Origin of the sequence: Vibrio sp. NC2, from assembly GCF_025195005.1 — a bacterium.
GTDB classification, from domain to species: Bacteria; Pseudomonadota; Gammaproteobacteria; order Enterobacterales; family Vibrionaceae; genus Vibrio; species Vibrio splendidus.
The window spans coordinates 341243-398913 of sequence record NZ_JANVFC010000001.1 but is presented as its reverse complement, the minus strand read 5'-3'; the positions used below and the strand labels follow the sequence as shown (position 1 = coordinate 398913).

The following is a 57671-nucleotide window of genomic DNA, read 5'->3' as shown; positions in this document are numbered from 1 at the left end:
TTAAACGACCGTAACTGCGCGGTGATATGCATCCTGCCATGTTTAATTCCTCAAAAGTAACTTTACTCCGAAAAAGTCAGTCATATGAAACTCAGCTTCGGAATTAGGAAGAATACTACTCGCCAGTCAATTGTTACACGATCGTTTTGTAAATGTTACTTTTTGCATTTATCAATCTGCGTTAAGCGTAAAGGCCGCCCAAAATTTGAACGTTAAGTAACTGACTTAATTACATTGTCATACATACCCATACATACCCAAATCGCATTTTTCACTATCATCATTTTCATTGTTAGTTATGAGAGTCAGGGAAATGTTCGCAACACTAATGTGTTGGTGCAGCGTTTCTTTTTTGAGGTGATTATGAATGTCGTTCGCATGGGAATAGAAGCCAATACCCATAAAAATAAGGGTAAGTACAAGGCAATAATTAAGTTTACTATTCGAGCCCTGTTTTACTATTCAGCCACTAGAAAAATGAGTGAAAATTTCAACTCTGAAGAGAGAAAGCTGTTATTTATCAAACAGCCTAACTTCTTATCTAAATTTGTAACTCCCTACTTATGTACTGGCTTTAGCAATAAAGAAAAGATAGAAATCTTATCCAAGCACTACGACTGGTTTGAAGAAACCTTCGCAACAGAAGCTAGACACCAAATCTATAATGAAAGACTCAATCTTTTAAAACTAGAGATAGATGACAACGTTTATCTGGTTAATCTCAGCTTTGAAAGAAACGCGAGAAAAGAGGGTGAACTGACAATTTCATTGACCAATTCTCTACTCGAAAAAATGTATAGCATCTCGCTCACTGTTTTCGACAACAGCATCTACATTGGTGGTATTCAGGGTGGAGCCAATGACAATGGATTTAGCCGTACATTCACAAAAGCTTTCTACGGTTTAAGACCTAAATCCTTCATGGTAGAAACACTACGACTGTTAGCCATTAGCTTAGGTATCGAAAATATCTATGCGGTAAAAGAATCTGGCCATGTGTCGAACTCATTACGCTACGGCAAGAAAAACAAAGACATCAGCCTTAAGTACGATAGTTTATGGGAAGAGCACGATGGACAGGTACACGATGACTATTTTTATCGTCTACCGATCAACCCAAACAGGAAAGACCTTGAGGCTCTAAAGCGCCAAAAGCGCAAGTTGTATCGCGAGCGGTATGCGTGGCTAGATCAGTATGAAGAAGAGCTAAAGAACAAAATGAGCCACAACATTCAAGTTCAGTTTAGCTAACAACTGCCTTCTAAATAGGTGCTAACTTTCTGGCGCTCGCTCTTTCTTTTGTGACAAACACAAGGCCTCGTAATACGGGGCCTTAGAATCGAGAAGCAGCTCTGCACTTACCTCTCTGATTTCACTCAAACTTCCCTTTCAACTTGAGTCATTCTTTTTCTTACTCATACGAATCAATAAAGGCTCGGAGTGCTTGCTGGTCAACAATTTCCAACCCTTGGTCTCCTTTTCGTATGAAACCTTTATCTAATAGGTCTTTAACCGCTCTTCGATACACTCTGCTCGATGTGCCAAAACGTTCCGCTTCTTGATTCACTTTATCGAAACCGCCTAACACGGTATTTGTCTGGCTTTGAACCAATAAGTCGTAGGCAATGTTGTAGGTAATTGAGTGTAAAAGACGGTTAGTGTAAATGCCCATAGAGTCTTGATAATCTTCCGCTAATGCAGAGGCAAAGAAGAACATCATCTCCGGGTTTTCATGTAGTGCTTCTGCTAGTTTCTGAATGCAAATGACATCAACTTGCATGTGTTCGTCAGCCACTACGTTCCACTGACAAGGTGTCTGAGTGAAAAACTCCATCTCACCGAAGATATGGTAATCGCAATTCACCTCACCCAATTGAAAGCGTCGCCCATTAGCCGCAGAAATACTCATAGAGACTCTCCCTGCGGGCACTACATAAAGATACTGAAGCTGCTCACCTTGCCGTAGGATTTCATCGTTTTGATTGAAGTAACGAGAGTTAACTTGGTGTTGGTAGATGAGATCTCTAAATTCAGAGCTTTTTTGTTCTAAGTAGTTTTTAAAGCGTCCGCTTGAGTATGGTGCAATCTTCATACTTACTCTCTCATTGCATTACTGCTGTTTATATTCAAACGATTGTAACCACTTAAACCACAGGAGAGAACCCAATAAAAAAGCGACGGTCTCCCATCGCTTTTGTCTTGTATTTATTCAGGCTCTTATTGAGTAATTAATGCTTCCAGTGCCGCTAATGATGCTAGCCGCTCTCCTTGCATCATTGCCTCTGCCTCATCGACATATTGCCCAACGCCCTCCTTTACATCTTGTTCGTACAAGACAACATTGTTCAAGATAGAAGCTACATTAAGCCCTCTCAAGCGTCCCACGGTAAACAACGCGGATGTTTCCATGTCTGCACCTAAAATGCCTTTGCCATTCCAGTACTGACAAAGCGCCTGCTCGTCATCGGTATAAAAACTGTCGTGTGAGCGCACCGTTCCTAAATAGTAAGGTGTTGATTGCTGCTGCAAGAACTTGTCTAGCTCTTTAAGCAGACAGAAGCTTGCATAGGCGGGATACGACGGCTTAACGTAAGCGGTAGAACCACCCTCATCGCGAACTGCGCCCTCTGCAATAATTAGCTCACCAAGCCCGATATGGGACTGCATCGCACCTGCAGACCCTACTCTGACGATATGAGTCACACCACAAAACTTAAGTTCTTCTACCGCAATGATCATTGAAGGTGCGCCAATACCAGTGCTGCAAACTGATATCGCTTTCCCTTGATAAGTTCCAGTGAAGATTCGATACTCTCGGTTCTCAGAAACCATCTCGGCATCTTCAAGCAAGCTCGCGATTCGATTCGCTCTATCAGGCTCACCACAAACAATAACTAACGGAGCAATTTGCGTTTCATCAACGCCGATATGAGGTTGCTTTGCCATCTTCACTCCTAAGAAGCCGTTGCTTGAGTTAACGATTTATCACTATTTCGTTTAGCTGTGCGTGCCCACTCACGAGTACCGTTTGCCGCAATAAACATTAAGATTGCGTATTGAACAGACATTGCGTACACACCCTGCGTAGCATAAATACCAACACTGATAATATTAATCACAATCCACAGTATCCAGTTTTCAACATACTTACGTGTCATAAGAACTTGAGCAACAATAGATAGAATGGTCATCGTGGCATCCCAGAATGGGAACGCATCAGGTTCAAGTACTGGTTCCGTTAAATCAGCACCAAATAGATTCAAGCTATCAACCGCGATGTTTGCCAGCGCAAAGAAGAATGGGTCGATATACATTGTGAGCAGTGCAATCGAAATCGCACAGGCTGCAGCCGTTGCCACCAGCTTATTTTGGCTCAACCAGCGAACTTCTAGCGTTTCACCTTGCTCATTAGGGCGTGTCCATGCGTACCAGCCGTAAATGTTGGCGCAGAAGAAAAAGAGCTGAAGCAGTAACAGTCCGTATAACTGAATTTGGAAAAAGATAACCGCAAATAAGGTGACATTCAGTAACCCGAACAGGTAATTAATGGTTTTTTCTTGGCTTGCAAACCAAATACACAGCAAACCAAATACGGTGCCGAATGCTTCGATCCAGCTCATTGCATAGCCATCTCCTATTGGGATATTGACTAGAGTATTGTTGATATCAAGTAGGGCGAATAGATCCATCGGGGTGTCCTTTATTATTTGATTTTTGTAGCACCTATCTTATTGCGCCGATAGAAACAAAGAGGAGGACATTTGTCCCCCCTAGATTGCATGCGATCATAAATCAGAATAATAATTCCGGAAAATCAAATTCACAGAAAGGTGTCATCGACCTCACAGCAGTCTTGAACTCGAAACGCCAACAGCAGAACAAATCACTTCCAAAAACGAAACTTTAGCTTACTGGCTTTAAGCTGATATCGCGTTGACGGGCGCTCTTGAGAAGCGCATGCTTTTATTTCGAGCAGAATCGTTTTTGGCCGTGTAATCGACCCATCACACGTTTTGTACAACTTACCCAATTGAATGGCAGGTCACATGAATAAGATTGTTATGTTAGTAATGGGGCTGTTTTTTACCAGTCGATTGTTTGCCAGTATTGTGCCGCATGTTGGTCAACTTGAGCATGATGCGCCTATTCTCCTTCGCTCTGCATTGATTGTGGGCGTTGCGGCTTATGTCGTTTGGACAGCGTTCAAATATTTCAAAAAGAACAAAGCCTCTGGTTCAGAACAACTCTAGGGAGAGGCATTAGAAATGCTTGAGAGTTAGCAGTTAAACTCGGTTACTTATCTGCAAAATAGTCGACCAAGATTTTACGCCACTTTCGCGACTCACGAATTTTCAGAAGAGCGCGGTTAATTTCCTCTTCATACGAGTTGTTTTCAGTGATGATAAAGCCATAATTCTGCTTTTCGAGTTGATACGGCAACACCTCCAGATCATCGAACTGCCCACTTATTCTGCCATTACCAATCATATATTTGAGCACCACATCATCAGCGACAATCGCCTCTACTTCGCCTTCCTCTAAAGCCGCCAACAGTCTTGGCATATCGATATAACTCTTGTGTCGAATACCAAAGCTTGTGAGCATCAAAGAAGAAGTCGTCGCGACTTTTGCCCCTACTTCAACATCCGCAAGATCATTCACACCTTTAATATGGGAAGAGCCTTGGCTGAGCGTAAGCTTGCTGGCTAATACCGCAGTAATACTGGCGATAAACAGCATACTCAGCACACCAATGAACACCGTAGCAATTCGTCCGGTTAAGCTCTTAAACTCAAAATAATTGAATGGGCCTCGAGTGATAAAAAGCAAACCTAATATGAAACTTTCTAACCAACGGCCCGTTCGGCTTTTCATCGAATAGAGCTTTTCATTTTCACCGTGTTCCAATACGTAAAAAAAGGCACCAATCACACCAGAGATAAAGACGATAACGCCAATGATCAGCCACAATGCAGGATTTAAGAAAATGGCATGTAAGGTATGAAGGTAACCTTGCTTCTTCACTGCGATAGCGAGGTGAGTTTCATAAAAGGAATGGGAAAAGTCAGCAAACAACTCACGCTCTGGGGTGATGGAAATACAAGAGACACCGATGTCGATTTGCTCTGTTTCAATCGCATTGAGTAATTCATCCAAACGATGATTCTCTATCGTGTACTCAACGTCCATCTCTTTAGCGATCTGTTCCCAAAGCTCGACACTCAGGCCATTCCATTGACTTTCCATCGAACTGATCACAAAAGGAGGACACGGGTACACTCCGACTTTAAGTGGAGAAGAAGAGGCAAAAGTACTGAAGAATAGAAAAAGAGAAACGATTGAAGTGACACCGTATCGGAGTGTCGATTTGAAGTATTTGTGCATCAGCAGCCCTCCAGAAGAAGGCAGCAATGAATTGAATCGAGTACGAAGGCTCGACTAATGAACACACATCAGCGCGATCAGAAGTGAAGAAAGATTATGATAAATTCAATACTGCCCTAGCTTTATTCGTTATTACCTTAACTATAGAAAACCTCTATTTATTGTGCAAAACAATGGGCGTAACAAACTAACGGCATAGGGAACATCGGATCGATAACTAGTGGGATGACATAAACTGGCTTTGTGCCGACGAACATAACTTTCCGCACTGCGTAATTTGGCTTTCAAGGAAGTAGATATTACGTCTGCTTTTGACCCATTGGGCGCGAACTTCCAGTTCTTGACCAATGGAAATGGGATGATGAAAGCGAGACGACAAACTCACCGTCATTGCAGTGATGTTATTTTGGAACAAACAATGCAGCATCGCACTGTCATGTAACGCGGTGACAATGCCACCCTGCATGATGCCATCGTAGCCCTCAGCTTTATCTGTTGGTACAATCTTGGCCCTGGTTTTATATTTAGCTAAAGCTTCACTCTTAATTGAAGCTTCATGATTGGCCAAGGCTTTATGATTGACTAAAGTCTCGCGCTCGCCAACGGCTTCAAAACAAATGGGGCTGTCTGCGAAAAAACCTTGGCTGCACACTTGGCAACGCCGATGGTTGTGTGGAATGAAAACCTTCATACTTACCTTTTAACCTTAAATACCTAGAGATTAATATGGCTCGACCAAAAAAACATCGCCAGTTATGCACCCGAGCGGCTTACTCTTGCTTTAAGCCTAATGGCGTTCCTATGGACGAGCTTCATAAAGAAGAATTGCTATTAGAAGAGTTAGAAGCCTTACGCTTGGCTGATCAAGAAGGATTGAGCCAACTTGAAGCCGCTGAACATATGCAGGTGTCTCGCCAAACGTTCGGCAACATCATCAAGCGTGCACGAGCCAAAGTCGCCAAGTGCATCGTCAACGGTCACGCGTTGGTGATTCAAAGCGCTTAACTCGCGAACTAGCCCAACGTTAGTTAACCCAACGTTAGCTAGCTCAACGACAGTGAATTCTCGATACTTAGCTTGATGGCTCAGAGATCTGATACAGCTTTCGACTCTGCCCTTCACACACATCTTTGCAATTGCATTCACGCTCAATATCTAACTGCGCAAGCCCTCCACAGCTGCCTTTGATTGGCTTGCGAGAAAAAATTACACCTATCGCCATCAACGCGACGATTCCGACAAACCCCAATAGCGTCAACAAAAAGGTCATTTTCGGAACCCTCGAATACCCCCTAAGTGATTCGGCTGTGCCATAAGAATCGCGGCGTCTTTCTTGCGCCCTTGCTCACCGCAGCCTTTCTTACTACTCCCTTTATTACTGCACCCTCTCTGACTGTGCCCTTTTTTACTGTGACAAACGTTGCGCGGCTCCCGAGCGTAATCGAGATCGGTCACTTGTTGCAGATTACTAAAATCCAAAGCACCTATTTCTGCCTTACCTGTTGATGCCAAAACTCTAATATCGTGGTTGAACAAGTGCGCTAGCATCTTCTTCCCTATGTGACGGACGACTACAGATTTCACATCGTAAGAACGGAGGACAGAGATCCATTGCTTCTTTTTATTGCAAGCGGTGTCGGAATCAACCAAAGGAACAATCTGCTTTATTTGTCGTTGCTCATCGACAATCGCGATCTGTGGGGAACGAGCAAAATGGTTGCCGACATGAAGGTCGCGACAAGGTACTGCGTATAACATAGTAACTTCCTGTTATTGATGATCAGAAGTTCAGCATACGCCTCATTATTGGCATATGCCAATAACTATCATGTGAAAAATAAGATTTACTGGATCGATAACTAAGATCAAAAGCTACAAGCTACAAGCTACAAGCTACAAGCAGCCAATAGGGTTGGCGCAGGTTACTCTACCTCCCACACCTGTTCATGGAGAGCCTCCCTTCCCCAAAAACAAGAATGCCCCACTAGTGCGGGGCATTCTTTGTACGTACGAGCTGAAATTTCAAAGGCAGAAGTGACGATATAAATCGTTGTTACAACGAAAGAGTAAAAGTACTCCCCACACCCAGTTCAGATTCAACGACTAGCGTTCCTTCGAGATTCTCGACCATGGCAAGCGCTAAAGATAACCCAAGACCATACCCCTCGATATTGCTGCGGCTGCTGTCGACTCGGTAAAGTCGTTCAAAAATCAAATCCTGATATTTCTGTTCAATGCCAACACCAGTATCTTGGATGGTTATCGCGATCTTACCCTCTGAACTTTGCTCGGCTTTGACCGTCACTCTTCCTTCGGGCTCGGTGTACTTAATCGCGTTATCAACAAGGTTAACCAACACCTGAGTCAATTTGTCAGGATCTGACTGAATAACAAGAGCATCAGCGCTCTCAACCTCAAGCTCAACTTGTTTATCTTCTGCGACATCTTCATACCAGCTCACCACATTGGCAATCACATCAGAGACCTGAGTCGGCACTTTCTGTGGTATGCGCTTTCCAGTCAGCTCGTCGTTCAGCTTCATCAAGGCGGTTAACATATTGCTTGCCTGCATGGCGTGTTCAGAACAATCTGCCAATGCGTCTTTCATCGCTTGTTGGTCGGCGTTATTGAGCAATGCCGTTTGGGAGGCTAACGTAATACGCGACAAAGGAGTTCGAATATCATGAGCGATCGCATCGACGGTCGTATTCAAGGTTGTCGTCACGTGCTGTAACTTGGCAACCGCAGTATGGACACTAGAGCTGATCACATTGAGCCCTTGCGGTAAATCAGATTCGGCTTCATTTTTAGTGCGAGTGCTAGGAAATTCTAACTGCCCTTTTTTCAGCTTATCGAGCAGGTCGCCAAAGGTCACTAACGGAGACATGGCACTCTGGATGATGTTACGAGTGAATACTGCGGTCACGGCCACGAGAGCAAGCAACGCATATAAGGTCATTAACCATTGATTGTAGGCGATAAAGTCTCTTGCTCGGTTATCCAAAACCAACCAGAAATCATATTGCTCCCCTTCAATAGGCAACGACATATAGGGACTCAAGATGAAGCTCTCTAACCATGAACGATTGTCATCAATTTGATAGCTAGAAAAAGACTGTTCTGTCGATAAATGTTGAACACCAGCGATAAACACACCATCAGATGAAGCGCCCTTCTCAAGCTTATACGCCGCAATGTTGTTTTCGAGTAACCGGTGAGGGTTAGCCTCTAAAACATGAATCAATCGCTCACTCGAATCGTAAGTCAAAATACGCTGATACTCGGTCGACATAGACGTAAGGATCTTCTTTTCCGTTTGGTAAAGGTCGAAAAAGAAGATAGCCCCAACAATCAGTTCCACCAGCAGCAAGCAGAGCAGTAAGGTCGACATAAAACGAACCAACAAATGTCTCTGCGTTTTAGCAAGCGCCTGTTCAATACTACGACTTGAGGACATAGCCAACACCTCGAAGTGTGTGAATTAATGGCTTAGAAAAACCCTTATCAACTTTGCTGCGAAGCCTACAAACCAAAACATCGACCACGTTGGTTTGCGGATCAAACTGATGCCCCCAAACATGCTCAAGAATCGCCATTTTAGACATCACAGCCTCTCGGTTTTCAAGCAGTAATTTCATCAACATAAACTCGCGCTGATTAATGATGATCGTTTGTTGATCTCTTTGCAGCGTGTGTTTAAGTAGGTCTAGGCTAAGCGGACCATAATGCAGTTCTAATGGCTGAGTTGTCGGTTGCTTACCTCGACGCACCAAGGTTTGGCAACGAGCCAATAACTCAGGAAATGCAAAAGGTTTTACCAAATAATCATCAGCACCTGACTGTAGCCCTTGCACTCGTTCTTCCACTGAGTGTTTGGCACTTAATATGATGACAGGCGTCGCGTAGCCTTGCCCTCGCAGCTCGGCAAGCACTTCAAACCCATCTTTCTTTGGCAACATAATATCGAGAATGATCACGTCATACTCTTCGGTTACGGCCTCGTGTAATCCACCAACACCATCTGTTGCGTGCGTCACCGTTATCCCTTCTTGCTGAAAACCATTCACCAAAAATCTCGCGATATGAATGTCATCTTCAATCAATAGTATTTTCATTAACGTCCGTTTATTTATTTGCCGTGGTCTTAATACACTCTATCAATATCCTTTCTCGAATATAACCAACATTGCAACTTTGTAATGTTCAAGAAAGCCAGTCGTAATCATGCATTCGTTAGTATGAACCTGTTGATTAAAAACACCCTTTCTAAACAAACAAAAAATAGAATTCGGAATTTGAAAAACGAATATTTTTTGAAAACAGATTCTTTTTGAAAACAGATGCTTTAACGGAGTAAACATGAAAACGACAAAACTAACAGTACTAGCAGCAACCCTTGGTTTCCTTAGCCTTTCTCACAATGCAATGGCAGCAGAAACACAAACGGTCTCTTTCACTCAAATCTCATCAGAAGCGGCCTTCAAGCTTGCCCATGAAGCCGTTGATCAATGCGAAGCCGATGGCTACAAGGTTTCTGCGACTGTTGTTGATTTGTCGGGCAATGTGATTGCTCAACTACGTTCTGATGGCGCTGGCATCCACACTCTTGATAGCTCACGCAAAAAAGCGTTCACAGTGGCAAGCATGAAGCAGCCGTCAGGTAACCTGATGAAACTCATCGCCGACAAACCTATCATGCAACCCTTGCAGAATATGGACGACAACTTGTTGTTCCTAGCGGGCGGTGTTCCGGTACAACTGAACAATGCCATGATTGGCGCGATTGGTGTGGGTGGCGCTCCGGGTGGCCACTTAGATGTCGCTTGTGCTGAAAAAGCGATTAAGAAATTCTTCTAAAAGTCCGTTTACCAACAAACACTGACTGATCTAGATAAGCGGCTTAGTACCCTCCTTGCCCAATCAAAAAATGCCTCGCACTTGCGGGGCATTGCTGCAAATAAAAGCAGTTGCGAATAAAAGCAACTCCGAATTGAAACCGATAATAGAAACGTAAACAGGCAAAACATGACACAAATTTGATGTGAACAATCCACTCAATTGTTATATTATAACATTACACTTAATAACCATCATTTCTCATGAAACAGCTATTTATTCTAATCGGTGTCATCAATCGCCTCTCCTCACGCTTTGTAAGCCGTTTCGCGACATACTTTCGCTCTATCAAGGGCTTGACTGTTGGCCTAGCACTCTTGTTTTTTGCGCCAAATCTATATGCCCACCCTCACTCTTGGATAGAGATGAAAACTCATATTGAGGGAGAGAATGGCATGATCACTGGTCTCTCTATGGAGTGGTCTTTTGATGCAATGACATCCATGTACATGTTGGATGGCGAAGATGTCTCTGCCGATACAGAAGCTGAAACATTCAAAAAGCTCGCTGCGTCTGTAATCGAAAACATGATGTACGAGCACTACTTCACGTATTTTTATGATGGTGAAGAGCCCATCAAATATCAGGTGGTTGAGAACGCAAAGTTTGAGCGTGATAAAGCCAAGATGGTTCTAACATTTGACCTACCACTTTCTAAACCTAAACCAGTGACACGAGACTCGCTTCGCGTACTCATTTTTGACCCTAGTTACTTCGTCGACATGTCGTGGTTATCGAATAGCGACGTGACCTTGTCACCTGAACTAGCGAGACAATGTCAGTTGGAATTAATCGAGCCCAACCCGACGCCAGAACAGATGAGTTATGCGATGTCTTTACCAGCCGACGCAGATCCAGATAACACGTTAGGCCAACTGTTTACACAATCGGTTGAGCTTCATTGTGCGGCAGTTCCTACATCCTAATAAAGCGACTCTTTACCGCCATTACGTAAGCTTCTCAATTCATTTAGAGAAAAATATCTGATATAGGTTCTTGTGAAATGCAGACAAATCAACTTAAAACAAACTATTACCTTATTGGCGCCGGAGCTTTATTGCTTATTGCTGTCGGTGCATATCAAGTGTGGTCCATGTGGCCATCGTTAGTTATCTCTAGCATCCAATGGCAAAGAGAAGTCAATTCAGAGCTTGCAGACCTACTTTATGAAGCTAAATCCAACCCTTGGGGTGCAGGCAGTTACCTTGTCGGATTCAGCTTTATCTACGGCATGCTCCACTCTCTGGGGCCTGGGCACGGCAAGGTTATTGTCTCTACGTACTTAGCCACTCACCCAACCAAAGCAAAAGCGAGTTTAGTACTTACGGTCGTCTCCGCTTTTTTACAAGCACTGGTCGCAATCTTACTAGTAAGCGTGTTGCTGTGGGGCTTTAGTGCTTCCATGCGAGTCGTGAATGACAAAGCGAATATGTTTGTTTCATTAAGCTTTGCATTAGTGGCCGTGGTAGGTACGTTGATTTGCTGGAAAGCTCTGAAAAACATCTACTCAACGATGCGTAAACCGCAACCAACTCTGAGAGTGAAAGCCATCACTCCATTAGCAACAGGCGCAATTTCGTCAGTGTCAGTTCGTTCGTCAGCGCCAGTTCGTTCGCCAATAGCACTTCGTTCATCAATATCAGCCCCTTCCCCGATAATAGGCGCTACTAGTGCAATGCAAGCCGCTGCTAACACTCATGCAGATCATTCTCATGCCGACTGTGGATGCGGCCACCAACACGTCGCAGATCCAGAAGCCATCAATAAAGCTTCAACATTTCGAGAGTACGCGGGAATAATCGTGACGATTGGTATCAGGCCATGCACCGGAGCAATCATGGTTCTGCTTTTCGCAAACATGGTTGGCCTATATTGGATGGGCGTTCTGAGTGCCTTTGCGATGGCCGTAGGCACAGCATTAACAACCTCATTAATTGCAATGATGACGCTAACAGGTAAACATCTAGTGAAGCGCTATTTGGCAGCGGGTAACAAGAACAGTAGTGAATCATTGAAAGTCGCAGGTCACTACTTGCAACTCTTTGGCGGCATTTTACTTGTGTTGATTGGCTTGTTATTAATGAACGGCCAAGACAGCGGCATGTCGCCTGTTTTCACCATGTCGAGCGCAAGAATGTTGCAATATATCTGAGGTTCTTTCCACCCGCTCCGCACATATCAAGGCCTCGCAAACGCGAGGCCTTAGCTTTAGTCATTATTTAATATCAAATCAGGTAAACAAGTAAGCTATGCCGAGAGCAAACCCCGTCAGTATTATTGATTTACAAAAGAGCATCAAAACCGCTAAAGAAAAGTACCGACAAGCGATACAATGCTGGAGTTACTAGATTGCAGCGTAGTAGCCCCTTTATAGAAAGCTCATTCACAGAAAACATTAAAGTAGCCAGACATGTCTAAAGATCCCGGTTTCACCACAGAATACATCCTCGATAAGACGTTTTTCACAGAGTGTTATGATCAAACTAGCCTTCCGACTCAATTTCCAAAAGCCTATTTAAAAGGAATACTGTTTCTTATTTTTGGTGTGGTTTTATTAGAGTTTGAGCTACTACCTAACGGTTACGTTGGCTGGTTCTTTATTGTATTAAGTGTGATTGAAGCGTTCAGCGTTTACTGCAAGAGAACCTGGTGGATATGGCGACAAAAAATCAGCTCAGGTGCTGGCAGCAAAGTAGTATTTCAGGGGGACGTTAACGGCGTAAGTTATAAAAACGCTAAAAACACCAATACTATCGCTTGGACTGACATCTCCCAGCTGCAACAAACCGATTTAGGTTTTATCCTTCATATTGGAAAACAGCGCCAATATGTCAGTAAGTCTTGTTTAAACGATGAAGCAATCGCGTTCATGATTGAACAGCACGAGGCTTCTAAAGCACCCAAAGCAAATTAGCATCAAAAAATGCCTGCCAATTTGGCAGGCATTTTTCTATCATCTTCAATAATTCGTATGGCATAACCGGACAACAACAATGAACACCGTTTACCAAATCAGTGATTGTCACCTTTCCGATGAATCCAGCTATGAGAACCTGCGTAGAGCCCTGGAATACGTCAGCAAAGACACAGCATGCAAGACCATTTTTCTGACTGGTGATATTTGTTGTAACCCAAAATCGGGAGACTACGTTCGATTAGAAGCGTTCATTAGGCAACACATTAACGAACAATCCATTTACGCGATTGCGGGCAATCATGATGACTCTCGCTTAATGCGTACAGAGTTAAAAGGATCGTCGATTTTCGTCACCGATAAAGCCACCAGCTGTGGACGAGAATTTGTGTTTTTGGACTCCAGCTTCAAGCCGCTGGATAAACGTCATCCACTCGGTTCTGGGCGCATTGATAACCGCGGCATGGTTCAGCTAAAACGACAATTAAGAAAGGCCAATGATCCTATCGTGGTTGTTCACCACCCTGTCATTCCAGTCGGTGCTGAGTGGATGAAAGCCATCCGTCTAGAAAACGAGGCTGATGTGATGAGCGTACTTCGAAAATATCGCGTTCGTGATGTGATCTGCGGTCATGGCCACGATGGAATAACGGCGACAAAACAAGGCATAACTCAATACATGGCCCCTTCGACAGCCTATGGCTTTGACCACTCGATCAATGAATACAATCGCAGCGAGAAGGTAGGATTAAGTCGAATTTCGTTCTCTGTTGATTCCATCGACTACCAAGCTGTCTATTTTTGAACCCTCGATCTTGAATCTTGCTGTCTTAAACCTTGTGGATTCGCTTTCGAATAAACCAAGCTATATAGCGTTCTATGCCAATAGAAGAGGCTTGCAGCAATTCAATTTATCAATCTGCGATTGAAGACAGCACGCGAAGAGGTTTGGCGTTACACTCATTAAGATCAAACAAATAACGAGGGTCTATGACGTTTTCTCCTGCCATTTTGCGTAAAGTCTGGTACTCCCCTTCTATTAACCTTGGGCTTCGCGCCACCAGTGCCATTGTGCTGTTTCTCGGTTTAGGGGTGTTTCGAATCAAACCACTATCGCCATGACCGCTCTCATGACCATGCCAGCCGCTCTGATTAGTGGCCTCGATGCAGCAGGGCCAAGGCGGTGGACACGTTTTGCGATTACCGCAACCGTTTGGGGCATGACTCTGGCCATCAGTTACGCTCTGCTGAAAAGCGGACTGCCTTTATGGGTGACTTATGGTGCTATGGGTGCTTTGCTTGCCAGTGCTGCGGTCAATGGTCCATTCTGGGCGAGGCTCGGTATGTCGAGCCTATTGATAGCTGTCGTCACTCTCTCACTTCACAATTCCAACACAGCGCTAAGCTTGTACCCTATGTTGGTACTCGGGCCTCTTACTTTTGCACTGTTTAGCTGGCTTTGGTTTGCGTTGTGGAAGCACTATGCATTGCGTGTGTGTCTATCCGCGATTTACGAAACGTTGGCAGACTACATCCAATATCGCCAAGCATTCCTGCTAGGTAGCGAAAGTGATGCACCGAAAAGACGCATCAAATACCAACTCATCGAGTTGTTCCAACAGGCTCTTCAATCTGAATCTTTTCGGTCTAAGCAAGAAGATGCTAACTCGCTTCGACAAGCCTTGTTCCTCGCTCTTGATACGTTTGAAGTGATACTCAGCAGCCACACAACGAATCCCGATCTATTGAACCAATTCCAGTCCAGCAAACACAAACGAGACTTGCTATTGGTTTGGAGCCAGCATTGTCAGCAAAGACTAAGACACAAAGCCAAACAGCTTCTACACAACACAAACGAAGAGGTGAAGCACTTAAGCTCATTAGAGCAAGAAGCTAATGACTTGATTGAAGCGGTCAAGCTCGAAGACCAACCCCGCTTTCGTTATTGGGCATACGCAGTGAAGCACATTTCCCGACGTATTGAGCTTAATGAACCCGCTTATGAACGTTCTTTTGAAGTGCAGCCGTTCGAGTTGTCTTTTCGCCTACCAAGCCGAGGCAATCCGATTTGGCGTCATGTTACCCGTGTCGGTTTGATGTTCGCACTTGGTGCTGGAATTGCAGAATACTTCGAATTGATTCGCCCTGATTGGGTTCTGATTTCGATGTTAATGGTGATTCAACCAAGCTTCTTGGCGACACGAAGTAAAACGTGGCAACGCTGTTTAGGTACAGCGCTTGGTGTGCTGTTCGCGACCTCTTTAATTCACATTGGCGTACCAACGACCGCGATGTATACGCTTATCGTTATCCTCTTGCCTGTCGCGATGCTTAATATTATGCGCCATTACTCGCTAGCCATTGGTTGTATTACGGCGCTATTGATTTTGGTGTATCAGGCCATGGCGCACCAAGGGCTCGACTTTGCAGCACCACGTTTGATCGACAACATAGTCGGGGGCGCGATTGTCCTGCTCGGATATAGTTTGTTATGGCCGCAATGGCGAGGCAAAGAGATCCACACTCAAGCGTTAAAAGCGCTTAATAGTTCAAAAAACTTATTTGTGTATTGCTACGAACAGCTGCAAATTGGCACCGAACAACATGACCATATTGCGCTAACCAAGCAACGTGCCGCTATGCTAACCGCCGAAAGCGACCTTGAGCTGATTTACAATGAGATGCAGCAAGAGCCAAAACACACTCGTGCCGATCCTCACTATTATGAAGATATGCTGAGTCACTATCGATTATTAAGCCATTATCTCTGCTTGCTGATTCCGCTGGTCAGAAAAGGCACGCAATACCAAGGTTCACAACAAGTCGAACGCTTAATTCATGATGCGATGGATGCATTGATCAATACCATTCGTGATAACCGCGTCCATGAGCTGCCCGCGCTAACCAATCAAACCGATACCGGTCACCCAACTTCCACAACGGGTCAACGTTCGGTAGAAGAAATCATCTGGTTAGCACTGATGACAGTAAAACAAATGCACGATTTAGTTCGGCGTAATCTAGAAGGCTAAATCAGGGCTTAACGATCAAAGGACTTAAATACCAAAGATCTTAAACACCAATGGCCACTCAGATTTTGATCTGTATTTTTAGAGCTAAGCGTTTGGCACACTTTTAGGAAAAAGAAGAGTATCTAAAACTTGTTATTTAACTCATTCCAATACTTACGTTCTTTTTCAGTTATTGAATATATATGGTCATAACGGCCACATCGACCTAATTGCCTTAAGTGACCGTGCAAAACCAATTCGTTTAGAGAATTTATAACGTTTACAACATCATTATTTGTAGATGGCATCCATTCCAAATCAGGACCTACTTCGTTTTTGATCTTGGAATCTTAAAAATAAAAACCCCACCATAAGCAACTGATTTAAAGCCATTATTAAATTCACCGCATACATCGTGATAACTTTCTTTAGTATCGAACATTCTATTCTACTGGTGGTCCATCACTGTCAGAAAACTTGTAGTGACATGGTGAATTTTTCCAATATTTTAAAGGTACTAATACCTTAGAAAAGGCGGAAACAAAATGACCGGAGTACAATATTCATACGAGAAATTCAAACCTTGAGTGTTTAATTTAAATTGCTCTCATCATGAGATTCAAGTCACGTTCATCAGTGTTTTTTCTAGGTATCGTCTACTCCTCTCAACTGTTTAATTAGAAGCTGATATGACAAAGAAAATCATCCTAGATACAGATCCGGGCATCGATGATGCAATGGCAATCCTATTTGCAGAAGCACATCCAGATATTGAGCTGATGGGGATCACGACCGTTTATGGAAATGCGACGATAGACAATGGCACTCAAAATGCTCTCTATCTGAAGCAAAAATTCGGTATGACGGCACTTGTTGCTAAAGGTTCGGATAAGCCCTTGTTAAGAGATCCTGTTGGAGCAACGGTTGTTGTGCATGGTGAAACGGGGTTGGGTGATGTGACGGCACCAAGTTCGCTAGATTATGAAGCGATTAAAAAGCCAGCTTATCAGTTCATTATCGACAGTGTTCGAGCTGAACCTAGAGAGATCACTCTTGTGGCTGTCGGTCCTCTGACTAATCTTGCACTTGCACTGGAAGCTGCTCCTGACATCGTCGACTTGGTAAAAGAAGTGGTCGTTATGGGTGGTGCATTCGGTGAAAACGGCCACAGAGGGAATGTAACACCATTTGCCGAAGCGAATATTCATGATGACCCTCATGCTGCCGATAAGGTGTTTACGGCATCATGGCCAGTTGTCATTATCGGGCTCGATGTTACAGAGGAGAGTTTTTTTACCAGTCAATACCTTGATGAGTTGCGAGATGACGCTGGAGAAGTTGGGCAGTTCATCTGGGACATTAGCCGTTACTACTTAAAGTTTTATTCTGACAAAGTAGGAATGGATGGTTGTCATGTTCATGACCCATCAGCCATTGCTTATGTTATCCAACCGTCTCTTTTTACAAGTCGTAATGGCCCGGTCAGGGTTGTCACAGATGGGCCAGCGGAAGGGATGACCATTCAGAAAGCTGATCAACGTAACTATATGAATGATGAATGGGGTTTATTTCCTGCACAACAAGTCGGCGTTCAAGTAGATAGCGATACTTTACTCTCACTCTACAGAGAGACATTGATAAACTATTCACAGCAGTAAAGTGGGCCTGTCGTAAATATTGAGAAATGCGCGACAGGCTAATGCTCTAGATACAATAATCCTACAATTGCGTAGAAACGCTCAAAGGCACTGCCAGTTTCATCTGATTCAGATGAAACTGATCTTCAATATCAATACAAGCCACGAGCTAAGTGTCTATCCATATTAAAAAGTAATTTTCATTGACTAAGTTCGATAATTGACTAGCTCACTTATGCCCCTTTCCAAGCTAGCGCCGATTTTATTTCTTATTGTCCTGATTACGAATTGACTTAGGTTTGCTAATAACTGTAGTTTTGATTAGTGTAATTTCGGTGAGCATCACTAACCACTTAAGGACGTGCCACGTACCGCAATATAAATAAGGATACAAATTAATGAAGTTTGCCTTGTTACAGTTTCCTATTAGTGCGAAATCAACTGATAATTATCAAACGATTAAGAGAGCTATATGTGAAGCTAGCGAATATGATGCGCAAGTTCTACTTACGCAAGAGTGTGCTTTATCAGGCTATCCACCCGTAGAAATTAGTTCTGTTTCCGACATCGACTTTGAACAACAAAATATTGCTTTCAATGAAATAATTGAGCTTGTAAAAGAAAAACAGATCTACCTCTTTCTTGGTTGTATCCGTCAATGCGGTGAACGTGCGGCCAATTCTATCGCTATCATCGAGCCTTCAGGTTACGTGCAATACTATGACAAAAGAGCACTATGGGGTTGGGATGCTGATAACTTCGTTGTAGATAGTAATTTTAATGGCGTCGTTGAGATTAAGGGTATTAGGATTGGTGTTCGAGTTTGCTACGAAATTCGATTCCCAGAATACTTCAGAGAACTATACAAAGAAAAAGTCGATGTTACGGTTGTTTGTCTATGCGACGTTCAAGACAAACCTGACGACAACCGACTCTCAATCATCAAATCACATCTAGTATCTCGGGCTATCGAGAATGTATTCACAGTTATTTCTGTCAACTCCTCGACCCTAGAGCAAACCGCCTCAACTAGTGTTATCGACCAGCATGGCAATACTTTAGTGCAAGCTGTGCGTAATAGTGAGTCGATAACTTATTATACCTATGAAAAAATTGAGAATGGTTTCGGTGCTAAAGGACTTATAAAGTATTCAGATGAGTTACTAGGGATTTAAAAAATAAGAGTGAAATTCTGTGATATTTTTCAAAGGAAAACTCACATCGATTGTTCTTCAAGGTCTTTCTAGATGCTTTTTCTCATCTGACATAAGTAATTTATAGTAAATAAGCTAACGTATTTGTCTCCAAGAGTTTGTTATCACTACCCGAAAAACTAAGACCTCGCAAACGCGAGGTCTTAGTTTTATCCATAAATAGTGAGTACACCTCTAACCTAGGGAAGAGCCCCTAGCCTCCGAATTTTCTGTTATTTTTGCGCGTCTAGATTCGCTTGATGTTTTAAGTGCTCAATGAACATCGGAATCTTTTTTGCTATGTGCTTTCTCGACGCATAAAAGGCGTACAGCACCAAATCTTCAGGTTTGTATTCAAGTGTTATAACTTCCAGAGAGCCAATCTCTATTTCATCGCGACAAAATTCAGCAGGGAGTATCGCAAACCCCAAACCAGCCAATGCACCTGCTTTAGCGAGTTGCCCACTATTCACTTTAAATGTAGATTTTACTCTTTGAGTAATTACCGGACCTGTTTCGTTCTTAAATACCCATGGCGTACCATTTAACGCGGTAAAGCTGCTAATACAAGGTACATGTTTCAAATCCGTAATCTTAAAAGGCTTAGAAGATGTATGAAGAAGTTTGGGTGAAGCCACAACAACACTAGGCCAACGCTTAATCTCTTTCGCTATCCAATTGTTATCCTCTAGCTTCCCTCGATGAAAACTCAAAATAACGTCAAATCCGTCAAGCGGATCCTCTTTAGGGCTGATACTCGTATCACAACATAATGAAATAGATGGATACTGAGTACAAAACGAAACGACGGCTTGGGCCAAGTCAGGTGAGTCTGGCATTAAAACATTGAGTTGCCCTATGACTTCACGAGAGTGTTGTGTCACCTCCTCAAGAGCGTCGTTGAGTTTATCCAACAATGGCTGAGTTCGTAGATAAAGGTGGTCCCCTGCTTCTGTCGAAGAAATTCGGCGAGTTGTTCTATCAAAAAGTCGAGCATCTAGCTGCTCTTCTAGCAACGCGATATGACGACTGACGTTTGATGTCGGTAAACACAGAAACTCTGCAGCTCTCTTAAAGCTATTGTTCTCATAGACACAGTGAAAGCTTTTTAGCCATTGTTGATCAATCTTCTCAAGCATTCCCATTAATCTCATCCATATCAATAATCCGCCCACACCAGCAATCCCATTAAATAGGATTATATAGCCAATATTAAGCACTTTATTACCAAAAACAGGCTTATACAATACTCATCATTAAAAGTGAACTGGATAAGGTTTCCAATGAGTTGGATAGAAAAACTATTAGATAAGAAAAATATAATCAGTACGCGTAAAGCGAATATTCCAGAAGGAGTATGGACAAAATGCCCCTCTTGCGACCAGATCCTGTATAGCATAGCCCTTAATGAAAATCTGGAGGTATGTCCAAAATGCGATCACCACATGAGGATGTCGGCACGCTGTCGCTTAGACAGTTTTTTAGATAAAGGTATGAAAACTGAGTTAGGCAAACAACACGAGCCGAAAGATTTGCTCAGTTTCAAAGACAATAAACGCTACACAGAACGCCTTGCCCTAGCCCAAAAAAGTACAGGTGAGAAAGATGCAATAGTCGCGATGCAGGGAGAGTTGTTAGGGATGCCTGTTGTGGCGTGCGCTTTCGAATTTTCTTTTATGGCTGGCTCAATGGGTGCCGTTGTGGGCGCTCGCTTTGTTGATGCTGTTAATGCAGCCATCGAGGCTAACTGTGGATTGGTATGCTTTTCGGCTTGTGGTGGAGCGCGTATGCAAGAGTCACTGATGGCTTTAATGCAAATGGCAAAAACGAGTGCTGCTTTAAAACGGCTATCAGATGCAAAGCTCCCTTATATCTCCGTATTGACCGATCAAACTTTTGGCGGTGTATCGGCAAGTATTGCGATGTTAGGTGATATCAATATCGGTGAACCTAAAGCGAGAATTGGTTTTGCCGGACGAAGAGTGATTGAACAAACGGTACGAGAAAAATTACCTGAAGATTTTCAGCAGAGTGAGTTCCTATTAGAGCATGGCGCATTAGACATGATTATTGATAGACGTGACATGCGTAAACGAGTAGCTAAACTGATCGCGATGATGACCAATACTCAGATTCAAGTCGAGCATTAGACCACTACACCTCGCCCTATAGCTCCCCCCAAAATGAAGTTCAGCGATCTATTTAGATTAACGACCGCGGGGGAGAACATTCTTTGCCGCTAAACTGAAGCCGCACTTGTCTCGTACCTATCACGATCGGTATTCCTTTCCTTCAAGTCCCACGCACAAAAATCAAACTCTATTCTAGAGTGAACTAATTATCGTGGTGCAAACAGAATAGTCCCCTTATTTAAACAATATCGATTTGTAAAACCTTTAACTGGAAATGTGAACTAAGAACGCAAAAATGGTGGCGTAGATCTTAAGAGTGATGCTTGAAATGCGACGAATACCACTAGCAAACATATTGCATACGATTATGTTGTTATGATTAAATATATCAATGACTTGGGCATTATGGATTGAATTAAATTATATGACATGGAATAAGTTTTATCAGATATCGTCCGCTTTATCTGTATTGGCTCTAACTGGCTGTGGTGGTAGTGATAGTAGTCCATCATCTAGTGCCGTCAATGTTGCACAAACCAGTTATCAAATGGAGTCTGGTGCGTTTGAACAAACCTATGTAAATATCCCTTTCAGTGTGAAATATGACGCAGGAGACGATCTCTACTATGGCATCATGAGTGACAGTGGAAGTTTGATATCTCGGGTTGAGTACAACATCAATAACGATGCAACGGGTCACGTCAGCGTATACATGAAGCCAGGTTATGAAGTCGGCAACGGCACAAACTCCACAACAGCTCAGTTCGCTGTTTGTTACGATGAGTATTGTAGCCAACACTATTCTGGCTCGCCAGTCGCCCTCACTTTAACCAACAAAGTGACACTAGATCATAAAGTAGAGCTAGCCGTTCCGAACATTGAAACAGTAGCGGAACTCACTGATGTGAACGTATACCAAAATGTATCTGACACCATCAATCTTTCTGGTTCTGATCTGCACAACCTTCGCGTAGAAGCTCGAGCCAATAGTTCATTTGTTACATCCGTTACGCCTTTTATTAGTCCCTCTAATATCGGGCTCAATATGAGCTTAGAAACGCCATCCGTAGTTGGTTTGGGCTCATTTAGCTCAACTCTCAATGTGGACGTCTGTTACGACTATAACTGTAGCTATCCGATCGAAGGCAGCCCACTAACCGTTCCCGTCAGCTACAAGATCAATAACACTTCACCAAACCCTGATCCAAGCCCAGATCCAGATGGAGGCTCTCCAACAACACCAAGTATTTCTGTTATCGATTTTGATAGCGCACCGACCCACAACACTGTCGATGCAATTTATTCCGATTCATTAAATGTAATTGCTGTTGTATCTGATAGCCCAAAGAACGCGATCTACTTTTATAGCCTGAACGATGCTACAGCTTATGAGATAGACCTTCATAGATCGCCATCAGCTGTCACTGTCGATAACATTAGTGGTACTAATCGCTTTGTGGTCGGCCACGATGCGATGATAACGACACTTGAATACAACGCCTCTTCTCCAATAGATACCCAAGTATCGAATATCTACCATTCCCATGATATTTTTGATTTAACCACCAATGGTAACTACGCTTGGACTTTACCTAAAACGGATCAATGGGTTGACCTACAAGTCATTAATCTTGAAAGCGGTTCTGTAGAGTCTAAAAGTGACTGGGGGTACTACGAAAAAACGGTACTCAAAATCAGCCCTAGCAGCCAAGCTTTCTACAGTTTAGATACAAATATTAGCCCTGAAGATGTCGCTAAGACGGACATTTCGGATCCGGAAAACCCAGCAAGACCTGTCGATTCCCCTTACCATGGCGACTACAGTTTCTGCGATAATTTCTGGTTCAACCATACTGGCACATTCATCTACACGCAGTGTGGAGTGAGATTGAATACGTCAAGTGACGCTGGGCTTGACATGACTTACGCAGGAAAAATAACTTTACCTGAACTCAATTCGTGGCCTTACTCTTCTACAATTCAAACACTGGATGAGTCTCACGACACTACCAAAATTGCTTACTCTCTTGAAGGGCAAAGCAACAAGGTATTGGTGTTGACTTCAAACCATTTGAACCTGTCAGAAACGATTACTCTCCCTAATACCACAATAGGAAATAGCACTTACACCACTGTGCCTAAGTTTGTATTTTATGGCGCTGACGGTAAACTAAATATCGTCGCCAATGCTACGGTAAACGGCATAACACGCACATCGATATTGCAACACTAAATATATAGCCAGTAATAATAAAAGGCCTCGCAAACTCGAGGCCTCATTTTTATCACTCCACTGATTGCTACTGAACAACTACACACTGCGTCCCTACTTCACGGTCTTAACTGCTTACATCAGGGGGGGCGTGAAATGTTCTGATACTCTAGCATTGGGATATACCCTAGATCTCATTGTAGTAAACTCATAGCCTCCCTTAAAACTCCCTTATTTTAAAAGCTATATTGTTATATTCATGTAAAAATCTACCAATATCAAAAATTGGTTTAAATGATGAAACAAAGTCGTGCTTTATTAACGCCAATGTCGCTGCTATTGTCAGTTAATGCTTTGACGTTAGACCTTTAACTCAATCAAATTTTGTTAATATGTATCTGTGCTGCTAAAAGTTATCTGCACCCTGTAAATATCAATTTTATGTATCACAAAGTAATATTAATTTGCAGTCTGCTTTATGACCTATGGATTAGTCATTGACTGAGAAAGACTGCCTTTAGAAGAGATAGATCGCACGACCTTTTTCTTTTTTAAGGCTAGATAGATATGCGTATATCGTATTCAACGACATGGTTTGAGTTATTTTGCTGCCTCATTGTCAAATATGAACCCGTCGCACAGTTTATATTGGGTTAGATTGCTGTAAATGATGATCTTCGTTAGTGTGCGAAAAATCACCTGCAGTAATAAGATTTCTGAGTTTTTTATGTTAAAGCGTTTTGGCTTCAAATTATGTATATGCTTCGTTAGCCTCTCATTGCTTTCGGCTTGTGGTGGAGAAGATAGCAGTTCGGGAAATGGTGGAACTCCTGAACCTGCTTCCCTGACTCAAGATCAGCGTTACGACCTTCTCTATCGTTCGACATTTGGCCCACAGCCAAACTCCTATCAAGAATTAGAAAACTTAGGCTATATCAATTGGCTAGATAAGCAGTTTTCTGCGGCCCCAAGTTTGCACTCAACACGCCTGAAATCTTACTCACTGGAAGCTGATAAAGACACTTACAACCAAGCAGATCGCGTGGCAGTTTGGTGGGATATCAGCATTAATGCAGCAGACCAATTACGACAACGAGTCGCGTTTGCATTGAGTGAAATTTTTGTGATTTCACGGTATGGCGCTAGCTTGGGTGGTCGCGCGCTAGAGATGACCGACTACTACGACATGCTCATCAAGCATGCTTTTGGCAATTATCGTGATCTGATTGAATCAGTGACGCTTCATGCCGCGATGGGCGATTATTTGTCAATGATGGCTAATCAAAAGGCTGATCCAGAAAGTAATCGCTTCCCTGATGAAAACTATGCACGAGAAGTTATGCAATTGTTTAGCATCGGGCTTTATGAATTAAATTCCGATGGTACAGAGAAACTTGATAGTCAGGGGCAATTGATTCCAACTTACTCGCAGGATGACATAGAAAACCTTGCACGAGTATTTACTGGTTGGCACATAGCTGAGAAAGCTAGACCATCGTGGGGTTCTAAAGATGGGAATTGGTTCCTGCCAATGGTCGCTTATCCTGATCGCCATGATGATGAAGAAAAGGTGGTAATAGGCGAAGTATTTGCACAAGGACAAACCGCTGAGCAAGATATGGCGCAGGCGATGGATATGTTGCTTAATCACCCCAATACGGCTCCGTTAATCAGTAAACACCTTATCCAAAGATTGGTGACCTCGAACCCTTCTCCTGCTTATATTGCTCGAATTAGTGCACTATTCGCCGATAATGGTGAGGGAGTTAGAGGTGATCTTAAAGCGGTAATTCGCGGGATTCTAACTGATCGTGAAGCGCTTAGCGGCAGTGTTCGATCGCCCGCCAAGATGAAAGAGCCTTTAATCGCGATGACCAATTTTTTCCGCGCATTTGAAGCAAAGTCAGCTGATCCTTCGGGGCGATTCCATAACTCTATCGACATGTTCAGGTCATATGGCCAGTCTCCACTTGGTTCGCCAAGTGTGTTTAATTTCTTTTCTCCTGACTACGCCCCAAATGGTGAGATCGCTGCCGCAAATGATGTTGCACCAGAGTTCGAGATACTGAGCTGGAATAATTTCATTCTCACCAATAATCAGCTTTGGAATGCAACGGGCAGAACAAATTACGAGGGTGAAGATAATCCTAAACGCATTGTCATAAATACAGCACCTTTAGAAGCGGTCGCTAATGACCACATAGCATTGATCGAAGAAGTTGAGAGGCGTTTACTGTCTCAGAGAATGAGTGAGCCACTCAGAGCCGTGGTATTGGAGTCTTTAGAAAGCCTTCGCGATACGCAGCAAAGTTTAAAGGTCCGCAATGCACTGTATATTGTTGTGACTAGCCAAGAGTTTCATATTGAGGAATTAGCCCAATGATTTCACGTCGTCAACTATTAGCGGCTATGGCCTCGACACCAGTTGTCTCAATGATGGGAACTGGCTCTGCACATGCGCTGCCAAATAATAATTATAAAGCGCTAGTTTGTGTCTTTTTGTTCGGCGGAAATGATGGCTTTAACATGTTGGTGCCCAACGATAATGCACACTATGATGAATACGCAGCAGCTCGTCCAGATATTGCCATCTCACAAGCATCATTATTGCCTTTGTCATTGAATACAGGCTCAGGTCTGACATTAGGTTTACACCCATCAATGATTGATGCTCAAGGTCTGTTCAATAGCGGGAAAATGGTCGCCATTTCAAACAGCGGAGTGTTGATTGAACCTTCAACAAAAACGGGGTTAAAGGACGGAACGCATGCGATGCCACCGTTTTTATTCTCTCATAATTCGCAGCAAACTGAGTGGCAACGCGGTTGGTCTGGAAGTACAACAACGTTAGGCTGGGCAGGTCGAATGATGGACGTACTCAGTAGCGATACAGATACAATTAGCCCAACATTTAGCCTTAATGGATACGCTCAGCTATTAAATGGCAGCGATTATAGTGCCAGTCTTATTAATGCCTCGTCGTTGCCTAAAGTGAATGCTATAAACAACGCTCAGCGCCGTAAAAGCTTTGATCAGGTGATGAACCTATCTCCTCTGACGGCGTTTGGAAGAGAGTTTGATCGTGTGAAGAGTGATTCAATTTCAATACGAGATACACTAGCTTCAGCGATTGATTCAATACCTGAAGAAGGGCATTTCCCTGATATTTCTTTAAGTCATCAGTTACATACGGTCGCGCGATTGATTAAGTCGAGCGATCAACTAGGGCATCAGAAGCAAGTTTATTTTGTCGGCTTAGGTGGCTTTGATACACATGCCAACCAGTTGAATGACCATGCGGAATTGATGAGTGCTTTGAGTCAGTCGCTTGCAGCGTTCAATCAGTCAATGGAAGCCGCGGGGCTGAGCGATAAAGTAACAACAATGACAATGTCTGACTTTGGTCGACGCTTAGCGAGCAACGGCACCGGAACAGACCATGGCTGGGCAAGCAATCATCTTGTGATGGGCGGAGCATTAAATAGTGGGCAGCTATACGGACAGTGGCCATCGTTAATCTTGGATGGGGATAATGATTTCAATAAAGGGCGAATGATTCCAACGACTTCTGTGGAGCAAATTGGTGCGACAATCGCAAAATGGATGGGAGTGACAAGTGATAGTGCAATGGATTATATCTTTCCAAACTTAGCCAATTTCACGGTACAAGATTTAGGGTTCTTAAGAGTATAAAAATTGAATGTTCATTAGAACCGCCAGTACCCTTTGGCCAACATGTTATTGAATTTCAGGCATAGTTAAATAGTACGTACGTTCTAGGGAACTTTGCTGATTGACATATCATTAAAACGACGACTAGTGATAACGATTTTAAAGTCCATTATCAGAATCTTACCAAGACAAAAGATGTACTACTCCATTAGGACAGGCGCGTGTTCTCCCCCCAAAATGAAGTTCAACGATCTCTTTAGATTAACGACCGCGGGGGAGAACATTCTTTGTCGCTAAACTGAAGCCGCACTTGTCTCGTACTTATCGCGATCGGTATTCAGTTCCTTCTCTTCATACGATCAATAAGAGATTGAGAATACGAACCGCACCCAGTACATTCCTTTAGATTACTGTATTTTCACTAGCTTCTTATAGTTAAAATACCGTATGGTACAAACCATAAAATTATTAAGACTTGTGGTCTTTGCCACAGAGACTCTCCATTTAAAACGAAAAGACTTACTATGAATTTTGATATCAATGCACTGAAACACCACCAGCTGGTCGAAGATGGTCAATTAGAAGGGTGTTACATTCATCAACCTGTGCAAGGCAGTCAACCAGATGACAAAGCGGTTTTAGTGGAGCGCCAAGCGCTAGAAAGCCTGGGATATAAGGTGGTTCAGGTTAAAGCGAAAGGCGGGACAACAACGTTTGCCGAGGCTATGCAAAAGTTTGCGAAGAAGACGGGTCACCAGCCCAAAGAGTAAGCGGATGATCAAAGGGCGTGACCAAGTTCGCTAACAACAGTCTTTCGACTACCCTGTCGAGCGACCTTAATAAGCACCATTTCATGCTGACAGCATGGGCTGTAGCGAAAGCTTTTTTCCTCAGTTAGCGCTTGCTGTCACCGTTGCCCCCAGAGCAATTTATCCAGGACTTGAACGAGTCGCTTCCTTTCCCTTCTTTTGATTCTTCCCCCCTCTTTCCATGTTTTTCATTGTTTTCATCATCGATACAAATTTGGGGCTTTATAGATTCTCTAGCTTTAGGTCTTTGACATCTCCCATCCAAAAAACTCTATCTTTATGATCTAACAAATCATTTCCACTGATGGGGTGAAAAAGTATCGTTAAACCTTTTCGGTTGAACGTCAACCAAGTAACTACATCACTTAATAAATGTGGTTTAAAGTAAAGCTGACAGCTCCAACAGGGATGAGGGCCAACCAATTTTCGATGAAGTTGGCCTTGTCTTAGATCTGTAATTTCTAATGCTATATCGTTAATTACCCTTTGAGCCGTTTGCTCGGTAAGGTCATTAAAATAAATATGTGCATGCCAACCTTTTAACCTTGGAGAAGATATTGCTTCTTGGTGATTACCATACGCAACTGGTAATTGAGGAGTGAAACTGGGCATAAAATACCTCTATAAACTGGAATTCTTTATTCACGATTAACTCGAAAATATCGTTCATTCCGGTGAGTCAATCTTTGGTTCTGTTTTATCGAGAAAGAGTATGTTACAACCTATATCATTAATACACTGCATAAGTTGAATGTTACCTATGAACACTTTCGATTACTCTACGTTGGATGGACGACTACTTCGCATGTTTATTAGCGTTTACGAACACCAATCAGTAACAAAGGCAGCGGATAGTATGGGGGTTACTCAATCAACAGTTAGCCATGGGCTTAACCAACTTCGCAAAATAGTAAAAGATGAATTGTTTGTCACTTCAGGAAGAGGTATCGCGCCTACGCCAAAGGCGGGAGAACTTATTGAAAAGGCCAGAGAAATCGTAATAGCGATGCAAGCTTTCGCAAGCTCACAACAATACAACCCACTAATAGATGATAAAGTTTTTTCCATCGCGGCTAACGACTATGAAATAGAAACCGTTATAAAACCTATGTTTCATGATTTCCAGAAAGCAGCGCCGATGAGTTCATTGCACATAGCCCCAGCCAGAACTCAACTTCAGTGGGCTTCATTACTTAGGTCTGGTGATGTAGATTTTGTTTTGTCACCTGAACTAACGAGTAACGAGTCGGATTTAATTCAAACTAAGCTGTTTTCTGACCAAGAGGTCTGTTTTTACAACCCTCAAAAGCAAACACCGCCAACAACGATAGAGCAATATTGCTCCAAACCTCACGCCATCATGTCTTTTGAGCATTCTCACCAAACCGAAATAGACACAATACTTAAAAAACGAGGAGTGAAGAGAAAAATCGTGGCTAGTGCGCCGAGTTTTGGGGCGATAGCGTCTTTAATTAAAGATACAAACATCATAGTGACAATGCCTTCTCGCTTGTCAGAAACGTTATTTAGAGACTTTAAGCAGGTCCCCTTACCTTTCGAGCTTCCTCACTTCAATATTGTTAAAGTCTGGCACAATAGAAATAAGCAGTCAGAGCGTCATTCTTGGCTTAAAAATCGATTACAGTGAGTATTAATTGGGATTGATATTCTTAGTTTTTTGGCTGTACGTTAAAAAGACCGACCATGGTATAAGGTTTCTGTTTTTTGAAACCAAGTAAACGCCTGTGTATTGAACCCACCTATTCATTTATTCATTTATTCATTTATTCATTTATTCATTTATTCATCTATTCATCTATTCATCTATTCATCTATTCATCTATTCATCTATTCATCTATTCATCTATTCATCTATTCAGAGTAATTATATTGCTCTGATTTGCCCTTTAAAATAAGTAGTTATCAGATCCCAGCCAGTATCCCGTGACCATCATTAGATCTCGATTTAAGTAATAGACTTCACCTACCACCTCGCCACAACTACAACTAATCGAATTTATTCATGATAAGTATGAACAATGCCCTATTTTTTTAATTAATTAGAGTGGCTAGCATACAGGTGCTCAAACAAAACAAACCTAAAAAGGAAGAATCATGTCTATTAAATCTGTTGCAATCGGAATGGCTGTTTGTCTATTTACTGCCCCAAGCTTTGCTAACCTAAGCACCATTGACGCTCAAACTAATCAATCCATTAAACTAGCAGAAGGCTTCTATGAAGATGTACTGGTTTATAGGAATTTGAACAACTTTGGAAAGTACGTTGGTGACACTTACATCCAACACGCTACAGCGTATGGCGATGGGCCAGCAGAACTGATTAAAGCGGTAGCTGGCGAGTTAACTGCTGATCCTGGCGTGAAAGTAGATATCTACCGTACCATTGCAGAAGGTCCTTATGTCGCAATACACTCTGTTTGGACAACTTCAGACGGTGCGGAATATGTTTATGTTGATATCTGGAGAGAAGAAAATGGCATGCTGGTAGAGCATTGGGATCACTACCAACAAGTTCCGGAAAAATCTGAAAACAAAAACACCATGTACCAAGGGCCAGACGCGAATATCTATGATGCAACTCAAGACATCGAGCGTAATCGAGGCAGAGCCATTGCTGTGTTGAAAAGCTTTGATAACCCAGCGGATACAAGTGCGTTAAAAAAGTATATTTCTAGCGAAACCTACATTCAACACAACCCAGAGGTTCCAAATGGTAGAAAAGCATTGGTTGGTTACCTTGATTACTTAAACAGTAACGGGACCAAGCTAAAAACGGAGATAGCAAAAACAATCGCGATGGGTGACATGGTTCTTGTTCATTCTAAGCAAACTGACCTAAGTAAAAAAGACGATTTAGGTGTTGGTTACATTGATATCTTCCGCTTTAATAGCGAAGGGAAAATAGTAGAGCATTGGGATATTGCAGAAACTCAAACTGGAGAGTCAGCCAACGAGAACGATGTGTTTGGTTACCCTAGCCAACGTTAATTGCAGCTTCATTGAGTGGAAAAAGTGCTCAACATCAGTGTTGTCCAAAAAACTACTTTTTCCGCTCATATTTGCCTTATGTTATAGGAAATGACCCATTAACATTTGAATAATAGCCACCTCTGTGGCTAATTTCTTTTTCTAGCCGTTGACCACTCATACCACTTGACCTGTCTACAGGTAACGACTTTAGAATGATTAGCCTTATGCTTATCATGACTAAAGAGGCACATTTCGTTGCACCAATTACGAGACTTACAGCAGTCAAAGCTATTTCAGCTCTTCGACCATCTACCATCGACAATGAAAGGGATCACTCTTGCCCTTATATCTACAGCACTGTTTACGATCGTTGGGGTATTTGTTCGACAGCTCAGCACAGACTATGACACCTTTCAGATCCTGTTCTTTCGCCAGTTCATTTTTATGTTGTTGCTCATGCCTGCGATCAGCAAAAATATCGGCGTGCTACTTAAGCCCAACAAAATATCGCTTCACCTACTAAGGATAATGGGCGCATTTACCGCTCTATATTTTGGTTTTATTTCAGTGAGCAATATTCCATTTGCTGACGCAACAGCACTCGGTTTCTTGCAGGTGCTTTTTGTGGCTCTAATCGCTCATTTCGTGTTGGCAGAGCAGATCACCAGCAGTCGAATTTTCACGATTGTGGTTGGATTTATCGGGGTAATGACGGTTGTTCGACCGACCTTTGCTGCAAGCCATAACCTTTATGTTTTATCTGGCGTGATTGCCGCACTAGGCGCGTCGGTAGCGGTAGTGTGTGTTAGGAAAGTGGCACAGAGCGAACCAAAAATAACATTGATGGCATACCAAGCTCTGGCAATTGGTTTGATGACATTAATACCAACCCTTTACTTATGGCGCACGCCAACAGTCGAAGACTTCATGTTATTGCTGTTAGTTGGCCTCATCTCTTCGTTTGCTCAGTATGTTGGTATCTCTGCATATAAATGGGCGCAAGCCAACATCATTGCCAATGTTGAGTATGTAAAGATTATCTATTCACTTATTATTGGCTTAGTTGTCTTTTCTGAAATTCCTGATTTATGGTCAATGACTGGCGCACTGATTATTCTTGCTAGTGCATTGATTCCATTGATTTGGTCTCACTATCAAACCACCAAAGAGGATAGCCCTAAGTGTTGAGCATCAAACAATTTTGTGAACAACTAGCGGTATCTCGAACAACGGTTCTCTACTACGAACGAAAGGGGCTAATCACTCCCGCAGCTAGAACACCTAACGGTTATCGCCAATATGGCGAACGAGAGCTTGAAAGGTTTAGAGCAATACTTGCCTATCGTTCTTATGGTATTCCTGTCAGTGAGATTGAGAGCCTGCTACAGCAATCTCAAGATGAAGACCGAGATACGGTACTAAGACAACAGTTTGCTGCTCTCGATCTAGAAATTCAAAAGTTGCGTCAGCAGCAACAGTCCATTATGGCGTTACTCAAAGAGCCTGAACTTCTTAATCAAGGCCTACTCACCAAAGAGCGTTGGACAGAAATACTTAAAGAGTCAGGAATGGATGAACAGGACATGATCAATTGGCACAAACGCTTTGAGCAGATGGAGCCACTAGGACATCTCAAATTCCTCCAATCTTTAAATATCGATGAAGATGAAATTGAGCAAATAAGGGCGTGGTCACGAAAGCCGTGAGGTGTTGATATAAATTGCCCACATTCCACGAGTTTAAGGCTATTTGGTGATTCATCGACGCATTTTTCTAGGATTTGTTCTAGGTTGGTTTATTGTTATTACCTGAATACCTAAAGGCCTCGAAGTTCGAGGCCTTACGTTTTTCATTTAACGTTTACAGCTACCCTACTTCACTGACTTCTCTGACTTCTCTTGTTAACTTTCCTTACTGACCTAAGTTACTGAGTAAGCTGACTGAACTTCGGCAAGCTCTTCACAAACCTCTGGTGTACATCCATATAGGTTTGCATATAGATTTCATCGATACTTTCACCACTAGGGAAGCTGGATGAGAAGTCTGCGTGTTTGCGGTCAATCGACAATTTGGCGGCCTCGATAATATGAGCGATGAACATTCGAGGATCTTCTAAGCCAATAGAGATACGCATTGTGGTTGGTTTGATGCCGGCTTCATTGAGTGCCTCATCGCTGAGTTCTGAATGCGTGGTCAGTGCTGGGCACAGCGCCACAGTGTTAGTTTGTCCTAGGCTCACTTGCATGCCGATTGCGGGCTCAAGCATGTCGAAGAACTGTTTGAACCCATCACGATTGATTGGCGCACGATTACCGTTACCTTCCATATCGATAGTGAACAGCGCGGCTGGTAACCCCAAGTACATGTTGTTCTGGCAATGCTCATAGTTATCGCTGTCTGGCAAAGCTGGACACGACACATTGATGTCAGGGTGGGCATCGAAGATCTTCGCCAGAGTCAGTGTATTAATCGTTTTTTGCACCACTCGCATCTCATACGTTTTCATGCCATTAAGCACTTCAAACGCTTTATCTGCGTCTAGGAATGCGCCCTTAATGTAGTACACATTCCAAAACAGCGTTTCGTTCCATGGAATGGTGGCCTCATCACCGTTAGGTTTGGTGAAAGTGACCTCCTCTCCTTTTGGAATAAACATGGTCTCGTTGCGGCCAATCACAACTCCAGCGGTTGTGGTGCCAGAACCCGCCAGTTCTTTGGTGTAAGAGTGAATGACATAATCGGGTCTTTCCGCCACATCGTCGCGTTTTAGTACTGGATGCAGCAATGGAGTCCCCACTGTTGAGTCAACAATCACATCCCAACCGCGAGAGTGACCAGCTTTACTGATGCTAGCAACATCCAACACGTATCCATGTGGGTTACATGGTGACTCTAGGTAAACGTAGATTTTTTTACCCGCAGCGAGGCGATCTGCGTATTTATGAGCAACCTCATCAAGGCGCGTCGCAAACTCATCACCGGAGTAACCATCCACCCACTCTACCGCGACATTCAGATTCGAAGGCTTGCCAAACCAATCTTCCAACAGCTGGTAAGAACCGCCATAGATATTACGTGAAGCCAAAACAATGTCTTCATGGCCAAGTAAATGGCTCAACAACCCATCAATAGCCGCCATACCCGAGTTAAAGTTCCATGCGAGGTACTCATTGGCTCTAGAGCCTGCCTCAATATCAACCATGTGATTAGCCAGTGAAATCGATGTTGGATTAAGCAGTCGAGAGTAAATATCGTGCAGCGGCTCTTTACCGTTAAACGCATCTTCAATCCATTCTGTACATGCAAATAAATACGTGGCTGTGCGCGTAATAACCGGGCTTGCCGAGAAGATAGCCGCCACATTATCGAAGATAGGATACGCACCTTTAGACGCAAAATTGCCATTATTGGTGGCAATAGATTGGTAAGTGGCGCGCATTGGGTTTTGCAGGTTGTCGAGGATCTTAGCGATCTGGAATGACAAGAAACGTTTGGCGTTAAACCAAGCGATTCGGTCACTCTTGTCGAGATCTGAAAGCCCATCAACCGTCAATGCCCAAAGATCGTGTGTCTTGGTATTGGCTTTGTACAGTGTCGTCGCCAGTTCGATAAGCGTGACGCCGTAATCACTGTTTGGGTCGATACCAAAATGCTTTGCCTGCTCAATGGCAAGGGCTTCTGCTTGTTCATGTTTGGTTGTTTTACGCAGCGGGCTAAGTTGAGTTGATGTATTCATAATTCCTAAGTCATTCCATGCTTGTTGTTCCTCCTTTAATTTTAGTTTTGTGCAGATGCTAAAAATTGCTATTTGCGAAGTAAGACATACACTTTGAGCAATAATATTGCCAAACTAAATTCAATATTGATGGAATATGCTAATGGATGAGATCGACAAGAAAATACTGGCTGAACTGCAAAGTAACGCCCGCCTGACTAATCAAGAGTTAGCCGATCGCGTGTCGCTATCGCCCTCCCCTTGTTTACGCCGAGTTCGAGCACTAGAGAAACAAGGGATTATTCGCGGCTATCACGCCAGTGTCGACCAAGAAGCATGCGGCTTGCCTGTGAATGTATTTGTGTTGGTGAAACTTGAAAAGCCGACAGAAGAGAACATGCGAGACTTTGAGCAGCACATTGAAGTGATTGACGAGGTGTTAGAGTGCTTTCTGATGACGGGCAATCACGACTACCTATTGCATGTAGTCAGTGAATCACTCAAAAGCTACGAGCAGTTCATCCGCAAACAGTTAACCCGCCTGCCCAATATCGCTTCTATTGAATCCAGCTTCGCCTTCGGTCAGGTAAAAACAAAGACCAAGCTGCCTGTGAGGTAATTAGAAACGACTTAATTTAGCTGTGCTGATGGCATTGGATAGTCATCTCCAATCATACAGATAAGTGCGCCACCAAAAGCTTTGTCGTAACGTACTTTTCCTATCGCATCAGAGCTTTTTATACTCGAACTACCGTCCACAATCTGATTAATTTCTTGTGCGACTTTTGTTGGCACCAACCAGATACAAGCCGCAACAGAGCAAATGGATGATGACGATTCACAACCTGTCTCGGTGCTTCCTCGTGCCCACTGGCTATCCTTTTCCTTAAGCAGTAATTGCGTTGCTATATAATCCGGGTGGTCGATGTACTGATCACCACCTATCCATGTATCGTCATAAGGTAGGTATGGTCCTTTCCATGTTGATAAGCCCGGATTTTCGATTAAGTGATTGATGTTTAAGTAGCCGAAGTTCGTGTCGGTATCGGAAGTGATGGGAGGCAAAGAACCATTATCACGAGAATATTGCTCAGCAGCATCCAAAACAATATTAAGCTGCCCGATTAGAAATTTTGCCTCGTCGACACGGGACATACGGTTCCCGAACTGGTTGTAGATAAAAAAAGCGGCAATGAGCATGAGTAAACTAAACGCGGCAAGTTTCCATTTTTTTATCTGACGCAAAAGTTTCAACATCTATTTTTATCTCTCATAAAGAAGGTTCTGATAACGCTAAGGCTGCTCTTATAGGAAAGATTATACCAGAGTAAAATCAAGCGTTTTGCATTGAAACGTACTTGTCCATATCTGTGGTAAATAGGCTTAACTCTTAAATGCCCAATTTAAAGCTAGAACCTCCCCCCAATAAGAAATTCAAATATCGAATAGTCAAAACCACCCTATTTCACTGACTTAACCCTCAAATCAACCTTGTATTGAATTGCTCCGTAAAACAAACCTAAGACATGGGAATCGATTCCGAAGTGATCGTTTTATCTGACTGTCATCTAATTTTTGTACTTTGATATAACAAATAGCCTAAAAGATATTGAGCGATCGTTCAAATATGTTGAAATTTCCACTATAGTTGATTGGTCAAACAACTCACAACAAGGAAAAGTTATGAATCAAAGTACCGAATCTCAATCAGATCCGACTCGATCTATCCCTCAAGAAGCATTTGATTGGTACGACGAATATGCGCACGGCCTGATTGATCGCAGAGAGTTTATGGCTCGTCTATCCGGGCTAGCTGTACTTGGCTTAACTATGACGACGCTAACTTCTGCACTGATCCCTAATTATGCGCAGGCAGAGCAAGTCTCTTTCAATGATCCTTCCATCAAAGCAACCTACGAGAAGTTTCCTTCGCCTAAAGGACACGGAGAAGGCTATGGCTACTTGGTGGTACCAAAAGAGTTAGAGGGTAATGCGCCTGTTGTCTTGGTCATTCATGAAAATAGAGGCTTAAATCCATACGTAAAGGATGTGGCAAGACGACTCGCGGCCGCGGGGTTTATTGCGTTTGCACCTGATGCACTCTATTCGCTTGGTGGGTATCCAGGTAATGATGATGAAGGCCGAGCAATGCAAAAATCATTATCCAGAGAGAAAATCGAAGAAGACTTTATCGCCGCTGCAAACTTTTTGAAATCTCATGAAAAAAGTAACGGTAAGCTAGGCGCAGTCGGATTTTGCTTCGGTGGCTATATCGTGAATATGTTGGCGGCGGTAATGCCAGAACAACTGGATGCGGGCGTTCCGTTTTATGGTACTCCTGCCGCACCCGATTTAAGAAAGAATGTTAAAGGGCCATTGCTCATCCAATTTGCGAGAATCGACAAACGTGTGAATGCAACTTGGCCAGAGTATGAAGCTGAACTCAAAGAGATTGAGGCAGACTACACCGCTTACATCTATGACGGTGTGAATCATGGCTTCCATAACGATTCAACAGGTCGATATGCTGAAGAAGAAGCTGAGTTAGCGTGGGCACGTACACTTGAGTTCTTTAATCAAAAGCTTTCTTAATAGGAAAGATTACCGAACCCGTTTTCTTTAAGTTCCAAGTTACTACCCTATACCTTATTCAACAAAACCCAAAAGGCCTCTTTACGTGCGAGGCCTTTGTTTTCTTAACGCTATATGGGCTTGCCCTACAGATAGGTTTGGGGTCGTCGACATTCTGATATGAATTAAACCTGACTCTTAATATCAATCTAACCTATTAATATCAATCTAAATTTGCTTCTAACAAACCTATTGACCCGCTCTTATAAACAGATAATATAGACATCTAGACACCCAAACGTCTTTTTGATCAATTAAATGGAGTTATCATGAACAGCTACAAAAAAATCACAGCATCCCTGTTGGCATTAGCTTTCGTATTCGGTGTAACAGGATGTGGAAAAAAAGACGAGGCTGTCATCAAGATTGGGGCGACAGTTGGCCCACATGCACAAGTTGTACAGGCAGTCGCTAAAGAAGCAGCAAAGCAAGGGATTAACATTGAGCTAGTTGAATTCTCAGACTACATCACCCCTAACGCAGCATTAGATGATGGAAGTATCCAACTGAACAGTTACCAGCATCAGCCATTCCTCGATAACTTTAATGCCAATCACGATAGCCAGTTAGTTTCTATCGGACGTTCAATTTTGATGCGTATGGGCGTTTACTCGAACAAGTACACTTCGCTTGACTCTATCCCCGATAACGCTCGAATCGCGATTCCAAACGACCCAACGAATGGCGGGCGTGGACTGTTACTACTTGAAGATGCCGGGCTGATTTCTTTAAAAGACAACGCTGGTTTCAACGCATCTTTAAACGATATTGTTAGCAACCCGAAGAACATTCGATTTGTTGAAGTGGATGCCGCGCAGCTACCCCGCTCTCTTGACGATGTAGATGCTGCTGCAATCACCATGAACTATGTAATGTCGGCTGGACTCGATCCTAAGAAACAAGGCATTTACTTAGAGCAAAAAGACGCACCTTTAGCTGTGATGGTTGTAGCGGCGCGAGAAGAAGACAAAAATAACGAAACGTATAAAAAGATCATCTCAATTTACCACTCACAAGAGATTAGTGACTTTTTAGACAGCACTTTCAAAGGCACCATCGAAGCCGCAAATTAAGCTAAAGATTTGGCGTTGCCTGATACTTATGAAGCAACGCCAGACCTGAGTTGACGGGTTGTCGCTGACGCATTCCAGCCCCTTTTCAAATTAGAGAGTAAAGCATAAATTACTTAAATCGAAGTTGAAAACCGTATCGTCAGAGCAGATTATGTAAGCATGAAATTCAATTAAATCTGGGTTCTTCGCATGAAAAAAGAAGTGATACTGTTTGATATAAATGAAACGGTTTTAAATTTGGGGTCATTACAGCCTAAATTTAAAGCAGTATTTGGCAGCGAGGATGCACTATCGCTTTGGTTCTCAAAGCTTTTACACTCTTCAACGGTTTGCATCGCAACAAACGTACAGTCTACTTTTTCTGAATTAGCGAATGCAGCGCTCGACGCTATTGCACAGCGATACAAGTGTGATTTAACGGCGGAAAGCAAAGATGCCTTGTTAACTTCCTTTGCCAATCTACCACCGCACACTGATATCAAAGAGTCTTTACTTAAACTACGTGAGAACGGGTTTAAAACCGTCGCTTTTTCCAACTCATCCCTCAATCTCATCACTTCTCAAATCAAGAACTCGGGCTTAGAAGATTATTTCGACACCGTCATTTCTGTTGAAGAAACAGGCAGTTTCAAACCCAATTCAGATGTGTATAAATTTGCAGCCGAAACCTTACAAGAGCCCGTCGAAAACCTTCGTCTTGTCGCTACTCATGATTGGGACACTCATGGTGCGCTATCCGCTGGCTTACAAGCAGCCTATGTAGACCGTACAGGCGTTGAGTATCATTCCTTGTATTTGAAGCCGGAGATTAGCTCAAAGACGATGAATGGTGTGGTGGAACAGATCATTAAGCACAATTTAGAAAGGTAAAACCTCAAGAGACTTTTGCTACTCCCGCTCGATACAAACAAAAAGGCCTCGCACACCCGAGGCCTTAATTCTATCTACAGAGCAATTAACTCGCCTGCCCAATATTGCCTCTATTGAATCCAGCTTAGCCTTCGGTCTGGTAAAAACTAAGACCAAGCTTCCCGTGAGATAAATGTGTGACGCTGTTGTTTGGGTTTATGGTGCGATAGAGGCTGATCTTCAATCACACTTACGCTCGAACATGCCCCCCCATAAGCCATTGAACAAAATACAAATAAAAGGAAGTTTTTGACTGATAACGAGCCTTGAATCGGAAGCAATATGTACTTGCACGGTTTTCAACTGGAAATCAGAACCAAACTGAATTGTGCGCATAATTTTCAGTTGGTTAGGTAAGGGCTGGATCGAACTTTAGTAGAGGTTACATTTACTATAGGCAGGGCTTGTGAATAAGTGCTTATTTTGGGTTCATCGCGGCTTTCCCCTGAAAGCCGAGATGAACTTTTTTCAATAATCTAGCGTGTGAAAGCATTAGACAGGTCGATATCACATTGCTTTACATCACATATATTAATAAAAGTAATGTTACTTACATTTATAAATGTGATGTTTATCTCCATTCATCTTTTGATTACTTTCTAAGCTTAGTTGGTTTTTATCCAATTAAACAGAAGGTTATATGATAAATAGAATAATAACACTAAGTGGCGTTGCATTACTTTGTTCAGCGAGTGCGCATGCGCAAATGCAAAATGGAAGTTTCGAAAACTGGGAAGGAAACGTACCATCTGGATGGAGTGTGATTGACTCCGGCATTGCACTTTCGCCCTCTACCGACCCTGTCAATAACGGCAGTTTCTCTGCGCAAGTAACCGTGAATACAGGCACTCAAAGTAATACTGATTTTCTGCAAACGATAAGTGTTGAACAAGGGAAAACTTATGATTTCTCTGTCGATGTTTATCACACTGAAGGTAACGTGAGAGCTCGCCTTTTTGTTGATGGCTATTTAGGCTACTCGAATAATGGTTTAACGAATCAGTGGCAAGCATTGACTCACTCGTACAGCGCTACGAGCACTAAAGATATCGTTGTGGGCATACGATTTTATGATGATGCAGGTTTTGATGGTTCGGAAGTGGTGTATTTAGATAACTTTCAGCCTACGGAGACTCCACCAACACAAAGCTGCAATGACACAAGTGCCGCACTCACGCTAGTGACGGATAACTATGGTTCTGAAACCAGTTGGTCTCTCAAAAACTCAGTTTCTCAAACTCTTTATTCTGGTTCAGACTATCAAAGTAACACCAACAATGAAGTGGGAATGTGTTTAGCAGATGGTAGCTACACCCTAGAAGTCTCAGACTCTTATGGAGATGGAATGTGCTGCAGTGTGGGGAATGGTTCATACAGTTTGTCGGTAAACGGGACCGTTGTGGCATCTGGTGGTGATTTCCAAGCAAGTCAGAGTACAGAATTTACGATTGGTGGCTCAACGACTACACCACCAACTGAACCACCAGTGTTAGGTGAGTATTACAAAGACGCTGAAGGCAAAGTGGGCTTTGCGTTAAAAACGGCCTTATATCAAATTATTGATAATCATAGTAGTCAGGGTTACACCGCTATTTGGACATTAGTGTCTGACGCTGACCTAGACGCATACTATGACACTGATGGGTCGATTCTCGATATGTATTCGGAGAAACCTTCAGGCTCAGATTCAATCCAATTTACTAAGGTGGCCGATCAATGTGGTCAATACAGCAAAGAAGGTGATTGCTACAACCGTGAGCACTCATTCCCGAAAAGCTGGTTTGGTGGGAAAGTCGAGCCAATGAACTCTGACGGTCACCATTTATTTGCCACTGACGGCTACGTTAACTCGAAACGTAGTAATTGGCCATTTGGTGAGGTGAGTAGCGCGACATACACATCAAGCAATGGTTCTAAGTTAGGCAGTGCAGCAAATTCTCTTGGTTATGCAGGTACGGTGTTTGAGCCAATTGATGAGTTTAAAGGTGATTTCGCAAGAGCATATTTCTACATGGCAACACGCTATGAAAATGAAATCGCTAATTGGGAAGGAAACTCTACAAGCTCGGATGCCGTTCTGGATGGAACCAATACAACCGTTTTTGAACCTTGGCTACTTACTATGCTAAAGCGTTGGCATTCTGAAGATCCAGTAAGCCAAAAAGAAATCGACCGAAATAAGGCGGTACATGATTTCCAAGGGAATCGTAATCCGTTTATTGACCATCCAGAGTTTGTAAGCCAAATCTGGGGGAATTAATCGGAATATAACCACCATGACAATGGTTTCATGATTCTTGAATTGAGCCCAATCCTTTGTTTGGGCTTTTTTATTGATAGGCATTAGAGAGCATGACTTAAAATATGTGAAAAAGCATATTGTCATGAAGGTCCGTATACTTGTCAGTGATCGGCACCATCAATACTGGACGCTACGTTAAGCGACTTTCCATACCTATAGTTATTCATGACAGATCATATTCAATTTTTCCCACACACATTTTTGTCCAATACCTTCATCGGCTGAGTTTTTACTCGTGGCACTTTCTAGCTCACAGGTGCCTTTTTGTCGGGCTCAAAACGGGCAAAACTTGTAACAGAACCGTATTTTTCTTTTGCCGTCCTGTCATTAAAAGGACGCATAGCTGATCTTCATAGCAAGTCGGACGTATAGGCTGTTTAAAAGGGGGGAAAGACTATGGCCACCGTCTATGTCAGCATCGGAAGCAACATTAACCGCGAACATCACGTCACAGAATCTCTCAAAGCATTGCATGACCGCTTTGCGCCCCTACACATTTCTAAATTCTACGATTGCGAGCCTGTCGGTTTTAAAGGGGATAACTTCTTAAACCTAGTCGTTGGGTTCGAATGTGACCTCCCAGTCGCAGAGCTGGTTAAAGTTCTACATCAAATTGAATCAGAGAACGATCGCAAGCGTCAGACCAAAGCCTATGCTTCACGGACGATGGATATCGACATCCTTCTTTACGGTAATCAAGTCGGCATTATCGATGGCGTAGAGCTGCCTAGAGGCGAAATCACCGAATACGCTTTTGTGCTCAGGCCTTTAGTCGATGTTGCCGCGCAAGAACGTCACCCCACTCTAGACATCTCGTTTCATAAGCTCTGGGAAAGCTTCGACCAATTGAGCCAGAAAACCAAACCCATCCCTTTCAATATCAGTTTCACCTAGCCTTTACATGACTGAAAAAAGAACGGCTGCAACAGGAACAATTGAGAAAGGAACAACGGCTAAAGGAACAACTGAACTCTTAATCGCGTGAGCTTTACTGATCTTTTCTTAAAACAAGCACGTACCTGACTTTACTCTCTAAGGATTGGACACTGTTATGAATCACAACGCCATTATCACCATTACAAATCTCAGACTAAGAACCTTCATCGGCTTCAACGAAGAAGAAAAGTCTAAGCAGCAAGACATCGTTATCAATGCAGAGATCCACTACCCCGCTAACAACCTTTGCCTCTCAGATGATGTGGAGAACGCACTCAACTACAAAAACATCTGCAAGAAGATCATTCAACATGTCGAATCCGGAAGATTTCTGCTTTTAGAAAAGTTAACCAGCGACGTACTCGGCATTTGTATCGATCATCCATGGGTACGATACGCTCAAGTGAGAATTGATAAGCCTCATGCCCTACGTTTTGCCGACTCCGTTTCACTCACGCTTAGCTATGAAGCAGAGCTCGAAAATTAACTCATAAGGAGAGAGTCATGCTGAATACAGAAGCCGAAAAAGTAAGAGAAGCTTTGCTCGCAAAAGGACTTGAAACCCCAATGACACCGAGCGAAATGAATCCCAACCAGAAGTACAACCGCATCAAAGGACTTTTGACGGAAGTGGTCAGTACGCTTGGACTGGATTTAACCGATGACAGCCTTGCTGAAACACCTCATCGCATTGCAAAAATGTACGTTCACGAGATCTTTTCAGGGCTCGATTACGATAACTTTCCAAAAATCAGCGTTATAGAAAACAAAATGTCGGTTGATGAAATGGTCAAGGTGTCGAACATAGATTTAACGTCGACGTGCGAACATCACTTCATTACCATCGATGGTTTAGCAGAAGTGGCCTATATCCCTGAAAACAAGATTCTTGGGCTGTCTAAAATCAACCGTATTGTTCGATTTTTTGCTCAGCGTCCTCAAGTGCAAGAACGCCTTACTCAGCAAATCCTGGTCGCGATACAGACTCTAGTCGAAACAGAAAATGTGGCCGTGACAATTAAAGCCACTCACTACTGCGTTAAATCCAGAGGCGTCATGGATGCAAACTCTGAAACTTCAACGACCGCGCTCGGTGGTATTTTCAAAACTAACCCTCAAACCAGAGCTGAGTTTTTACGATGAGTGAAACGATACTAATAACCGGCGTGGGAAAGCGACTCGGATTCGCACTGGCGCAGCATCTTTTAGCAGATGGATACAAAGTGGTTGGCACTTACCGCAGCGACTATCCTCAACTGCAACTGTTGCGCGACAGTGGAGCCGACTTGCAGCAAGTAGACTTTTATCAACAAAGCAGCCTAGAGGGCTTTCTTGATTATGTTGGTCAAGAATATAAGACACTTCGAGCCGTCATACACAACGCTTCAGACTGGAAGCCTGAGAACAAGACAAACCCCAGTGACAATGCATCACAAATCATGCACCAGATGATGACGATTCACGCCACCGTACCTTATCTGTTCAATTTAACGCTCAAAGACCAACTGATGTCTGGCGATAAAACGTCAGACATCATCCACATCAGTGATTACGTTGCTGAAAAAGGCAGTAAGAAACACATTGCTTACGCGGCCAGTAAAGCTGCGCTCAACAACTTAACGCTATCGTTTTCAGCAATGCTGGCTCCCAAGGTGAAAGTAAATACCCTCTCTCCAGCCATGATTAAGTTCAATGAACATGACGATGAGGCATACAAAACTAAAGCGCTGAAGAAAGCTCTGATCCCCACAGAAGCGGGCTTTGAGGAAATAATAGATGGCATCAAGTTTGTGTTGGCCAGTCACTACATGACAGGAAGAACCTTACACCTTGATGGCGGCAGACATTTGAAGTGAAGTCCATATCTTGTGGGCTTACGTCAACATAGAAACTCAAAAGACTAGCGACTGCTGTTACCAATAAACCGCTAGAAGCTAGAAGCTAGAAGCTAGAAGCTAGAAGCTAGAAGCTAGAAGCTAGAAGCTAGAAGCTAGAAGCTAGAAGCTACTATGACCTAAAAACTGCTAAAAGAGTGAGGAAAGCGTTTTTCTTCGTCCCAGCCGGATAACTCAATATTGGTCAATGACTTGCGCTTCTCGTTACACAGTGAAGCGATATTGATGATAGGCAGTTGGCTGCGAAACTGCGCGATAAGTATGACCTTTTTACTTTCACTCAGGCTGTTTCGACATTGCGCTAAAACAGCTTCAGTATCGAGTTGATGTGCGTTCTCGATAATCTGGATATCAGTATTCTCTTGATAGCAATCTATCAGCCAAGATACCGCAGGCTCTTCTAAACTGGTGAGCACGATGACATCTTTTGTTGCCATAAGCTCGTGGAGTTCAAGCTCTTTTAGTTCAGTTTCCATAAATATCCTCATTCAGCTGAAAATACATTAAAGCCGGTTACCCAGTTTAGCCTGTGCCAAATGGTAACCTCTGTCTATCATCTCTTGTGAGCGATCAAACTCTAAGGTGCCACAAGCATTACGTGGGATCTCAAGCGTAATATCGGCGGGATAAGCGGCCAGTTTCTGGCGAGCAATGGTCGATTGCATCGCATCAAACGCTTGGTTGGCAATGTCGTAAGCGGCAAAATTGAAGCTCATTTTACTTTTTACACTGCTACCGAGATTATCGATAAAGTGAACAACCTTCTCATGCAGGTTACTCTCTTTTGTTGGTAGGGAAACCGGTATCACTTCCTGTTGAAGCATCTCAGGTTCACCACCTAAGTTCACAGCCAGAGTAAAGTCTGTCTTATCACTAAAGGTAGGCGCAATCGGTACAGGATTGAGCACTCCTCCATCAATCAGCACTTCACCATTAATGACATGTGGAGTGAAGAACAGTGGCAAAGAGATGGAGGCGCGAATGGCATCAAACAGCGAACCAGATTGCAGCCAAACCTCTTTTTCTTCGGCGACGTTGGCAGCAACTGCGGTATAAGGGATAGGCAGATCTTCAATTGAAATCTCGCCGATCAGCCCACGCAGCGTGTCGATGATCTTGTCCCCTTTGAAGATACCACTCGATTGCCACGAAAAGTCCAACATCATAGCCATATCCGATTGGTCGATACTGGTAACCCACTCTTCAAATTCATCCAACTTGCCCGCCGCGTAGACACCACCGATAAGTGCGCCAATTGAACAGCCAGAGATGGATTTTATCTGATAGCCATGCTCGATTAACCAACGGATGATTCCAACATGAACCAAGCCTCTTGCGCCACCACTGCCAAGTACCAATGAGACCGTTTTTGCCATCGTCTTAATCCTTTAGTTTTTAATTCTAGGGGAGCTAACTCGCCGATTTACCAATTCGCAGATCTCAACTCACTGAGTCACTCTCAGTCCATACGGGTAATGAAGGTTTGCTCGTCATCCACAAAAGCCACATAGTCGCCGTGATAGATAAACACCCGACCACGCCCTTCCACTATACACGCTAGCTGTGGGTTCAAATCTTCTTCAAGATTTTCACTTTGATACGTGCCGGTATCGGTGATCACACCGCGGAGTTTAGGCAAAAATCCATAGCTACGCTTGGCTTGATCAATCAGGCTCAATTCACTGGTGGTAGAGAAGTAAGCTGGGATGGGACCAGCATCTTCGATAAACATCGGTTTCAGTTCTTCAAAAGCTGTAATCACCAGCCAGTCGATGCCGTTTACGTGATGGATAAACATTGTTTATAAATACCTAGTTTCTCGATAATTCTGATGCGGAGATTCTAACACTATCAGGGGCCAAACGTAGGAGAAATTGAGCTACTAGAGGCAATCCCTACCCCTGCTTATTACCCAATATATCCAACATAAAACTGGACCAGATGTCACTATCAAATCACATCAAGAACGCAACCAAGCATGCAACCAAACGTAAGTTGTTGGACTTTTTTCTGGGCCTTTAGAGTCGAACCATTTGTTGTTGAAAGTGACTTTGTTATTCCTGACATTAAGAGCCTACCAATAAACAGACACATACTATCTACAGGGTCTAATACTAGTCGTCCGACTCTACGACTAATGTCTAACCGACTGAGTCTATTTGTTTTTTTTGGTTTGGTATAAGGTACTAACAACTAAATGTTAATGAATCTTTAATTATAAGTTGACGCATTGTTTACACTTCATGCCGTGAGTCAACAACGTTTGTTGGAATAACACACCTCAGAGTGTGAACGAAAGGAATCAAAATGAGCACTACTTTAGAGTCCGCACATATACAAACAGAGAAGCCTCAAGCCAATGAGGATGAACTCACCTATGAACAACAACATAAACCAAGATCGGAATTTGATTCCCGAGAACAGTATCTAGAACACGAATTGCAAATCATGTCGCCTAAGCGCTGGCGTCCAAATTTGCCGTTTAAAGATTATCGATTTGAGATAGAAGACACCATCCCAGCGATGGCGGCGACCATTGGTAAAGTAGTTATGGTGGGCGCTATTGCAGCCACCTTTGCTGGAGCTCTCGGATTAAATGAAGACTTCATTCTAGAAAACGTTCGTTATGAACTCCTCATCGCCTCTGTTTTCATTATTATTTTCTCTGGCTTCCTGTTGCCGACCGCGAACCTCGCAGGTACACACGGTCCACTCATCCCGTTAATTCCAATTGTGGTTGCAGCAGGTGGACACCCTATGGCCTTTGGGTTGCTGATTGGCGCTTTTGGCCTCATCTTAGCCATCAGTAAAGGTGGCAGCATGTTGGCCAACCTCACCAGTAAAGGCGTATGTGGCGGCTTATTGCTCTACCTTGGCTTTGTTGGAACCGCTTCTCAAGTGAAAAAGCTGTTCGCTTGGGCTGAGGGAATTGGCATGAGCCACATTGCTTTTGTCGTGATCTTTTGCACCATTATTTTGTACGCGCTATTGGAACACTTCCGTAAACGTTGGTTAGCCGTCCCTCTTAGCTGCTTGCTAGGCGGTACGATTGCATTTGCCATGGGTGCCCCATTCGCTTTCCACACTGAGCCAGGCTTACCTAACATGAACCCTATGTATTGGTGGGGAGAAGATACAGGTTGGATGTTAGGCCTACCAACGATTGAGCACTTCATGGTGGTATTGCCGTTTGCAATTTTGGCTGTCGCTATGTGGTCTCCAGATTTCTTAGGGCATCAAGTATTCCAAAAGATCAGCTACCCAGAGCGTACCGAAAAAGTACACATGAACATCGACGACACCATGACCACGGCTTCAATTCGTCAAACGTTCGGTTCTCTACTTGGCGGTACTAACTTTACGTCCTCATGGGGTACTTACATCGTACCGGCGGCGATTGCTAAACGCCCTATTCCTGCTGGCGCGCTGCTCACGGCTCTGTTCTGTATCATCGCCGCAGTTTGGGGTTACCCGATGGATTTAGCTATCTGGCAACCTGTACTGTGTGTGGCGCTGATTGTTGGGGTATTTGTTCCGTTGCTAGAAGCTGGCATGGAAATGACGCGTGAAGGAAAAACCACACAGTCGGCCGCTATTGTTGTGTTCTCTTCAGCGCTCGTTAACCCTGCATTTGGCTGGGCTCTCACCATGCTGTTGGATAACTTAGGCTTAGTCGGTTGTAAAGAACGCAGTAGTGAACTGAGTAAAATGAGCCGTTGGGTGTTGCCTGGAACTATGTTTATTGTGCTAAGTGGTGTGATGGCGTTGGTTGGCCTTCTACCGGGGATTCCAGCGATTATCCCGAGCTTTCGTTAAGCTCGATTAATATTGAGTTTCAGTCGGACCACAAAAAGGCCTCGCACATGCGAGGCCTTAGTTCATTAAAGATATATTTACTTCGACATAACATCACACTTGGTTTCATCTAAACCAAGCCCTTTTGCAGTTAACTCACATTGCTCTTTAATGTCTGTTATCTGGTTCTCCCACTGCTGATCAAAAGATGGAAGTGAATTACTGTTGATAGTTGCGAAATACTGATCGCGCATTAATAAAAAGTTTGACCTAATAGCCTGTTGATCAGCATAGATCTTAACAGCCTTAGTGAGCAGCTTTACGATATCTTTCGGGTCGTATGCTATTGACTGTCGTCCATCCTTATCAGCCCCACCGAGAGTAATTTGATACAAGATGTCATAGTAATCACGCTGAATACGATGCACTTGTTTCTGATATCTATCGTAACTGGCTTCTTTTACGGCCTTGTTTAACTTATCAATATTATCTTCCGTAAATTCATTAAGTATTTCAAAGGTATTGTTTTTTATTATTTCAGATTTGTCCTTCTGCGATTGCGCAATAATTAAGTATGAAAGCTCATTGAGGCGCAATGCCCTGCTCAATGCTAATTGTTTTGCTTGCGGTGAAATAACAAAGTTGATGATATCGTCCGCATTAGGCTTGGTGTCGGCGTACACTTCTTTAATATCAGTGACCTGTTTCACTTGAAAATCGGACATAAGTGTTGAGTTAGTTAGTACGTCTCCTTGTACAAATTTAGGTAGAGGCCTTGGAGCACACCCGATAACGGTATCTAGGGCTCTCGCGCCTAACGTAAGTTCGTTGCTAAAAACTTCAGTAAGTTGGTCGTTGTAAGGTTGGCACCAAGATTTGTCTGCAACTTCGTTTGTAGACACACATCCAGCGAGTAATAAAACGATTAGTGTTAGATACTTATACATAAGAAATCTCTTTATCTGACGTTGAGTTTAAAGCCTCCCCACATGATGAAAGGTGCTGTTAAAGTTATTTTTATCAGTAAAGAGGTCATTACAGGTTAGATTAGCCATTTACAGACAAGTGTGACACCTGTTGTATATTTAATGATGAAGATAGAAATATTTCGTATGTTAGGTGCTTGGTTTGTGTGAAGCACACAACACTCCCCTCAAAAGAAGTTAAACGATCTCTTTAGATTTACGATCGAGGGGGAGAACATTCTTTGCCGCTGAACATATAGCAGCACATGTAGCGCTCGGTATTTAGTTCCTCCCCCTTTCCCATTACCAACAAGAGATTGGAGATGTAAACCAAGGGGAGGTTAGGAGGGGATTATCAGCCGATTCTCACGTACAACCGCCCTACTTCACTGACTTCACCGCTTTCATCAACGTTGTATTGAACTGGCCTGATTGCTCAAGCATTGGGAAGTGACCTTAGTCTTCAATGTAATAAATGCTGTAATCCTTGCTCTGTTTCTTGTTCGCTCCTAAATCCGTCAACCTCAAAATTTCTTGCTAAAAAGGTAGAAAAGTTTATAGTATTTTTTAGATAGAGTTGAGAATCGATATGTCATTACAGAAAAAACAATCCAAAGTATCACTGAACATCAAAATCTCATCAGACTTAGATGTTCGTCTTAAACGAGCGAGAAAAGCAGCGCGTGAACAGGGCTTAATGTTCAACGTATCTCAAGAAGTTGAAAAGTTTCTTGAGAAGGAAATAAAGAAAGTGGAACGCCAGCTATCAATCGATGAAGAGATTAAGAATAACCTCGAGGATCTTGGTGGGCTTAATATAGATAAAATGATGAAATCAATGGATTAATCAAAACACTAACATATTGATTAAACTGAATTTAAAAAATGACAAAGCGTGGAGATGATTATGGGCACAATAATTGGATTGTTAATTTTGGCTGGTATCAGTGTATTCCTAAAGCGTCAAACGGGGCTTCATTTGCATGAGTGGATTGCAAAAAAATATAAAGAATCTCAAGACAAAAAATAATGGACTCTATCAGATTGACAGGCTCCATCGATTTAACTTAAAAAACTAAGGCCTCGCACACGCGAGGCCTAGTTTTATCTATCACCGATTACATCCATCTTTTAACAACTACAACCACCCTACCTCACTGACTTAACCGCTTTCATCAACGTTGCATTGAACTGCTGTGGTTGCTCTAGCATTGGGAAGTGGCCTGAGTCTTCAATGTAGTAAATGCTGTAATCCTTGATGTGTTTCTTGTTCGCTTCTGAATCCGTTGGCCATAGGCGAGCGTTAACCAATATTACTGGCACGTTCACTTTCTCATACACGCGGTGTGCTTCGCCTGTGACGTATTGGCCTAGATAGTGGCGGAACTGGTTTATCGCGATAGCTGGCGGTGCTGAGGCCATGTCTTGCGTTACCCAATAAAGTAAATCCGCGTCTACGTCTTTTGGTAGCGAGTCTTTCACGAACATAGTAATGCCCGCTTGGAAGTCTGCTTCAAATGGTTTGGTCATTGCATCTAGGTCGCTTTGTGAAACCGCTAGTGCAACGTTTTGCGATGTGTCTACACCAATAATGCCCTTCACTCTTTTCGGCATCAGTTTAGCGGCTTCTGCAATCACACCACCTGCCATGGAATGGCCGACTAAGATGACGGATTCGAGTTGTTCTTTCTCGATTACGGCTTTGATGTCTTCAGCGAATGCGACCATGGTGTAATCTTCACGGTTGAACGACGAGTTACCGTGCCCTGCTAAGTCCATGGTTATCACGTGGTACTGCTTTGAAAACTCACTCACTTGGTTTTGCCAAAGCCTGCTGTCTAAGCTCCAACCGTGAATGAAGATTAGCGCAGTATCCCCGCTCCAACTTTTGCCATACGCAATTTGCTCACCATCGTGAGATATCGCGATAGCGTACTTAACCGTTGAGTCATGAGCCATGACATTGATGCTACCAAGTGCCATGAATACTAAGAGTGTGATGTTTAAAATTAAACGTTTCATAATGTCTCTCTACTTACTTTGGAGGGAACGCAGAAAGCGCCCCTCTCTATCAATGTAGTCACTATAAAGTGTGAAGTTGTAGACGGGTCAAGAACATTAAACTGATAGATGGGAGCGAATCATTGAGTAGGTAACATAACAACAGGAACGTGTCGAAATTTGTAGTTTTAAAAGCAGACTCTGGTAATAACAAAACCATTATCAAAGTCTTCGACAAAAGATTATTCAAAGGCTCTAATAAATATACTTATTGAGCCTCTTAGCATTATAGATAAAGTCTATCTTTGGCCATTGCGGTAGCGTAAGTTGTGAACATTTCGAAACTCGTTATAACACTCCAGTCTCAAACCTCTGCTGTCCAATGGAGAAAACACATTAAAATATTTATCAAAATATTTTGCATCACTTCTCAAGTCGCCTTTCCAATCATAAATATTAATAGTTCGATTCAAAAATTCGCGAAACAAAGTGTCGTTGAGTTCTTTTACTAAAGTATCACAGGCCTTTGCCGCTTCTTGTACTACACTGAGCTCAAGTTTAATTGGCTTTTCTAGATATTCATGGTACTTGTCTAGACCTAAAGATAGAGCGTTATTTGACCCAAACAACCCTGACCTATGAACAACGCAATGTCTTAACTGACCTATAAAATCAAAGTCTGAAAATGCAGTTGCTAATTCGGGGTTTTGTTTTAGATTAAGTAAGCTAACACCAGTAACACTCTTTACCGTTTCTTTAATGTTGTACGCAGAGTGAAATGAGCAGTCCTCCATTAATGCTTCGGGTAAAAGTTGTTTATCATGGTGAATTGCAGCCCCATATGTCACAGGTCGTGAATAGCTTTTTGTCTTAGATTCATCATCGATAAGAAGTAACTTTCTCAGAAGACAACGAACATAACTTTCAACTGAAGATATAAAACCAAGAATAAGAAGGTTCGATAATTTAGCCCATTCTTCATTACTTTGAGATGCCAAAGATATATAATTACCAGTTGCAGGCTCTAATACAAAACACCCTAGTAATTTTTTATATGACAGCATATTACTTTCATATATATCAATTGGCGACTTAGTTGGTTCTTGATACGACAGGTCAAATAGAGACTGAGATCGTATAGTAGTAGTGCTTCTTGTTCCTGATAATGTGAACTTAAATTCTTTTTTAGCCATTAGTATAGAAACTCATTTGTCCATGCATTAATCTTATTAACAATCTTCTCTGCATATTTTGGCCCGACCTGCTTGACTTTTTTTAACTCTCTAATCGTATCATCAGATATAAGTACATCTTCAATTGTTTTGAATTTTGATATACTAATAACTTTCAGCTGAAAGTCAGTAAAAGGTAACTCAGACAACTCTTTACTCATGCATTCTTTAAATATTGAACCGTCAACTAATTCACTACCGCATATATGACAAAATTTTTGTCCATCTGCGATTCTAGCAGTTCCACAATTAGGGCATTCCGGCAAATCAATTTTAATTTCAGATATTAATTGTTCTGGAATAATCCGGTTGAATTTTCTTCGTATCGGATGTTTTTCAGAGGGGCTAGACAATACAGTTACTAATTGGACTACATTAAATCCTCTACTTTTTATCAAAGCCTTTTCTTTAATCAAAAGAGCTAAATGTGGGACAAAACGTCTCAGTTTTCTCTCTTGCCCATGTGAAACCATTGACATTTCAAATAGAAGGCCAGCTTCAACTAAGAACTTAATCATTCTCTCAGCTTTTTCATCAATATCTTCTATTCCGACTATTATGTTTTTTCGATAGCCGTCACCTTTTTTTTCATAGCTATCGTAATTAAATTCTTTAACAGCATTTATCAAGCTAAATAAAAAACGATGTCCCACATTGATAAAACTTCCATATTGTTTGATTTTTTCAGCAATAGATAAATATTCTTGAATAATATTATCGCATCTCGACTGTATAACTGAATTTATACGCTGTTGCTGAGTTTTACTATCCGAATCAACGTATGATCTTATCAAAGAGATATATGCTCTTGGGATTCCAAATGATGCATACATCAACAAATTTAAAACTTTCTCATCTATATTGACATGCTCTCTGAATCTTTTGTCAATAATGGTATTCATAAATGAGATATAGTCTTTATCTTGAACATCCATCCAAATAGAAACTTGTTCAGCATCCTGACCAACATGAAATCTAGGGCCGTACTGTGTTGTACCTGGGTAGACCGAAGCCTTAGGAGAAATTTTCACCGACTTAATACTGCGAAAAATATCAAAAAATTCAACCATATAATCGCGAGTCAACGTCAACGCAGCATCATCGAGCAATAGAATAGCTCTTTTTCTACCTTTCTCGTCTAATGCTCGATGAATTAAACCTTGTGTTAAAGATATATTGATTGTTGATATGATCTCATCATAACTTTCATTATATATATTTCTCTCCATATCTTTTATGAAGTTAAATAGATTATCCTTACTTAAACATTCTTTATTGTACTCAACGTCAAAGTTATCTATAACATCATACGAGATTTTGCAAAGAACCCATGCATGAAAAATATCTAAAGCGTTAGATTTATTATGAAGATATGTTTCCAATCTCAAGTAATGATTAAACGTTACATATATAGGCAGTGGTAGCTTCTCATTACTAATACATGTGTTGTATGCACAACGCATTTGGTGTGTTTTTCCTGTACCTCTAGGGCCAGTAATTAACTTAGCTCCAACTTGAATCAATTTTTTTTGAATATGCTGGAAGTGCTCACTATTTGCAGTCCAGTCAAGCAATTGCTCATTTGTTAAGTAATCCGCTCTTTCTTCATACTCACTACTATCGAAAAAAGATAAATCTATTTCTAGCTGGTCTGTCATAGGAGTAATTCCTTTACATTTATAATCAATATTGTAAAATAATCTGTCGTTTCATAAGGTTATCATAGAAAGTGGTTGAATTAAATCAATACTATACATCAGAAGCCACTAGCTTTTTACTAGCATCAATGCTTGACGTCGAGCATGTTAAGTCCTGTTTAGAGTTAAGTGCTGGTGAGGGTGCACTCATCGAGCCAATCAAAGAGCTCAATCAGGCGGTCTATTTTACTACCGTAGATCTAGACATACAAAACACCGACAAGTTGAGAGAAAAGTACCCAGAAGACATTCACATATGTAGTGATGCTCTCGATTTAAATTTGAACATCAATGCTAATTCTTTTGACTTGGCAGTTTGTAATCCTCCATTTGCTTATACAACTCTGAGCGAAAACTATAAATCAATATTAGGGGATGATTTTACCTCTATATTTAAAGATAGTTCAAAGATTAGAACAGAAATATTATTCATTCTAAGAAATCTATTCTTCCTAAAACAAGGAGCAACATTAGCTGTTATTGTTCCTGACTTTATTTTCTCTTCACATACGCTTTCTAAATTTAGAAAGGTTCTTTTCTCTAAGTATGATTTATATCAAATAATTGAATGTGAACATAAGAGCTTTAAGAAAACAGAAGCAAAGACATATATTTTATTCATAAAGAAAGCTAAGCCAAACAATTTAAATAGTAATATTCCCTGTTTAATACTTTCTTCAAGTAAGACTAGACGAAAAACCGTACCTATTAGCTCAACTTTTAACAACTTAAATTTAAAAGAAAAACACGGTTACCATATATTTAGAGGTTCTAATAGTAGTAAAGAATGTCGATTATCAGGAAAGCCATTTCATCACAACTATGCACATGTAGAAGATCTTTCAAACATATCTTACTCACCTCATAATGATATAGAAAGTAGATTCAAATATGCTTTCAAAGACGACATTTTGATTCATCGCGTGGGTCGAAATGTAGGAAGAACTGTATTTTTAGATTCTGAGTCAGTTCTCATAAGTGATTGTATTATCGTACTAAGGTTTGAAGATATGGATCTTAGGGAAAGGTTTATCACTCATTGGGCTTCAAAAAAGGAAGAATGGGTGTTGAACAACCAGAAGGGAACATGCGCCAAAAGCATATCGATAAGCAGTCTTAAAGACTTTATATTCTCCTTGGGTTAGTTATTCGTCCTATTAGCTCACCTTTACTTCCTCGATAGATCCAACGTGGTAATACTGAACTGTTTGATGTTTTCCAATTCATTAAATACTAGCCTCACCAGAGCACCTACCTATACCAAATTTCAAGTTTTTACCCTGCAGTACAAAAAAGGCCTCGCAATGCGAGGCCTTTGGTTTTTCTATCTATCAGAAGAGATTAGTCGCGAAGTGCTGCGCCGAATTTCTCTGAGATTGAAGCTACGATAGCATCTACTGAACCAGCGATGTCTGCATCTTCAAGTGTGCGCTCTACAGACTGTAGGCTAAGTGCGATAGCTAGGCTCTTCTTACCTTCTTCAACGCCTTGACCAACGTATACGTCGAACAGTTTAGCGCCTGTTAGGAATTCGCCACCCGCTGCGATACACGCTTCTACGATGTCGCCAGAAGCGACTGCTTCGTCAACAACAACGGCGATATCACGACGGTTTGCAGGGAACTTAGATACGGCTACTGCTTCTGGAAGCACGCGAGTGTTGATAGCTGCCCATTCGATTTCGAATACGATAGTGCGGCCGTTAAGACCAAACTTGCGCTCTAGTTCTGGGTGAACAGTACCAATGATACCCACTTCTTTGCCGTTAGCCATAATCGTAGCCGATTGACCTGGGTGAAGTGCTGGGTTGCGCTCTTTTGCTTCAGAAGAAAGAGATTTGAAGCTGTATGCGATTTCGTTTGCAGAAAGCTCAAGAACGGCTTCTAGGTCACCTTTAAGATCGAAGAAATCTACAGTGTTAGTTGCAATGTCCCAGTGCTCTTCGCCACGAGTACCAGAGATAACGCCCGCAAGCATCATTTCTTGGCGCATGCCGTTTTCAGCTGTTGCTTCAGGGATGAAACGTAGGCCTGATTCGAATAGACGAACGCGAGACTGTTGACGTTTCTGGTTGTGAACAACTGTGTTTAGAAGACCTTGGATTAGGCCAAGACGCATTGCTGACATATCCGCAGAGATTGGGAATGGCAGGATTAGCGGCTCAACACCAGGTACAACAAGTTTTTGCTGTTCTGGTTCTACGAAGCTGTATGTGATTGCTTCGTGGTAGCCACGGTCTACAAGAAGGTCACGAACGCGCTTAAGCGGTTGGTTAGCTTCTTTGTGGTCATTCATTTTAAGTGCCGCTTTAGGCGCTTGATTTGGAATGTTATCGTAACCGTAGATACGACCTACTTCTTCAATTAGGTCTTGCTCGATTGCGATATCGAAACGCCAAGATGGAGACGTTGCCGTCCAACCAGCATCAGTGCTCTCGCTCTCTTCAACAACAGTAACGTCACAACCTAGGCGAGTAAGAATTTCCACTACGTCTGTAGATGGGATTTCGTGACCTAGTAGGCTGTCTAGCTTAGCGCGACGTAGAGCAACTACGTTTGCTTTAGGAAGATCAGCTTCAGATTCGCTGCCGTTTACTGGCGCAACTTCACCACCACAGATTTCAACTAGAAGCTGTGTTGCACGCTCCATTGCTGCTGCTTGAAGTGTTGAATCAACACCACGTTCGAAACGTAGAGAAGAATCAGTGTGAAGGCCGTAAGCACGTGCGCGACCACGGATGTGATCCGGTGCGAAGAATGCCGCTTCAAGAAGAACGTCAGTTGTTTCAGTAGTAACACCAGAATCTTGACCGCCAAAGATACCAGCGATTGCTAGTGCTTTGTTTTGGTCAGCGATAACAAGTGTGTTGCTGTTTAGTTCAGCTTCGTTGCCATCTAGAAGTGTTAGCTTTTCGCCCTGCTCTGCTAGACGAACCACGATACCGCCTTCGATCTTAGCTAGATCAAATGCGTGCATTGGTTGGCCTTGCTCTAGCATCACGTAGTTTGTGATGTCTACAACTGGGTCGATTGAACGGATACCACAACGGCGCAGTTTTTCTTGCATCCAGATTGGAGATTCCGCTTTCACGTCTACGTTCTTAACCACACGGCCAAGGTAACGTGGACAAGCATCAGTTGCTTTGATTTCAACAGATACTGTGTCTTCAATGCTTGTTGCAACAGCTTCAACTGCTGGCTCTGTAACGTCTGCGCGGTTTAGTACGCCAACTTCACGAGCAAGGCCACGGATGCTGAAGCAGTCTGCGCGGTTTGCTGTTAGGTCTACGTCGATAGTTACGTCGTTAAGCTCAAGAAGCTCACGTACGTCCATACCTAGCGTTGTGCCTTCAGGCAGCTCAAGGATGCCGTCTGACTCTACGTCGATACCTAGCTCAGAGAAAGAACAAAGCATGCCGTGCGATGGAACGCCACGTAGTTTTGCTTTCTTGATTTTGAAGTCACCAGGAAGTACTGCACCAACTGTTGCTACTGCTACAGTTAGGCCAAGACGACAGTTAGATGCACCACAAACGATATCTAGCAGCTCTTCTTCGCCGATATCAATTTTAGTTACTTGTAGTTTGTCTGCGTCTGGGTGCTGACCGCACTCAACCACTTTACCTACTTTAACGCCGGTGAAAACACCCGCAACAGGTTCTACATCGT

At 42.6% G+C, this 57671-nt stretch carries 54 protein-coding genes and 3 pseudogenes (1 of these 57 cut by a window edge); 35 read left to right on the top strand and 22 right to left on the bottom strand.

Annotated elements, in window-relative coordinates; translation table 11 throughout:
• Both NX845_RS01800 and NX845_RS01795 read left to right on the top strand, forming a co-directional pair.
• Positions 1-60, top strand: partial view of a hypothetical protein gene (locus tag NX845_RS01800; RefSeq protein ID WP_181258072.1) — the end only. 132 nt of this gene lie to the left of the window's left edge; 60 of the gene's 192 nt are visible here — the last part of the coding sequence; the start codon falls outside the window, past its left edge; the stop codon is at positions 58-60.
• 303 nt (positions 61-363) lie between these two features.
• On the top strand, positions 364-1251 hold the full coding sequence (locus NX845_RS01795; protein WP_260256440.1) for a VirK/YbjX family protein: 888 nt from the start codon (positions 364-366) through the stop codon (positions 1249-1251).
• A 160-nt stretch (positions 1252-1411) separates the two neighbouring features.
• Here the strand turns inward: NX845_RS01795 and NX845_RS01790 are convergent, their stop codons facing one another.
• The 3 genes from NX845_RS01790 to pnuC form a co-directional block, all read right to left on the bottom strand.
• Entirely contained in the window at positions 1412-2092 is a 681-nt protein-coding gene (locus NX845_RS01790) for a Crp/Fnr family transcriptional regulator (protein ID WP_004734820.1), read from the bottom strand.
• A 125-nt stretch (positions 2093-2217) separates the two neighbouring features.
• Positions 2218-2946 carry a nucleoside phosphorylase gene (locus NX845_RS01785; protein WP_102547843.1) on the bottom strand — a complete coding sequence of 243 codons (729 nt, stop codon included), beginning with the start codon at positions 2944-2946 and terminating at the stop codon, positions 2218-2220.
• An 8-nt stretch (positions 2947-2954) separates the two neighbouring features.
• On the bottom strand, positions 2955-3689 hold the full coding sequence (gene pnuC, locus NX845_RS01780) for a nicotinamide riboside transporter PnuC (RefSeq protein ID WP_004734818.1): 735 nt from the start codon (positions 3687-3689) through the stop codon (positions 2955-2957).
• Between the two features lie 357 nt (positions 3690-4046).
• Between pnuC and NX845_RS01775 the strand changes: the two genes are divergently transcribed.
• Positions 4047-4250 (top strand): hypothetical protein, encoded by a 204-nt coding sequence (locus NX845_RS01775; RefSeq protein WP_004734817.1) that lies wholly within the window; start codon positions 4047-4049, stop codon positions 4248-4250.
• A gap of 43 nt (positions 4251-4293) precedes the next feature.
• On the opposite strand, the gene NX845_RS01770 is transcribed toward NX845_RS01775, so the two are convergent.
• Positions 4294-5385 (bottom strand): transporter substrate-binding domain-containing protein, encoded by a 1092-nt coding sequence (locus tag NX845_RS01770; RefSeq protein ID WP_017080621.1) that lies wholly within the window; start codon positions 5383-5385, stop codon positions 4294-4296.
• A 217-nt stretch (positions 5386-5602) separates the two neighbouring features.
• Entirely contained in the window at positions 5603-6076 is a 474-nt protein-coding gene (locus NX845_RS01765) for a PaaI family thioesterase (protein ID WP_114633351.1), read from the bottom strand.
• 35 nt (positions 6077-6111) lie between these two features.
• Between NX845_RS01765 and NX845_RS01760 the strand changes: the two genes are divergently transcribed.
• Positions 6112-6390, top strand: coding sequence for a DUF134 domain-containing protein (locus tag NX845_RS01760; RefSeq protein ID WP_102504156.1), 279 nt, complete (start codon positions 6112-6114; stop codon positions 6388-6390).
• A gap of 67 nt (positions 6391-6457) precedes the next feature.
• On the opposite strand, the gene nqrM is transcribed toward NX845_RS01760, so the two are convergent.
• The 4 genes from nqrM to NX845_RS01740 all read right to left on the bottom strand — a co-directional run bounded on the left by nqrM (position 6458) and on the right by NX845_RS01740 (position 9500).
• Complete coding sequence (nqrM, locus tag NX845_RS01755; RefSeq protein ID WP_004734813.1) at positions 6458-6655, bottom strand: (Na+)-NQR maturation NqrM; 198 nt, start codon at positions 6653-6655, stop codon at positions 6458-6460.
• Positions 6652-7143, bottom strand: coding sequence for a NifB/NifX family molybdenum-iron cluster-binding protein (locus NX845_RS01750; RefSeq protein WP_260256439.1), 492 nt, complete (start codon positions 7141-7143; stop codon positions 6652-6654). The genes nqrM and NX845_RS01750 overlap by 4 nt, the downstream gene beginning before the upstream one ends.
• A gap of 295 nt (positions 7144-7438) precedes the next feature.
• Entirely contained in the window at positions 7439-8842 is a 1404-nt protein-coding gene (locus NX845_RS01745; protein WP_260256438.1) for a cell wall metabolism sensor histidine kinase WalK, read from the bottom strand.
• A complete protein-coding gene (locus NX845_RS01740; RefSeq protein ID WP_260256437.1) occupies positions 8826-9500 on the bottom strand; it encodes a response regulator transcription factor in 675 nt (224 codons plus the stop codon). Before NX845_RS01740 ends, NX845_RS01745 begins: the two co-directional genes overlap by 17 nt.
• Positions 9501-9744: 244 nt before the next feature.
• Here NX845_RS01740 and NX845_RS01735 point away from each other — a divergent pair, with 244 nt between their 5' ends.
• The 8 genes and pseudogenes from NX845_RS01735 (at position 9745) to NX845_RS01700 (ending at position 19018) form a co-directional block, all read left to right on the top strand.
• Positions 9745-10242 (top strand): heme-binding protein, encoded by a 498-nt coding sequence (locus NX845_RS01735; RefSeq protein ID WP_017085341.1) that lies wholly within the window; start codon positions 9745-9747, stop codon positions 10240-10242.
• Positions 10243-10484: 242 nt separating this feature from the next.
• Positions 10485-11207, top strand: coding sequence for a DUF1007 family protein (locus tag NX845_RS01730; RefSeq protein ID WP_029221960.1), 723 nt, complete (start codon positions 10485-10487; stop codon positions 11205-11207).
• A gap of 77 nt (positions 11208-11284) precedes the next feature.
• Entirely contained in the window at positions 11285-12433 is a 1149-nt protein-coding gene (locus NX845_RS01725; RefSeq protein ID WP_260256436.1) for a nickel/cobalt transporter, read from the top strand.
• Positions 12434-12691: 258 nt separating this feature from the next.
• On the top strand, positions 12692-13195 hold the full coding sequence (locus NX845_RS01720; protein ID WP_061025328.1) for a YcxB family protein: 504 nt from the start codon (positions 12692-12694) through the stop codon (positions 13193-13195).
• 79 nt (positions 13196-13274) lie between these two features.
• Positions 13275-14000 (top strand): metallophosphoesterase, encoded by a 726-nt coding sequence (locus NX845_RS01715; RefSeq protein WP_260256435.1) that lies wholly within the window; start codon positions 13275-13277, stop codon positions 13998-14000.
• Positions 14001-14185: 185 nt separating this feature from the next.
• Positions 14186-16227 (top strand): annotated as a pseudogene (locus NX845_RS01710) (FUSC family protein).
• A gap of 668 nt (positions 16228-16895) precedes the next feature.
• The gene (locus NX845_RS01705; RefSeq protein WP_017094318.1) at positions 16896-17864 is read left to right on the top strand and encodes a nucleoside hydrolase; all 969 of its coding nucleotides are present in this window, start codon (positions 16896-16898) and stop codon (positions 17862-17864) included.
• 377 nt (positions 17865-18241) lie between these two features.
• Positions 18242-19018 carry a carbon-nitrogen hydrolase family protein gene (locus NX845_RS01700; protein ID WP_017094319.1) on the top strand — a complete coding sequence of 259 codons (777 nt, stop codon included), beginning with the start codon at positions 18242-18244 and terminating at the stop codon, positions 19016-19018.
• Positions 19019-19269: 251 nt separating this feature from the next.
• Here NX845_RS01700 and NX845_RS01695 read toward each other — a convergent pair whose 3' ends face one another.
• Positions 19270-20181, bottom strand: coding sequence for a LysR family transcriptional regulator (locus NX845_RS01695; protein WP_208774298.1), 912 nt, complete (start codon positions 20179-20181; stop codon positions 19270-19272).
• 138 nt (positions 20182-20319) lie between these two features.
• On the opposite strand from NX845_RS01695, the gene accD reads away from it, so the two are divergent.
• The 5 genes from accD to NX845_RS01670 all read left to right on the top strand — a co-directional run bounded on the left by accD (position 20320) and on the right by NX845_RS01670 (position 27822).
• A complete protein-coding gene (gene accD, locus NX845_RS01690; RefSeq protein ID WP_054543120.1) occupies positions 20320-21186 on the top strand; it encodes an acetyl-CoA carboxylase, carboxyltransferase subunit beta in 867 nt (288 codons plus the stop codon).
• Between the two features lie 406 nt (positions 21187-21592).
• Positions 21593-23401, top strand: coding sequence for a hypothetical protein (locus NX845_RS01685; RefSeq protein WP_017094002.1), 1809 nt, complete (start codon positions 21593-21595; stop codon positions 23399-23401).
• 706 nt (positions 23402-24107) lie between these two features.
• Positions 24108-25763 carry a DUF1800 family protein gene (locus NX845_RS01680; RefSeq protein WP_032555416.1) on the top strand — a complete coding sequence of 552 codons (1656 nt, stop codon included), beginning with the start codon at positions 24108-24110 and terminating at the stop codon, positions 25761-25763.
• Positions 25760-27073, top strand: coding sequence for a DUF1501 domain-containing protein (locus NX845_RS01675; protein ID WP_017094004.1), 1314 nt, complete (start codon positions 25760-25762; stop codon positions 27071-27073). The genes NX845_RS01680 and NX845_RS01675 overlap by 4 nt, the downstream gene beginning before the upstream one ends.
• Positions 27074-27576: 503 nt before the next feature.
• Positions 27577-27822 (top strand): hypothetical protein, encoded by a 246-nt coding sequence (locus NX845_RS01670; protein WP_017083405.1) that lies wholly within the window; start codon positions 27577-27579, stop codon positions 27820-27822.
• 261 nt (positions 27823-28083) lie between these two features.
• On the opposite strand, the gene NX845_RS01665 is transcribed toward NX845_RS01670, so the two are convergent.
• Positions 28084-28473 (bottom strand): DOPA 4,5-dioxygenase family protein, encoded by a 390-nt coding sequence (locus tag NX845_RS01665; protein WP_102448017.1) that lies wholly within the window; start codon positions 28471-28473, stop codon positions 28084-28086.
• Between the two features lie 193 nt (positions 28474-28666).
• Between NX845_RS01665 and NX845_RS01660 the strand changes: the two genes are divergently transcribed.
• The 4 genes from NX845_RS01660 to NX845_RS01645 all read left to right on the top strand — a co-directional run bounded on the left by NX845_RS01660 (position 28667) and on the right by NX845_RS01645 (position 32558).
• Positions 28667-29509, top strand: a complete 843-nt coding sequence (locus NX845_RS01660; protein ID WP_017085524.1) for a LysR family transcriptional regulator — start codon at positions 28667-28669, stop codon at positions 29507-29509.
• A gap of 467 nt (positions 29510-29976) precedes the next feature.
• Positions 29977-30870, top strand: a complete 894-nt coding sequence (locus NX845_RS01655; RefSeq protein ID WP_065681991.1) for a nuclear transport factor 2 family protein — start codon at positions 29977-29979, stop codon at positions 30868-30870.
• 303 nt (positions 30871-31173) lie between these two features.
• On the top strand, positions 31174-32040 hold the full coding sequence (locus NX845_RS01650; RefSeq protein ID WP_102448093.1) for a DMT family transporter: 867 nt from the start codon (positions 31174-31176) through the stop codon (positions 32038-32040).
• A complete protein-coding gene (locus NX845_RS01645; protein WP_102448020.1) occupies positions 32034-32558 on the top strand; it encodes a MerR family transcriptional regulator in 525 nt (174 codons plus the stop codon). Before NX845_RS01650 ends, NX845_RS01645 begins: the two co-directional genes overlap by 7 nt.
• Before the next feature lie 218 nt (positions 32559-32776).
• Here NX845_RS01645 and NX845_RS01640 read toward each other — a convergent pair whose 3' ends face one another.
• Positions 32777-34588: a PLP-dependent transferase gene (locus NX845_RS01640; RefSeq protein ID WP_260256434.1), complete on the bottom strand. Its 1812-nt coding sequence runs from the start codon at positions 34586-34588 to the stop codon at positions 32777-32779.
• A 142-nt stretch (positions 34589-34730) separates the two neighbouring features.
• On the opposite strand from NX845_RS01640, the gene NX845_RS01635 reads away from it, so the two are divergent.
• Positions 34731-35186, top strand: coding sequence for an Lrp/AsnC family transcriptional regulator (locus NX845_RS01635; protein ID WP_017057485.1), 456 nt, complete (start codon positions 34731-34733; stop codon positions 35184-35186).
• An 11-nt stretch (positions 35187-35197) separates the two neighbouring features.
• Here the strand turns inward: NX845_RS01635 and NX845_RS01630 are convergent, their stop codons facing one another.
• Complete coding sequence (locus NX845_RS01630; protein WP_102451437.1) at positions 35198-35824, bottom strand: hypothetical protein; 627 nt, start codon at positions 35822-35824, stop codon at positions 35198-35200.
• A 426-nt stretch (positions 35825-36250) separates the two neighbouring features.
• On the opposite strand from NX845_RS01630, the gene NX845_RS01625 reads away from it, so the two are divergent.
• The 9 genes and pseudogenes from NX845_RS01625 to folM all read left to right on the top strand — a co-directional run bounded on the left by NX845_RS01625 (position 36251) and on the right by folM (position 44274).
• Positions 36251-37159 (top strand): dienelactone hydrolase family protein, encoded by a 909-nt coding sequence (locus NX845_RS01625; RefSeq protein WP_260256433.1) that lies wholly within the window; start codon positions 36251-36253, stop codon positions 37157-37159.
• A 308-nt stretch (positions 37160-37467) separates the two neighbouring features.
• Complete coding sequence (locus NX845_RS01620) at positions 37468-38271, top strand: MetQ/NlpA family ABC transporter substrate-binding protein (protein ID WP_260256432.1); 804 nt, start codon at positions 37468-37470, stop codon at positions 38269-38271.
• 189 nt (positions 38272-38460) lie between these two features.
• Positions 38461-39141, top strand: coding sequence for a haloacid dehalogenase type II (locus NX845_RS01615; protein ID WP_099166800.1), 681 nt, complete (start codon positions 38461-38463; stop codon positions 39139-39141).
• Positions 39142-39220: 79 nt separating this feature from the next.
• Positions 39221-39313, top strand: a pseudogene (locus tag NX845_RS01610) (Lrp/AsnC family transcriptional regulator); the annotation flags it as partial.
• Between the two features lie 507 nt (positions 39314-39820).
• Positions 39821-41440, top strand: coding sequence for an endonuclease (locus tag NX845_RS01605; RefSeq protein WP_260256431.1), 1620 nt, complete (start codon positions 39821-39823; stop codon positions 41438-41440).
• A gap of 438 nt (positions 41441-41878) precedes the next feature.
• Positions 41879-42376, top strand: a complete 498-nt coding sequence (folK, locus tag NX845_RS01600; RefSeq protein WP_260256430.1) for a 2-amino-4-hydroxy-6-hydroxymethyldihydropteridine diphosphokinase — start codon at positions 41879-41881, stop codon at positions 42374-42376.
• Between the two features lie 157 nt (positions 42377-42533).
• Entirely contained in the window at positions 42534-42905 is a 372-nt protein-coding gene (gene folX / locus NX845_RS01595; protein ID WP_004734786.1) for a dihydroneopterin triphosphate 2'-epimerase, read from the top strand.
• A gap of 17 nt (positions 42906-42922) precedes the next feature.
• Complete coding sequence (gene folE, locus NX845_RS01590; protein WP_004734785.1) at positions 42923-43561, top strand: GTP cyclohydrolase I FolE; 639 nt, start codon at positions 42923-42925, stop codon at positions 43559-43561.
• Positions 43558-44274, top strand: coding sequence for a dihydromonapterin reductase (folM, locus tag NX845_RS01585; RefSeq protein ID WP_260256429.1), 717 nt, complete (start codon positions 43558-43560; stop codon positions 44272-44274). The genes folE and folM overlap by 4 nt, the downstream gene beginning before the upstream one ends.
• 158 nt (positions 44275-44432) lie before the next feature.
• Here folM and NX845_RS01580 read toward each other — a convergent pair whose 3' ends face one another.
• The 3 genes from NX845_RS01580 to NX845_RS01570 form a co-directional block, all read right to left on the bottom strand.
• Complete coding sequence (locus NX845_RS01580) at positions 44433-44801, bottom strand: hypothetical protein (RefSeq protein ID WP_260256428.1); 369 nt, start codon at positions 44799-44801, stop codon at positions 44433-44435.
• A gap of 15 nt (positions 44802-44816) precedes the next feature.
• The gene (locus NX845_RS01575; RefSeq protein WP_017077913.1) at positions 44817-45689 is read right to left on the bottom strand and encodes a patatin-like phospholipase family protein; all 873 of its coding nucleotides are present in this window, start codon (positions 45687-45689) and stop codon (positions 44817-44819) included.
• A gap of 83 nt (positions 45690-45772) precedes the next feature.
• The gene (locus tag NX845_RS01570; protein WP_004734781.1) at positions 45773-46111 is read right to left on the bottom strand and encodes a hypothetical protein; all 339 of its coding nucleotides are present in this window, start codon (positions 46109-46111) and stop codon (positions 45773-45775) included.
• A gap of 509 nt (positions 46112-46620) precedes the next feature.
• Between NX845_RS01570 and NX845_RS01565 the strand changes: the two genes are divergently transcribed.
• Positions 46621-48129: a DUF3360 domain-containing protein gene (locus tag NX845_RS01565; protein ID WP_004734780.1), complete on the top strand. Its 1509-nt coding sequence runs from the start codon at positions 46621-46623 to the stop codon at positions 48127-48129.
• A gap of 77 nt (positions 48130-48206) precedes the next feature.
• Here the strand turns inward: NX845_RS01565 and NX845_RS01560 are convergent, their stop codons facing one another.
• Together NX845_RS01560 and NX845_RS01555 are read right to left on the bottom strand one after the other, a co-directional pair.
• Positions 48207-49055: a hypothetical protein gene (locus NX845_RS01560; protein ID WP_260256426.1), complete on the bottom strand. Its 849-nt coding sequence runs from the start codon at positions 49053-49055 to the stop codon at positions 48207-48209.
• Positions 49056-49454: 399 nt separating this feature from the next.
• Positions 49455-49592, bottom strand: a pseudogene (locus NX845_RS01555) (alpha/beta hydrolase); the annotation flags it as partial.
• A gap of 70 nt (positions 49593-49662) precedes the next feature.
• Here NX845_RS01555 and NX845_RS01550 point away from each other — a divergent pair.
• Together NX845_RS01550 and NX845_RS01545 are read left to right on the top strand one after the other, a co-directional pair.
• Positions 49663-49920, top strand: a complete 258-nt coding sequence (locus NX845_RS01550; protein WP_017085640.1) for a hypothetical protein — start codon at positions 49663-49665, stop codon at positions 49918-49920.
• 60 nt (positions 49921-49980) lie between these two features.
• The gene (locus NX845_RS01545) at positions 49981-50103 is read left to right on the top strand and encodes a hypothetical protein (protein ID WP_258183960.1); all 123 of its coding nucleotides are present in this window, start codon (positions 49981-49983) and stop codon (positions 50101-50103) included.
• A 119-nt stretch (positions 50104-50222) separates the two neighbouring features.
• On the opposite strand, the gene NX845_RS01540 is transcribed toward NX845_RS01545, so the two are convergent.
• The 3 genes from NX845_RS01540 to NX845_RS01530 all read right to left on the bottom strand — a co-directional run bounded on the left by NX845_RS01540 (position 50223) and on the right by NX845_RS01530 (position 53964).
• Positions 50223-51095 carry an alpha/beta fold hydrolase gene (locus NX845_RS01540; RefSeq protein ID WP_260256425.1) on the bottom strand — a complete coding sequence of 291 codons (873 nt, stop codon included), beginning with the start codon at positions 51093-51095 and terminating at the stop codon, positions 50223-50225.
• 278 nt (positions 51096-51373) lie between these two features.
• Positions 51374-52267: a hypothetical protein gene (locus NX845_RS01535; protein WP_132745593.1), complete on the bottom strand. Its 894-nt coding sequence runs from the start codon at positions 52265-52267 to the stop codon at positions 51374-51376.
• Entirely contained in the window at positions 52267-53964 is a 1698-nt protein-coding gene (locus NX845_RS01530; protein WP_260256424.1) for a zinc ribbon domain-containing protein, read from the bottom strand. The genes NX845_RS01535 and NX845_RS01530 overlap by 1 nt, the downstream gene beginning before the upstream one ends.
• Positions 53965-54035: 71 nt before the next feature.
• Here NX845_RS01530 and NX845_RS01525 point away from each other — a divergent pair, with 71 nt between their 5' ends.
• Positions 54036-55148 (top strand): N-6 DNA methylase, encoded by a 1113-nt coding sequence (locus tag NX845_RS01525; protein ID WP_260256423.1) that lies wholly within the window; start codon positions 54036-54038, stop codon positions 55146-55148.
• A 196-nt stretch (positions 55149-55344) separates the two neighbouring features.
• Here the strand turns inward: NX845_RS01525 and pheT are convergent.
• A partial coding sequence (gene pheT / locus NX845_RS01520) for a phenylalanine--tRNA ligase subunit beta (RefSeq protein WP_260256422.1) occupies positions 55345-57671 on the bottom strand: 2327 nt, incomplete at its 5' end.

Coding starts and splice junctions, on each gene's coding strand:
- NX845_RS01795 (WP_260256440.1), top strand. CDS start 364: ATGAATGTCGTTCGCATGGGAATAGAAGCCAATACCCATAAAAATAAG.
- NX845_RS01790 (WP_004734820.1), bottom strand. CDS start 2,092: ATGAAGATTGCACCATACTCAAGCGGACGCTTTAAAAACTACTTAGAA.
- NX845_RS01785 (WP_102547843.1), bottom strand. CDS start 2,946: ATGGCAAAGCAACCTCATATCGGCGTTGATGAAACGCAAATTGCTCCG.
- pnuC (WP_004734818.1), bottom strand. CDS start 3,689: ATGGATCTATTCGCCCTACTTGATATCAACAATACTCTAGTCAATATC.
- NX845_RS01775 (WP_004734817.1), top strand. CDS start 4,047: ATGAATAAGATTGTTATGTTAGTAATGGGGCTGTTTTTTACCAGTCGA.
- NX845_RS01770 (WP_017080621.1), bottom strand. CDS start 5,385: ATGCACAAATACTTCAAATCGACACTCCGATACGGTGTCACTTCAATC.
- NX845_RS01765 (WP_114633351.1), bottom strand. CDS start 6,076: ATGAAGGTTTTCATTCCACACAACCATCGGCGTTGCCAAGTGTGCAGC.
- NX845_RS01760 (WP_102504156.1), top strand. CDS start 6,112: ATGGCTCGACCAAAAAAACATCGCCAGTTATGCACCCGAGCGGCTTAC.
- nqrM (WP_004734813.1), bottom strand. CDS start 6,655: ATGACCTTTTTGTTGACGCTATTGGGGTTTGTCGGAATCGTCGCGTTG.
- NX845_RS01750 (WP_260256439.1), bottom strand. CDS start 7,143: ATGTTATACGCAGTACCTTGTCGCGACCTTCATGTCGGCAACCATTTT.
- NX845_RS01745 (WP_260256438.1), bottom strand. CDS start 8,842: ATGTCCTCAAGTCGTAGTATTGAACAGGCGCTTGCTAAAACGCAGAGA.
- NX845_RS01740 (WP_260256437.1), bottom strand. CDS start 9,500: ATGAAAATACTATTGATTGAAGATGACATTCATATCGCGAGATTTTTG.
- NX845_RS01735 (WP_017085341.1), top strand. CDS start 9,745: ATGAAAACGACAAAACTAACAGTACTAGCAGCAACCCTTGGTTTCCTT.
- NX845_RS01730 (WP_029221960.1), top strand. CDS start 10,485: ATGAAACAGCTATTTATTCTAATCGGTGTCATCAATCGCCTCTCCTCA.
- NX845_RS01725 (WP_260256436.1), top strand. CDS start 11,285: ATGCAGACAAATCAACTTAAAACAAACTATTACCTTATTGGCGCCGGA.
- NX845_RS01720 (WP_061025328.1), top strand. CDS start 12,692: ATGTCTAAAGATCCCGGTTTCACCACAGAATACATCCTCGATAAGACG.
- NX845_RS01715 (WP_260256435.1), top strand. CDS start 13,275: ATGAACACCGTTTACCAAATCAGTGATTGTCACCTTTCCGATGAATCC.
- NX845_RS01705 (WP_017094318.1), top strand. CDS start 16,896: ATGACAAAGAAAATCATCCTAGATACAGATCCGGGCATCGATGATGCA.
- NX845_RS01700 (WP_017094319.1), top strand. CDS start 18,242: ATGAAGTTTGCCTTGTTACAGTTTCCTATTAGTGCGAAATCAACTGAT.
- NX845_RS01695 (WP_208774298.1), bottom strand. CDS start 20,181: ATGGGAATGCTTGAGAAGATTGATCAACAATGGCTAAAAAGCTTTCAC.
- accD (WP_054543120.1), top strand. CDS start 20,320: ATGAGTTGGATAGAAAAACTATTAGATAAGAAAAATATAATCAGTACG.
- NX845_RS01685 (WP_017094002.1), top strand. CDS start 21,593: ATGACATGGAATAAGTTTTATCAGATATCGTCCGCTTTATCTGTATTG.
- NX845_RS01680 (WP_032555416.1), top strand. CDS start 24,108: ATGTTAAAGCGTTTTGGCTTCAAATTATGTATATGCTTCGTTAGCCTC.
- NX845_RS01675 (WP_017094004.1), top strand. CDS start 25,760: ATGATTTCACGTCGTCAACTATTAGCGGCTATGGCCTCGACACCAGTT.
- NX845_RS01670 (WP_017083405.1), top strand. CDS start 27,577: ATGAATTTTGATATCAATGCACTGAAACACCACCAGCTGGTCGAAGAT.
- NX845_RS01665 (WP_102448017.1), bottom strand. CDS start 28,473: ATGCCCAGTTTCACTCCTCAATTACCAGTTGCGTATGGTAATCACCAA.
- NX845_RS01660 (WP_017085524.1), top strand. CDS start 28,667: ATGTTTATTAGCGTTTACGAACACCAATCAGTAACAAAGGCAGCGGAT.
- NX845_RS01655 (WP_065681991.1), top strand. CDS start 29,977: ATGTCTATTAAATCTGTTGCAATCGGAATGGCTGTTTGTCTATTTACT.
- NX845_RS01650 (WP_102448093.1), top strand. CDS start 31,174: ATGAAAGGGATCACTCTTGCCCTTATATCTACAGCACTGTTTACGATC.
- NX845_RS01640 (WP_260256434.1), bottom strand. CDS start 34,588: ATGAATACATCAACTCAACTTAGCCCGCTGCGTAAAACAACCAAACAT.
- NX845_RS01635 (WP_017057485.1), top strand. CDS start 34,731: ATGGATGAGATCGACAAGAAAATACTGGCTGAACTGCAAAGTAACGCC.
- NX845_RS01630 (WP_102451437.1), bottom strand. CDS start 35,824: ATGTTGAAACTTTTGCGTCAGATAAAAAAATGGAAACTTGCCGCGTTT.
- NX845_RS01625 (WP_260256433.1), top strand. CDS start 36,251: ATGAATCAAAGTACCGAATCTCAATCAGATCCGACTCGATCTATCCCT.
- NX845_RS01620 (WP_260256432.1), top strand. CDS start 37,468: ATGAACAGCTACAAAAAAATCACAGCATCCCTGTTGGCATTAGCTTTC.
- NX845_RS01615 (WP_099166800.1), top strand. CDS start 38,461: ATGAAAAAAGAAGTGATACTGTTTGATATAAATGAAACGGTTTTAAAT.
- NX845_RS01605 (WP_260256431.1), top strand. CDS start 39,821: ATGATAAATAGAATAATAACACTAAGTGGCGTTGCATTACTTTGTTCA.
- folK (WP_260256430.1), top strand. CDS start 41,879: ATGGCCACCGTCTATGTCAGCATCGGAAGCAACATTAACCGCGAACAT.
- folX (WP_004734786.1), top strand. CDS start 42,534: ATGAATCACAACGCCATTATCACCATTACAAATCTCAGACTAAGAACC.
- folE (WP_004734785.1), top strand. CDS start 42,923: ATGCTGAATACAGAAGCCGAAAAAGTAAGAGAAGCTTTGCTCGCAAAA.
- folM (WP_260256429.1), top strand. CDS start 43,558: ATGAGTGAAACGATACTAATAACCGGCGTGGGAAAGCGACTCGGATTC.
- NX845_RS01580 (WP_260256428.1), bottom strand. CDS start 44,801: ATGAGGATATTTATGGAAACTGAACTAAAAGAGCTTGAACTCCACGAG.
- NX845_RS01575 (WP_017077913.1), bottom strand. CDS start 45,689: ATGGCAAAAACGGTCTCATTGGTACTTGGCAGTGGTGGCGCAAGAGGC.
- NX845_RS01570 (WP_004734781.1), bottom strand. CDS start 46,111: ATGTTTATCCATCACGTAAACGGCATCGACTGGCTGGTGATTACAGCT.
- NX845_RS01565 (WP_004734780.1), top strand. CDS start 46,621: ATGAGCACTACTTTAGAGTCCGCACATATACAAACAGAGAAGCCTCAA.
- NX845_RS01560 (WP_260256426.1), bottom strand. CDS start 49,055: ATGTATAAGTATCTAACACTAATCGTTTTATTACTCGCTGGATGTGTG.
- NX845_RS01550 (WP_017085640.1), top strand. CDS start 49,663: ATGTCATTACAGAAAAAACAATCCAAAGTATCACTGAACATCAAAATC.
- NX845_RS01545 (WP_258183960.1), top strand. CDS start 49,981: ATGGGCACAATAATTGGATTGTTAATTTTGGCTGGTATCAGTGTATTC.
- NX845_RS01540 (WP_260256425.1), bottom strand. CDS start 51,095: ATGAAACGTTTAATTTTAAACATCACACTCTTAGTATTCATGGCACTT.
- NX845_RS01535 (WP_132745593.1), bottom strand. CDS start 52,267: ATGGCTAAAAAAGAATTTAAGTTCACATTATCAGGAACAAGAAGCACT.
- NX845_RS01530 (WP_260256424.1), bottom strand. CDS start 53,964: ATGACAGACCAGCTAGAAATAGATTTATCTTTTTTCGATAGTAGTGAG.